Source organism: Daejeonella rubra (genome assembly GCF_900103545.1).
Classification (GTDB): domain Bacteria; phylum Bacteroidota; class Bacteroidia; order Sphingobacteriales; family Sphingobacteriaceae; genus Daejeonella; species Daejeonella rubra.
Genome location: NZ_FNHH01000006.1, coordinates 115,343 through 173,013, shown reverse-complemented (window position 1 = coordinate 173,013; position 57,671 = coordinate 115,343). Strand labels below are relative to the sequence as shown.

The 57,671-nt window shown below is 38.2% G+C and carries 48 protein-coding genes (2 of these 48 running past the window's edge); 23 read left to right on the top strand and 25 right to left on the bottom strand.

The features are described from left to right. The 5 genes from BLR27_RS06430 to BLR27_RS06410 all read right to left on the bottom strand — a co-directional run. Positions 1-331, bottom strand: partial view of an NAD-dependent epimerase/dehydratase family protein gene (locus BLR27_RS06430; RefSeq protein ID WP_090702188.1) — the beginning only. It extends 695 nt beyond the left edge of the window; 331 of the gene's 1,026 nt are visible here — the first part of the coding sequence; it begins with the start codon at positions 329-331; its stop codon lies beyond the left edge, outside the window. A gap of 11 nt (positions 332-342) precedes the next feature. Next, the gene (locus BLR27_RS06425) at positions 343-1,644 is read right to left on the bottom strand and encodes a nucleotide sugar dehydrogenase (protein ID WP_090702185.1); all 1,302 of its coding nucleotides are present in this window, start codon (positions 1,642-1,644) and stop codon (positions 343-345) included. After that, complete coding sequence (locus tag BLR27_RS06420) at positions 1,641-2,171, bottom strand: UpxY family transcription antiterminator (protein ID WP_090702178.1); 531 nt, start codon at positions 2,169-2,171, stop codon at positions 1,641-1,643. Before BLR27_RS06420 ends, BLR27_RS06425 begins: the two co-directional genes overlap by 4 nt. 302 nt (positions 2,172-2,473) lie before the next feature. Then, positions 2,474-4,789 carry a GumC family protein gene (locus BLR27_RS06415; protein ID WP_090702174.1) on the bottom strand — a complete coding sequence of 772 codons (2,316 nt, stop codon included), beginning with the start codon at positions 4,787-4,789 and terminating at the stop codon, positions 2,474-2,476. A 24-nt stretch (positions 4,790-4,813) separates the two neighbouring features. Then, positions 4,814-5,581 (bottom strand): polysaccharide biosynthesis/export family protein, encoded by a 768-nt coding sequence (locus BLR27_RS06410; RefSeq protein ID WP_090702170.1) that lies wholly within the window; start codon positions 5,579-5,581, stop codon positions 4,814-4,816. Between the two features lie 675 nt (positions 5,582-6,256). Here BLR27_RS06410 and BLR27_RS06405 point away from each other — a divergent pair. Both BLR27_RS06405 and BLR27_RS06400 read left to right on the top strand, forming a co-directional pair. After that, positions 6,257-6,478, top strand: a complete 222-nt coding sequence (locus BLR27_RS06405; protein WP_090702166.1) for a helix-turn-helix domain-containing protein — start codon at positions 6,257-6,259, stop codon at positions 6,476-6,478. A gap of 554 nt (positions 6,479-7,032) precedes the next feature. Then, positions 7,033-8,232, top strand: a complete 1,200-nt coding sequence (locus tag BLR27_RS06400) for a PAS domain-containing sensor histidine kinase (protein WP_090702162.1) — start codon at positions 7,033-7,035, stop codon at positions 8,230-8,232. 23 nt (positions 8,233-8,255) lie between these two features. On the opposite strand, the gene BLR27_RS06395 is transcribed toward BLR27_RS06400, so the two are convergent. Continuing rightward, positions 8,256-10,532: an FAD-dependent oxidoreductase gene (locus BLR27_RS06395; protein ID WP_090702158.1), complete on the bottom strand. Its 2,277-nt coding sequence runs from the start codon at positions 10,530-10,532 to the stop codon at positions 8,256-8,258. A 34-nt stretch (positions 10,533-10,566) separates the two neighbouring features. After that, positions 10,567-12,261, bottom strand: a complete 1,695-nt coding sequence (locus BLR27_RS06390) for a sodium:solute symporter family protein (protein WP_090702155.1) — start codon at positions 12,259-12,261, stop codon at positions 10,567-10,569. A gap of 216 nt (positions 12,262-12,477) precedes the next feature. On the opposite strand from BLR27_RS06390, the gene BLR27_RS06385 reads away from it, so the two are divergent. The 3 genes from BLR27_RS06385 (at position 12,478) to BLR27_RS06375 (ending at position 17,570) form a co-directional block, all read left to right on the top strand. Then, positions 12,478-13,626 carry a serine hydrolase domain-containing protein gene (locus tag BLR27_RS06385; RefSeq protein ID WP_090702152.1) on the top strand — a complete coding sequence of 383 codons (1,149 nt, stop codon included), beginning with the start codon at positions 12,478-12,480 and terminating at the stop codon, positions 13,624-13,626. A 176-nt stretch (positions 13,627-13,802) separates the two neighbouring features. After that, on the top strand, positions 13,803-15,596 hold the full coding sequence (locus tag BLR27_RS06380) for a c-type cytochrome (RefSeq protein ID WP_090702148.1): 1,794 nt from the start codon (positions 13,803-13,805) through the stop codon (positions 15,594-15,596). Between the two features lie 177 nt (positions 15,597-15,773). Next, the gene (locus BLR27_RS06375) at positions 15,774-17,570 is read left to right on the top strand and encodes a c-type cytochrome (protein ID WP_090702327.1); all 1,797 of its coding nucleotides are present in this window, start codon (positions 15,774-15,776) and stop codon (positions 17,568-17,570) included. Between the two features lie 107 nt (positions 17,571-17,677). On the opposite strand, the gene BLR27_RS06370 is transcribed toward BLR27_RS06375, so the two are convergent. Then, positions 17,678-18,787: a toxin-antitoxin system YwqK family antitoxin gene (locus BLR27_RS06370; protein WP_090702143.1), complete on the bottom strand. Its 1,110-nt coding sequence runs from the start codon at positions 18,785-18,787 to the stop codon at positions 17,678-17,680. A gap of 81 nt (positions 18,788-18,868) precedes the next feature. Next, the gene (gene rlmF, locus BLR27_RS06365) at positions 18,869-19,786 is read right to left on the bottom strand and encodes a 23S rRNA (adenine(1618)-N(6))-methyltransferase RlmF (RefSeq protein ID WP_090702139.1); all 918 of its coding nucleotides are present in this window, start codon (positions 19,784-19,786) and stop codon (positions 18,869-18,871) included. 268 nt (positions 19,787-20,054) lie between these two features. Between rlmF and BLR27_RS06360 the strand changes: the two genes are divergently transcribed. Then, on the top strand, positions 20,055-20,729 hold the full coding sequence (locus tag BLR27_RS06360; RefSeq protein ID WP_090702135.1) for a BON domain-containing protein: 675 nt from the start codon (positions 20,055-20,057) through the stop codon (positions 20,727-20,729). A gap of 110 nt (positions 20,730-20,839) precedes the next feature. On the opposite strand, the gene BLR27_RS06355 is transcribed toward BLR27_RS06360, so the two are convergent. After that, positions 20,840-22,318, bottom strand: coding sequence for a Do family serine endopeptidase (locus BLR27_RS06355; RefSeq protein WP_143007711.1), 1,479 nt, complete (start codon positions 22,316-22,318; stop codon positions 20,840-20,842). A gap of 261 nt (positions 22,319-22,579) precedes the next feature. Between BLR27_RS06355 and ftsH the strand changes: the two genes are divergently transcribed. Both ftsH and BLR27_RS06345 read left to right on the top strand, forming a co-directional pair. Then, positions 22,580-24,595: an ATP-dependent zinc metalloprotease FtsH gene (ftsH, locus tag BLR27_RS06350; protein WP_090702126.1), complete on the top strand. Its 2,016-nt coding sequence runs from the start codon at positions 22,580-22,582 to the stop codon at positions 24,593-24,595. Positions 24,596-24,784: 189 nt separating this feature from the next. Then, positions 24,785-25,228 (top strand): Hsp20/alpha crystallin family protein, encoded by a 444-nt coding sequence (locus BLR27_RS06345; RefSeq protein ID WP_090702122.1) that lies wholly within the window; start codon positions 24,785-24,787, stop codon positions 25,226-25,228. A gap of 277 nt (positions 25,229-25,505) precedes the next feature. On the opposite strand, the gene BLR27_RS06340 is transcribed toward BLR27_RS06345, so the two are convergent. From BLR27_RS06340 to BLR27_RS06330, 3 genes are all read right to left on the bottom strand, one after another. After that, positions 25,506-26,333, bottom strand: a complete 828-nt coding sequence (locus BLR27_RS06340) for a universal stress protein (RefSeq protein WP_090702119.1) — start codon at positions 26,331-26,333, stop codon at positions 25,506-25,508. Between the two features lie 19 nt (positions 26,334-26,352). Continuing rightward, positions 26,353-27,453, bottom strand: coding sequence for a baeRF3 domain-containing protein (locus BLR27_RS06335; protein ID WP_143007710.1), 1,101 nt, complete (start codon positions 27,451-27,453; stop codon positions 26,353-26,355). Between the two features lie 177 nt (positions 27,454-27,630). After that, positions 27,631-28,470 carry a hypothetical protein gene (locus BLR27_RS06330; protein WP_090702110.1) on the bottom strand — a complete coding sequence of 280 codons (840 nt, stop codon included), beginning with the start codon at positions 28,468-28,470 and terminating at the stop codon, positions 27,631-27,633. A gap of 296 nt (positions 28,471-28,766) precedes the next feature. On the opposite strand from BLR27_RS06330, the gene BLR27_RS06325 reads away from it, so the two are divergent. Then, positions 28,767-29,402, top strand: a complete 636-nt coding sequence (locus BLR27_RS06325) for a sterol desaturase family protein (RefSeq protein WP_090702107.1) — start codon at positions 28,767-28,769, stop codon at positions 29,400-29,402. Positions 29,403-29,410: 8 nt separating this feature from the next. Here BLR27_RS06325 and BLR27_RS06320 read toward each other — a convergent pair whose 3' ends face one another. The 4 genes from BLR27_RS06320 to BLR27_RS06305 are packed head-to-tail and all read right to left on the bottom strand — an operon-like array spanning position 29,411 to position 32,063. Further along, positions 29,411-30,019 carry a TIGR04282 family arsenosugar biosynthesis glycosyltransferase gene (locus BLR27_RS06320; protein WP_090702104.1) on the bottom strand — a complete coding sequence of 203 codons (609 nt, stop codon included), beginning with the start codon at positions 30,017-30,019 and terminating at the stop codon, positions 29,411-29,413. Beyond that, positions 30,016-31,074 carry an arsenosugar biosynthesis radical SAM (seleno)protein ArsS gene (arsS, locus tag BLR27_RS06315; RefSeq protein WP_245704456.1) on the bottom strand — a complete coding sequence of 353 codons (1,059 nt, stop codon included), beginning with the start codon at positions 31,072-31,074 and terminating at the stop codon, positions 30,016-30,018. The genes BLR27_RS06320 and arsS overlap by 4 nt, the downstream gene beginning before the upstream one ends. An 8-nt stretch (positions 31,075-31,082) precedes the next feature. Beyond that, positions 31,083-31,418 (bottom strand): arsenosugar biosynthesis-associated peroxidase-like protein, encoded by a 336-nt coding sequence (locus BLR27_RS06310; RefSeq protein WP_090702101.1) that lies wholly within the window; start codon positions 31,416-31,418, stop codon positions 31,083-31,085. A 6-nt stretch (positions 31,419-31,424) separates the two neighbouring features. Next, positions 31,425-32,063 carry a DUF547 domain-containing protein gene (locus tag BLR27_RS06305; RefSeq protein WP_176767623.1) on the bottom strand — a complete coding sequence of 213 codons (639 nt, stop codon included), beginning with the start codon at positions 32,061-32,063 and terminating at the stop codon, positions 31,425-31,427. A 396-nt stretch (positions 32,064-32,459) separates the two neighbouring features. Here BLR27_RS06305 and BLR27_RS06300 point away from each other — a divergent pair, with 396 nt between their 5' ends. From BLR27_RS06300 to BLR27_RS06280, 5 genes are read left to right on the top strand one after another with little or no spacing between them, the layout of a single operon-like run. Then, positions 32,460-32,885: a QcrA and Rieske domain-containing protein gene (locus BLR27_RS06300; protein ID WP_090702093.1), complete on the top strand. Its 426-nt coding sequence runs from the start codon at positions 32,460-32,462 to the stop codon at positions 32,883-32,885. Then, positions 32,882-33,316, top strand: a complete 435-nt coding sequence (locus tag BLR27_RS06295) for a thioredoxin family protein (RefSeq protein ID WP_090702090.1) — start codon at positions 32,882-32,884, stop codon at positions 33,314-33,316. The genes BLR27_RS06300 and BLR27_RS06295 overlap by 4 nt, the downstream gene beginning before the upstream one ends. 44 nt (positions 33,317-33,360) lie before the next feature. Continuing rightward, positions 33,361-34,257 (top strand): FAD:protein FMN transferase, encoded by an 897-nt coding sequence (locus BLR27_RS06290; protein WP_090702086.1) that lies wholly within the window; start codon positions 33,361-33,363, stop codon positions 34,255-34,257. Position 34,258: 1 nt separating this feature from the next. Next, positions 34,259-34,489 (top strand): DUF4266 domain-containing protein, encoded by a 231-nt coding sequence (locus tag BLR27_RS06285; protein WP_090702320.1) that lies wholly within the window; start codon positions 34,259-34,261, stop codon positions 34,487-34,489. A 13-nt stretch (positions 34,490-34,502) separates the two neighbouring features. Further along, positions 34,503-35,729 (top strand): DUF3570 domain-containing protein, encoded by a 1,227-nt coding sequence (locus BLR27_RS06280; protein WP_090702082.1) that lies wholly within the window; start codon positions 34,503-34,505, stop codon positions 35,727-35,729. Between the two features lie 76 nt (positions 35,730-35,805). Here the strand turns inward: BLR27_RS06280 and BLR27_RS06275 are convergent, their stop codons facing one another. The 5 genes from BLR27_RS06275 to BLR27_RS06255 form a co-directional block, all read right to left on the bottom strand. After that, positions 35,806-37,746 carry an OmpA family protein gene (locus tag BLR27_RS06275; RefSeq protein ID WP_090702077.1) on the bottom strand — a complete coding sequence of 647 codons (1,941 nt, stop codon included), beginning with the start codon at positions 37,744-37,746 and terminating at the stop codon, positions 35,806-35,808. Between the two features lie 80 nt (positions 37,747-37,826). Then, complete coding sequence (locus tag BLR27_RS06270; protein ID WP_143007709.1) at positions 37,827-40,094, bottom strand: InlB B-repeat-containing protein; 2,268 nt, start codon at positions 40,092-40,094, stop codon at positions 37,827-37,829. A gap of 118 nt (positions 40,095-40,212) precedes the next feature. After that, complete coding sequence (locus BLR27_RS06265; protein WP_245704455.1) at positions 40,213-40,731, bottom strand: helix-turn-helix domain-containing protein; 519 nt, start codon at positions 40,729-40,731, stop codon at positions 40,213-40,215. 328 nt (positions 40,732-41,059) lie between these two features. Then, positions 41,060-42,325 (bottom strand): DUF1501 domain-containing protein, encoded by a 1,266-nt coding sequence (locus BLR27_RS06260; RefSeq protein ID WP_090702065.1) that lies wholly within the window; start codon positions 42,323-42,325, stop codon positions 41,060-41,062. A gap of 19 nt (positions 42,326-42,344) precedes the next feature. Then, positions 42,345-44,315, bottom strand: a complete 1,971-nt coding sequence (locus BLR27_RS06255) for a DUF1800 domain-containing protein (RefSeq protein ID WP_090702061.1) — start codon at positions 44,313-44,315, stop codon at positions 42,345-42,347. A gap of 170 nt (positions 44,316-44,485) precedes the next feature. Here BLR27_RS06255 and BLR27_RS06250 point away from each other — a divergent pair, with 170 nt between their 5' ends. The 9 genes from BLR27_RS06250 to BLR27_RS06210 all read left to right on the top strand — a co-directional run bounded on the left by BLR27_RS06250 (position 44,486) and on the right by BLR27_RS06210 (position 56,588). Then, positions 44,486-45,544 carry a glycoside hydrolase family 2 TIM barrel-domain containing protein gene (locus BLR27_RS06250; RefSeq protein ID WP_143007708.1) on the top strand — a complete coding sequence of 353 codons (1,059 nt, stop codon included), beginning with the start codon at positions 44,486-44,488 and terminating at the stop codon, positions 45,542-45,544. Positions 45,545-45,665: 121 nt separating this feature from the next. Continuing rightward, a complete protein-coding gene (locus BLR27_RS06245) occupies positions 45,666-47,033 on the top strand; it encodes an NAD-dependent succinate-semialdehyde dehydrogenase (RefSeq protein ID WP_090702055.1) in 1,368 nt (455 codons plus the stop codon). 189 nt (positions 47,034-47,222) lie between these two features. Next, positions 47,223-48,311, top strand: a complete 1,089-nt coding sequence (gene mnmA, locus BLR27_RS06240) for a tRNA 2-thiouridine(34) synthase MnmA (protein WP_090702050.1) — start codon at positions 47,223-47,225, stop codon at positions 48,309-48,311. A gap of 142 nt (positions 48,312-48,453) precedes the next feature. Continuing rightward, positions 48,454-51,039, top strand: coding sequence for a type I DNA topoisomerase (topA, locus tag BLR27_RS06235; protein WP_090702046.1), 2,586 nt, complete (start codon positions 48,454-48,456; stop codon positions 51,037-51,039). Positions 51,040-51,114: 75 nt separating this feature from the next. Beyond that, positions 51,115-51,519 carry a hypothetical protein gene (locus BLR27_RS06230; RefSeq protein WP_090702043.1) on the top strand — a complete coding sequence of 135 codons (405 nt, stop codon included), beginning with the start codon at positions 51,115-51,117 and terminating at the stop codon, positions 51,517-51,519. Positions 51,520-51,672: 153 nt separating this feature from the next. Continuing rightward, complete coding sequence (locus BLR27_RS06225; RefSeq protein WP_090702041.1) at positions 51,673-52,320, top strand: YceH family protein; 648 nt, start codon at positions 51,673-51,675, stop codon at positions 52,318-52,320. 70 nt (positions 52,321-52,390) lie between these two features. Beyond that, positions 52,391-53,107, top strand: a complete 717-nt coding sequence (locus BLR27_RS06220; RefSeq protein WP_090702038.1) for a 3'-5' exonuclease — start codon at positions 52,391-52,393, stop codon at positions 53,105-53,107. A 95-nt stretch (positions 53,108-53,202) separates the two neighbouring features. After that, on the top strand, positions 53,203-55,335 hold the full coding sequence (rnr, locus tag BLR27_RS06215; protein ID WP_090702035.1) for a ribonuclease R: 2,133 nt from the start codon (positions 53,203-53,205) through the stop codon (positions 55,333-55,335). Between the two features lie 281 nt (positions 55,336-55,616). Continuing rightward, entirely contained in the window at positions 55,617-56,588 is a 972-nt protein-coding gene (locus tag BLR27_RS06210) for a polyprenyl synthetase family protein (RefSeq protein WP_090702031.1), read from the top strand. 56 nt (positions 56,589-56,644) lie between these two features. Here the strand turns inward: BLR27_RS06210 and rpmA are convergent, their stop codons facing one another. From rpmA to BLR27_RS06195, 3 genes are all read right to left on the bottom strand, one after another. Continuing rightward, positions 56,645-57,085, bottom strand: a complete 441-nt coding sequence (rpmA, locus tag BLR27_RS06205) for a 50S ribosomal protein L27 (RefSeq protein ID WP_090702027.1) — start codon at positions 57,083-57,085, stop codon at positions 56,645-56,647. 96 nt (positions 57,086-57,181) lie between these two features. Next, positions 57,182-57,493, bottom strand: a complete 312-nt coding sequence (rplU, locus tag BLR27_RS06200; RefSeq protein WP_090702024.1) for a 50S ribosomal protein L21 — start codon at positions 57,491-57,493, stop codon at positions 57,182-57,184. Between the two features lie 121 nt (positions 57,494-57,614). Next, positions 57,615-57,671: the final stretch of a hypothetical protein gene (locus tag BLR27_RS06195; protein WP_176767622.1), read on the bottom strand. It continues 450 nt past the right edge of the window; 57 of the gene's 507 nt are visible here — the last part of the coding sequence; its start codon lies off the right edge, out of view — the gene reads right to left on this strand; it ends in the stop codon at positions 57,615-57,617.

Sequence of the window (57,671 nt, the reverse complement as noted above, 5' to 3'; positions counted from 1 at the left end):
GTATACCCTTGCTTTTCTTATCAGTCTCCATAGAATTGAATTCAGGATCCAAAGCAACTTCATTCAGAATAATGTCAATACCTTCAACCGCTCTTTTACATTCACCAAGATCTCTTATATCTCCTCTAATTAATTCAAATGAAGGAAAAAATGAAAAATTTTCAAGATTTCGGATCGATCCTGATGAAAAGTTATCAAATACACGAACTTTTCCGGCTCCAAACTTTAACAGGTATCCGACTATATTAGAACCAATAAAACCTGCTCCACCAATTACTAAAAAACTAATTTGGGACAGATCCTTATCTCCATGATAGGGAATGTGATACATATTTGCAGGAATTATAAACGTACATCAACCATTGCTTGAGGCAATGCATATTTAATATCGTATACGACAGTGTTTTTCTTACACATTCTGGACAGATCCATTTCGTAAAATTGCTGATGTGCTACTGCAAGCAAGATTCCATCATATAATTTCTTTTTTGATTCCCCATTTTGACACCTTACCCCGTAAGTAGTATGAACTTGCTGGCTATCGGCCAGAGGATCATGAATGGTAACATTTATCTGGTATTCCTCCAGACGTTTAACAATATCAATCACCTTTGTATTCCTCACATCCGGGCAATTTTCCTTAAATGTAAATCCAAGAATCAATACTTCACTTCCGGCAATAGCTGTTCCTTTTGAAAGCATTGCCTTGACAAGTTGTTCAGCGACATATGCTCCCATACCGTCGTTTACCCGGCGGCCGGCCAGTATAATTTCAGGATGATAACCTACCTCCTGTGCCTTTTGAGCCAGATAATAAGGGTCAACTCCAATACAATGCCCCCCCACTAATCCTGGTTTAAAATTCAGGAAATTCCATTTCGTAGATGCTGCATTTAAAACTTTATTGGTGTCGATTCCCAGCTTATTAAATATCATTGCCAGTTCATTTATAAAGGCAATGTTTATATCCCGCTGTGCATTTTCAATAACTTTTGCAGCTTCAGCAATTTTAATTGACTCTGCTTTGTGAGTACCGGCAATAATGATCGATCTGTAAAGGGAGTCAACAAAATCTGCAGTATCCGGAGTTGATCCTGAAGTGATCTTTAAAATTTTAGTTACCGTGTGTTCCTTATCTCCGGGATTTATCCTTTCAGGTGAATACCCTGCAAAAAAATCGATATTATAGGCTAAACCAGATTCATTCTCAAGTACAGGTACACATTCATCCTCAGTTACGCCGGGATAAACAGTTGATTCATAGATAACTGTGTCTCCCTTCTTTAATACCCCGGCAATCATGCTGCTTACTTTTAACAATGGTCCCAGGTCCGGACGGTTATGCTTATCCACAGGAGTGGGAACAGTAATGATAAAAACATTGCAATTTCCTATTTCATCAATGTTATCGGTAAGAAACAAGCCTTTTTCATTTTTATTCTTCTTCAAAAGCACATTTTTAAGTGCTTTTGAATCTATTTCATTGGTATGATCAAATCCCCCGTTTAACTGATCAACACGGTCTCTGTTTAAATCAAACCCAAACACTTTGTAATGTTTTGCAAACTCTGATGCCAAAGGCAGACCAACATAACCCAATCCCACTACCGCGATAGTGACCTTTTCCAATAATATGTTGCTCATGTTAATATGGGTGTTAGATCTGAAACCGAAATTCTTGAAACCAGGGCGCAATCCAAATGATCAAAGACCATCAATACTGTTTTACCATTAACTTTGACAATATTTCCATTCTGATTCGCGAGAACACCATTTTTTATCCTGACACGGTCTCCAACCCTTACTCCCTTCAGACTTACCACCTCCATGTCAGGATTTTCTAACAGAACATTTTTAATCTTTACTATCTCAGAATCCTGAACTATCGCTGGTTTACCAAGAAAGTAAATAAAATTCAACACCCCGTAAGTTTGACGCACAGTTTGCTCCTCCTTCAAACTAATGTTTACAAACACATAAGAACTGAATAATGGGAATTCAACCATCTTTTTTCTATCAGCCCATTGATTTTCAACAGTCCTCATAGGGCAGTAAGAATTTATGCCCTGTTGTTTGAGAAGCTGGTCTACCTTTTTTTCCCATCTGGCACGGGTATAGATCACAAACCAATTCTTTGTATTTGACGATCTTGTTCTGATTGGATTTTCCATAATATTTTCCGGATAAAGTTTAAACAAGGTTTGTCATTGAGGCACAGCTTCGCTAACTCACTTACATGATCATTTTAAAGGATTGACGGTATTGATTGTAATTTTTGTTTTTGCCCGATTTGACAACAAAAACTATGGGTATTGAACTATATAAACTCTTCAGAGTTTAAATTAAAAACATTCAATCTTATAAGCTATCTAACTAAGGATCAATAAGATAGAGTACAAACATTAGGCACTGCTAATACATCAGGGAGAAAGGAGCCTGAAAAATCATAAGATTATCCGGTAATCAATTGCTATCAGGCAGTTGTACTTTCTGCATATTTATGCCCGGCATTACCATATCCGTATGATCTCATATTGTCCTTTTTCGCATCATTAAATACGATCATAAGATTTTTAAGTTTTTTGTTCTCACAAATATCATCAAGGACACTAAGCTGCATTCTCTCTGTGAAATTATATCTAACCAGATAGATACTTGCATCGGCATATGGAGCAATATTAAATGCATCTGCTACCTGCCCAACCGGTGATGTATCCAGGATAATATAATCGTACTTCTTCCTGAGTTCCTGGAAGAGGCCTTCCATTTTATCGGATGAAAATAATTCTGTAGGATCATCCGGAAGTTTACCACATCCTATGACAAATAAATTTGAAGATACTCCTGAAGGCTTTATGATCTGATCTATTTCAACATTCCTGTTTTCAAGGTAGTCTGCCAGACCTTTTTCATACTTCATATTGATCCCTTTCATCAGATCAGGCTTACGAAGATCAAATTCGACTATAATTACCTTCTTTCCTGCCAAAGCCAGGGTTATTCCTAAATTGATAGAGAAAAATGTTTTCCCCTCTCCCTTCATTCCTGAGGTTACCAATAGGATCTGACTTTTAGTATTATTGATAATATAACCCAAATTAGATTGGATATACCTGAATAACTCTGATATAGTTGTTCGGCTGCCCCTTTTAACCACAACAGTATTATTTTCTTCTTTATGGCTTAATTCACCAAGAATTCTTATACCACCCAAGAGCTGAACATCGGTCACATCTTTTACTTTTGTATTTAATTTATCTCTGCCACTGAAAAAGAACAGAGGAAACAAAAATCCGGTTAGCAGCGATCCTAAATATATTAATGCCTCTTTTGGTTTAGCCGGTACAGTATTATATGCTGGTCTGTCAATAATAAGAGAGGTAGGAATAGTTGCAGATAATGAAAGGGCTGTTTCCTCTCTTTTTTGTAGAAGATATTGATAGATAGCTGCTTTTACGTCCTGATCTCTGCTTAGCTGTAATAAGCCTCTTTCAACAACCGGCACGTTTCTGATCTTTGATTCAAACTGATTTGATTTATCTATAAGGTTATTCCTTTCCAGTGTTAGTCCAGCCTGGACATTTTTCAAGGTCTCCTGAAGGTATCCTCTAAGCCCGGCTAGTTGCTCATTGATATTGACTATCAATGGGTTATCCGGATTATTATTGCGTGCAAGTCGCTGCCTTTCAATTTGAAGATCATTGTATTTATTGATCAGATTATTTAAGGTCAGATCTTTTATACCAAGAGTACTTGGTACTATCTCGTATTCGCTATCGTTTTTACCAAGGTACTGAACTAAAGATTTGATCAGATCTAACTGTACTCCTGATGAAGACAGATTCAAATCATAATCACCGGAAGTTCTTAAATTAAGCTCCGAATCAGCACTCATATTAGTTACGCGGTTAACTTGCTTATAATTTTCAACTCCTCGTTCTAAAACTGAAAGGTCGCTGTTAAGATCTATCAATCGCTGGTCAATGAAGCGGATCGTATTTTTAGCAACCATGTTTTTGGTGTTTACATTCTCTTCATTGTAAGTATCTATCAGCTTATTTAGAATATCCACTCCACGCTGAGGAACAGCATCAAGAAGGCTTAAGGAAACAGTATTTGCATCTTTAACGATAGGCACTATTGTAAGAGCAGATAAGCTGTAATGCTCCGCCATCGAATAGAGGTCCTTAAATCCAATTTTAATGGAAGGGTATGCAGATGAAAAGGAAGGGCCCTTCACAACCCTTATTTTATATCCTGGTCTTGTAATAAGCTGATCAAAACTGTATAAAACATTCTTTCCATTTGTCTGAAGGGCAAATACATCCTCATTTATTATCGAAAGATTTATTTCCTGGGAATAAGCCTGATCATTTAAATATTCAACAATCACCCGAACCGGTAATTCTTCACCATATAGTTCTTTATTATTCAATACTCCGGGAATTGCATAATTTGTTTCTAATGAAAGTTCTTTCAAGGTTTTAAAGATCAAATCTCTTGATCGTAAAACTTCCATTTCATTATCAACGGTACGTGCTCCCCGAAACATATCAAGATCACTAAATGCGGTACCTTTTAAAAGGCCGTCTCCTTTAAAATCATTTTGGATCAATAATGTACTGGTAACTTTATAAAGACGGGTAGCATTTGTTAAATATAGATTTGCAAGAGCCATTGATATTAATATAGCTATTACAAAAACATACCAGTATTTGACAACTTTCGACAAAATATCATTTAGATCTCCAGCTGCAGAAGAAAGCTGTTTTTGTGAGTTTAAGGCCATGACTTATGTTTTTTAGGTTAATTATTATTTTGATAGAAAGGCAGTAGATAATACAGCTACAGCCGAAATTGTGGCCACTACCAGTGGCATCAGGCGGTTATTAGGACTATATTCAATAGATTTCGATTTATCAGGTTCAACGTAGATCACGTCATTCTGCTTCAGGTAGAAGTAGGGCGAATTAAGGATATCTCTGTTATTGATGTTCATACGAACTATGGATCGCTTACCATCCATTTCTCTTATCACAAGAATGTTTTCACGTTTTCCATATGCGGTTAAATCACCTGCCATGCCAAGGGCTTCCAGAAGATTTATTTGTTCATTTGGAATATTGAACGTTGCCGGGTTGTTCACTTCTCCAATAACCGTAATTCTGAAGTTGAGAAACTGCATATTAACAATTGGATTTTTTACATAATGATTTAGCTTGCTCACCAGGTTGTGCTGTGCTTGCTCGATGGTCAAGCCCTTTAAATTAACCTTACCAACAACAGGGAAATTGATATTACCCTCTTTGTCTACACGGTAGCCTTCTTTCTCAAAATAACCATTCTTGTTGATGTTATTTGAGTTAACAGAAAACATCAGGTTAGATTCCGTACTAAGCGTATTAATAGTAATACTTAATAGATCATTCGACTGGATCTTCGGCTCAGTATCAGCCGTAATTACCTGACTGTCAGTAGTCTTACTGACCATATCGCTGAAATAAACCAGATTTCGGCGAGGAGCACATGATGAACTTAATATAATTAAGAACAAGGCACAAAAAACATTAATTAGTCTCATAATATTTACTTTTAATTAAAATGAATTAAACAATCATTTATTATTTACAATTTAAAATTAGAGACTTCTCATTATAAAAAAACAAGGTTTACAGTGATTGTAAAGCGAATCGTGAAGATTTCACAGGAATTTATACAAGACTGTAAAATTCATTTCACACTATATTTACAATTGTTTTACTCAGGGACATACAGATAATGCTGGTAAAAAAAATATTGCGGAAGATTAATGGGCATTTATGATCATTTTTTACATTTTCTACCCAGAAACTTTTAGAATTTTCAAAGCTCATGTTTGAAAATAAAAAGAATTAAATTGATCATTTTGTTCCCTGGCACCTTTATAAATTACTGAAATCACACAATAGGGTCAGATTATTGAAAACCAGAGCTGAATAGTAAAACATTATTGATACAATAACAGCAGCTGTATATTATTGCGTACCTTGTATTACTTATTTAATGGCATCATAGCAAAACTTCATTCTGTAATTTAACAGCTTGAATTCCCTTCACCCCAATTTGCTCCATTTGTAAAGCAATAATTTTTTTGCAACTAACCTAATTGACAATCAGATTCTTACTGTCTTTTTGTTTCTGTATGTGACACTGTAAACTCTTTATGGTTACTCGCTTCCGATTTTAATTATTTTAATTTACAGGTACCTGATTAAGAATGAAGAGCTCAAAAGAAGTAATAGGAACAATGATAAAATCCCGAAGAAAAGAAAGGGATTTTACACAAAAGCAATTGGCTGATTTACTTGAAGTAGACAGACAGTACGTCTGGCGTCTTGAAAACGGCAAAGTTAATTTCACGATGGATTATCTGGATAAAGTGATCTTTAAACTTAATTGTGATCAAAAAGATTTTATAGTTATTCCGATCGAAATATAAATGTACTTGTCAATGAAACTCTAAAACGTCTTTCAACACATACTTTACATTATTTCTTTACAAAAATGGCAAAGATTAAGATCACGATTCTCCAACACCCACTGATAATTAATCTATATTTTAACTTATATACTTTCTATACACCAGTTTATAGACCACTAAAAAATCTTCTTCATTTTTTGAAAAAGCAACAGACTTTGTATTCTTGTCCAGAATTAAATTTTAACATCAGAACCGTTATTAAACAGGCTTTCAGTTAGTATTGGATGCATTAGAAATAAAGTATCAATAAGGCAAAAAAAGAAAATAAACAAGAAGGATTGATCTGTAAGATAGAGATTTCCAAAGGTATAATGTTTAAGAAAAGTCTTACAAATACGGGAAACCGTATATGTAGTATTGGGGGCAATATTAAATTTGGAATCAGCATTGCGGAATTTTCATTTATCACTCTTTCAGTTAAAATCAGATAATAACAGGATATAAACCCGGAGAATAAACTAGTGTTTCTACTAAAAATATCATTTTAAACTCCAATTAAGGTTGCAGCCAAAATGAAAAGAGAAAATAGAGAAATTACAATTGAAGGTAATCAACCAAAGGTTATACTGGAAAACATTTGGAATAATGTTGAAACAATCGTGTTCATCACCAATAAGGAATGCGTAATTCAAATGTTTAACCCCTATGCAGAAAAGAATCTGGGTTATTCTCCGGATGAAGTGATTGGACAAATGATAGCAGATGATTTTTTTGACAAGGAAGAATTACTGCGAAAGGCAGAAAGTCAGATTCAAGACTTCGATTCCAAATACAAACGAGAACATTGTTTGTATGCATTAATAACAGAATTTGGAGATGGACATGAAATGGAACTTAATATGGTTCGAAAAGATGGATCAAAATTTTCAGTTTTATTGAATATCTTCAAAACAGCTAAAGACAATGACTCTTTTGAAATAACTGCCTATGTTTTTGTAGCAAAAGAAATTTCGGAACTTAAAAAAATAGAAGAGCATTTAGTTAAATTACTTGAAAAGGAAAAAAAGCTAAATGAACTCCGAACACAATATCTCAATTTAGCATCCCATGAATTCCGGACACCCCTGAGTGTAATCCTTTCTTCTGCTTTTATTATTTCGAAATTTGAAAAATCTGAAGATCAGGCCAATAGAGAAGAACAGGTAAGGCATATTGTTTCAGCAGTTAATTTATTAAGAGATATCATTAACGACTTTTTATCTTTAAGTAAAATAGAAGAAGGCAAATTAAGGCTTCATAAAACAAACTTTAACTCAAAAGCTCATATTAAGGAAACTATTGACGAATTGAGCGGACTACTAAAAAAAGGACAATCCATCATGTACAGACATGTGGGTGAAACAAATTTATTTGTAGATGCTGGCATTTTCAAACATCTGCTAATCAATCTCTTATCCAATTCCATAAAATTCTCACCTGAAGACACAAAAATTTCCGTCTACAGTAAAAATATTGATCATAAATTTGTGCTTAGAATAAAAGACCACGGTTGCGGAATTTCTAAAGAAGATCAAAAACAATTATTCAGTCCGTTTTTCAGAGGATCAAATGCCAGGCAAATACAGGGAACCGGCCTTGGATTGCATATCGTTCGATACTATTTAGATAAAATGAATGGTACGATCAGGGTTAAAAGCAAGGTTGATCTTGGAACTACCGTTCAAATTGAATTTAGCGATGCAATTGAAAATATAATTGAGCAAACAGCCTGATTGACCCATAAATTCCCTGATTTCTAATAAACCTGAACTTCAAATAGTGCTGCAGGTAAATTTGAAGATGGATGCTCCAGATATAAAGTTATCGCACTTGTTTTAAGTTTAATATCAAAATTCACTTCATTAATTGTCTGATAATTGCCCGTTCTCTCATAAATAAGCATTCCTTTTGCATCCATTATTTTATAATTATTCACTGTATGTGGTACTACCCGTTCCGGGTGTACCCTCAAGGTTGATTCTAAAGGATGATCAAAGTCTGAGTCAAAAAATAGAACAATACGACTGATCTCAATTGGCTCTTTCCAGCTTAATGTTACTGATGGACTTTTATCATTTATATCGGCTACCCATGCATTTGTTCGGTTTGTTGGGCGGCAAATACCACTGTTCAGATTTGAAACCTTGAAGGGTTCAAGTGCCGGGCTAATCTTCAATGCCATATTCTGATGAGCGGGGCGGCGCGAAGGGAGCCAGAACTCAAACGAATCTATTCCTATTCCATCCGGAGGCAATTGAACACCACTGGTTGCAACGGCTTTATTATATCTGTTCATCAGCATCATGGTGCCGGTGAGGAACATTTTACTTGTTTTGAACGATACAAGTTCATTTTTAAGGATGCAGAAAAAAACATACTGATCATTTTCAATCAGTGTATTGAATTCAATTTCGACTCCATTTATTCCCTTTTCAATGCTTAATTCAATACTTTCAAGTATTACCTCTGGTGAATAATTGATAGGCTTCCGGCTTGTTCTGAGTTGAAAAGTAAGATTTGTATCAGCATCTGCATCCAGCTCAATACCAATCTTTATTTTACCCCCCTTACTAAGTGGCAATAACTGAGCGGTTGAATAATCAAGTTTATGCCAATCGCCATTTGATTTTAATTCAGCAAGCTTATACTCACTGCTGGCTGTTAGGATTGCATTATTAGATAAATTAGTAATTACAGGCTCTACTCCAGGAATAAAATGGCCCTCTTGCAAGAGCCCCTGCTGTAACTCCTTCACTTTTGAAGAATTTGCCAATTCAGCAGGACTAATATTGTTTTTAAGGCAATATTGAGTGGCAAGTCCCAGAACCTGTGCAGTATAAGCAACCGTTGCCATTACTCTTGATGATCCAAAAGCAACATGACTTGCACTGATTATCCGACCGGCCAGCCAGAGATTTTTAATATTTTTACTGTACAGACAACGTAATGGGATCTGGTATACTCCTTTAGAATGCCATTGATTACATCCGGGCCTTTCGCTGAAAACTCCATCAGCAGGATGCAGATCCAATGACCAACCTCCATAAGAAACAGCATCTGCATGATCACGCTGCTCTACAACATCCTTCTGGGAAAGTATATAGTCTCCTTCAAATCTCCTGCTTTCGCGTTTACCCGGAATATGCCCTACCCACTCTAAAGTTAAATTTTCAGCCTCAGGGTATTTTCCTGAATTCTTTACATGATCCCAAATACCATAAATTATTTTCCATAACTCCCATTTTATTTCTTCAGTTTGATGTACCGTATCCAGCCTCCCCCCGTACTCCAGCCACCATAATTTACAACCATGATCACTGAGCTCGTAGGAGCGGTATTTTACTATCGAACTCACATCTTTAAGTGCATAGGAGGGTGCCGTGAACGTGATCAGCCTTCCCATATCCTTTGTGAAGAAATAGATGGAATGACCGAGAAGCTCGCCATATTCCTTATCAGGTGCAAAACCTTCATCAAACTCATCCTTCGCCTCCGCTCCCATTCTGAAGGCAGCTCCGGACTGAAAAGCAACGATCCCATCACCTGAAGCATCACAAAAATAAGGGGCTGATAAAATATATCTGGTTGAATTCTGGCTGCAGAAGGCAATAACTTCTTGTATTGTATCAGGTGATGATTTGACAACTTCATATACCGCAGAATTTAACAGAAGCGTGATATTGCTTTCGTTTTTAACCATTTCAAGCAAAATCGTATCGAGTATTATTGCATTTCCATCCGGATTGCGATACATGTTTTCAACCAAAATTTCATTCAATACTCCACCCTCCCTTGACCAGCGGTTATTATTACCCATGCTGGAGGTTGCTCCAAGAATCCATAACCTCACTTCACTGGATGCATTTCCACCAAGAACGGGCCTGTCTTGCACCAAAATAACTTTCAGACCTTCTCTGGCTGCTGCAATGGCGCCACAGGTTCCGGCAATTCCTCCCCCAACAAAAACAAGATCAGCATGTAAGGCCAGTTCTTTTACTGAACGTCCGGCAGAAGAAAACTCACTCTTAACCATATCTATAATATTTTAATTACAACGATAACTTAAATTAATCAGCTGAATGAACAAGGATCTTTTGTGATGCTCTCCATGGAATTATTGATAAAACAAGAATAATAAAGGCAATTGAACTTAGCAAGCCAATATTTTGACCGGTTACAAGTCCTAAGACCATCAATAGAAAGGCGGTAAATGCAAGTGCAAAAGCAGTAATTTTCAAACCGAACTTATTTTGCTTTAAAGATTCACTGACTTCTTCTGCACTCAAATTTGCCTTTTGGGCTATCCTGTTATTTTTAAGTACCTGAAAATCAATATACTGCGGACTGATATAAGCTTTATAATATCCACGGAGCTCATTGGCAATTAATAATATCAAAGGAATACCGACTCCTACCAGCATTTCTTCAGCACGACTAAGCTTAAATTCAATCATGAAAGGAAGAACGATCTTAAACAGCAAATTAATACCCAGACTTACATAAGTAATAATAAGCGTATCTCTTCCATTCAGTCTTTTAGAAAACAAGGCCCAAATTGGAGGAGCAAGTATCGGTCCGCCTGTAATTGCACCTACACTGATAGTAACATTCACCAGGCCACCAATAAATGGTACAAGCAAAGCTATGAGGATCATCCCAATACCGATCAACCATGATGATAACCTGGCGATCTTCATTAATTTGCGGTCGCTGGCTTCAGGGTTTATCCTGCCCTTGTAGATATCATTTGTAAAAACTGCCGAAACCACGTTCAAGGTCGTATTTGCTGATGCAGAAGTAGAAAAATACATCCCGGTAAGCATCAGACCTAATAAACCCGGAGGAAGTACCAGCTGGCAAATCATCAAATATGCATTTTCAGTATCCAGACCAGTTAAAGATGGGTTAATTGTTTTGTAGATCATTGGGGGCAACATCCACAATACCGGACTTATCAGATACAGGGCAGCAAAAAGGTATGCGACCTTCTTTGCCGATTTATTATCCTTAACACTTGTGTAACGTTGAACAAAGGTCCAGTTTCCACCGATATAAAAAATATGGTAAAGAGTAAATGCAATGATAAAGCCCAGGGTAAACTCTCCGTTGAGCAGGTCAAAAAAGCTTTCCTGTGCATTTGCCTGAAATTGAGCAGCTCCCCCTGCGGCATCAAAAGCCAGTGGCAGAATAATAAGAACTGCAGCAGTTAGTATAACAAACTGCAAAATATCGGTTACCATCACCGCCCATAAACCACCAACTGCTGTGTAGGTTATCATAAATATCCCTAAAACAATAGTTGAAGGCACAAGAGGATACCCCAAAGATCCGCTAACCAATTTAGCGACCGGATACAGAACTGTTCCTTTTATAAATAAGGAAACTAGCATAAATATGTAGATATAGGTCTTCTGTACGCGAAGGCCCAATCGTTCCTTAATAAATTCAGCAGCAGTTAAATTTCCGGTTGATTTCCAAAGCGGAGCCAGGTACATTCCGCTTATGATGGCTCCAATACACATGGTCCATTGAATTGTGATGGCCACCCAACCATATTTATAAGCTATTGAACCCCACGCTACAAAAGTGCCCGCTGAAAAAAAGCTCATGAAGAGAGACAAACCTCCGATAAACCATGGGACGGACTCTCCTCCTGCAAAAAAGGATTTTAAGTTTATTCCAGTTCTTGAAAAAACAAGTCCTATGCATAATACAAATGCAGAAAAAACAAAGATCACTATGGTATCAATATTAGGGCTCATATTGTAGGTATTAAATCAGGGATACCGGAAATATCAATTTATTCAAATATGATTCTAATGTAATTCATTTCTTTAATTTTTACTATCCATAGAAGTCTTTCAATAATTTATCACCTTTAGGTACACTTTAGCAGAAATCATTAAAACTTGCAGCAATACGTCGTATGAGGGTTTCTGTAAAAAATTATGGTTAGTTTTAGTTCAAATATATAGATCATGATCAGAACCACTTTAATTAAGTCCTTTTTTACAATTACCCTTCTTTTTTGTCTTTCTCTGCCGGGTTTAGCACAAAATGAAAAAGCAGAAGCCGATATACAGGAAATTATGAAAAGACTCGACGTAGTCGGACTTTCAGTAGCGGTAGTAAAGAAGGGGAATATTATTTATACCCATTCTTTTGGTACAAAAGATAACACGACCAATGCTCCTTTGACTAATGAAAATATATTTCGAATTGCATCTATTTCAAAATCATTCTCGGCAACATCAATTATGCAGCTGATTGAGGCTGGTAAATTATCTATTGATGATGATATCAGCGACCTGGTAGGCTTCAAAGTTAGAAATCCCCGGTTTCCTGAAAAAGTGATCACTTTAAAAATGTTGCTATCCCATACATCCAGCATCAATGATAGCCAGGGATATTTCACTCTTGACGCAATAAATCCGGCAAAAAATCCGGATTGGAAGAAATGCTTCAGCGATTATGCACCCGGAACTGATTACCGCTACTGTAACCTGAACTATAATATGATCGGAACAGTTATTGAAAAATATTCAGGAGAGCGGTTCGATAATTATGTAAAAAATCACATCTTAAATCCTCTGGGTTTATATGGGGGATACAATGTTGATTCATTGGATGCAAACCGTTTCGCCACTTTGCATGAATATAATTCAACAACAAAGAAATTAAGTCCCTCACCTTTAGCCTACGCTCCAAGAAGAGAGGAAATAAAAAACTATGTCATGGGATACAGCACCCCGATATTTTCTCCTACAGGTGGTATGAAGATCTCTGCAACAGACCTTGCAAAATACATGAGCATGCACATGAATTTTGGCAAATACAAAGGGAAAAGGATCATGTCAAAGAAAAGTGCCCGTTTAATGCAAACTAAGATATCAGAAGAAGAGGGCTATGGTATGGCTATTGCAAACCGCGAAGATCTTATACCGGGAAAAATGATGACCGGACATACCGGCTCGGCATACGGCCTTTATAGCGCTATGTTTTTCAATCCCAAAGAAAAGTTTGGAATCGTGGTGATCACAAATGGATGTAATCCAACTTATACCAAAGGAATCAATGATGTTCTAAGGGCTGGAATCAATAGTTTGTATGATAATTTTATTAAATAAGCGGGAATCCAAATTGATAAATTATCTGGGTTTGAAATCCTTATAATTCAAACTCAGGGATATCGCTTATTGAAAAATAAAGAGGAATTTTAATGATAATAAATGGTGTATCAGATTCACATTTCCAATATGCTCTGCCTGCATATTTTATATTTTGAAAAACAATAGTAGAATAAATGAAAACTTTCTTTCAAACGATCCCGAAGCAGCGTATCAATAAATTTCATGTTGCAGCAGCTTTGTCCATAATCTTCTCCGTTTATGGTTTTAAGTTATATCAGACCAATCAACTACCGAAAGGTGATAAAGACAATGCCGGTCTTTTTTTACCTGATGGATTTGAAGCACTTGCAGTAGTTGACAGTTTAAAAGGTTCAGCAAGGCATCTTGCCGTTAACAGCAATGGAGATATTTATGTTAAAACCAGATTCCATAACCGTAGTGATGGGTATGGAAATGTTGCCTTAAGAGATATAGATAAGGATGGAAAAGCAGATATCATTAGCCCATTTGCAAAATATGAAAGCGGTCCCTTTGGAACTGCAATGAAGATCCACAATGGATATCTCTATTTCAGCTCTAACCTGATGGTTTTCAGACAAAAACTCATTCCTGGTCAATTAATACCTGATAGTAAGATAGATACCCTGGTAATCGATTATCCTCCAGCTCATATTCATCAGGGAAAATCAATTGCATTTGACGGTAAAGGGTACATGTATGTTGGTTGGGGTGCCGGATCTGATATATGTTCAGATGGTAAGCCAGGTTCTTTGGGTGAAGGGAAGCCTGATGCAGAAATTCCCGGTGAAGGTTGTCCGCATTTGATCGACCATGGTGGAATATGGAAGTTTAGTGAAAATAAACTCAATCAGACACAATCACAAGGAAAAAGATATGCTACCGGAATGAGAAGTATCATTGGAATGGATTGGGATAGATCAACTAATTCCCTTTACGCTGTTATTCATGGAAGAGATTATCTGCATATGCTATGGCCCGGATTATTTTCCCCCTGGGAAAGCGCAGTTCTGCCTGCTGATGAATTACTGAAAATAGATCAGGGTATCGATGGCGGATGGCCATACTACTATTATGACCAGATTCAGGGGAAAAAATTATTAAACCCTGAATATGGCGGTGATAAGATCAAACAAGGGAACGGAGCTAAACTCGCACAACCGATTGTTGGTTTTCCAGGCCACTTTGCACCAAACGATATTTTATTCTACAAAGGAAATCAGCTACCTGAACGATATAAAAAAGGCGCTTTTGTGGTATTGCATGGTTCTACTATACGTCAGCCATATCCACAGGGTGGTTATTTTGTCGCGTTTGTTCCTATGCTAAATGGAAAAGCTACCGGTCCCTGGGAAGTGTTTGCAGATGGTTTTATTCAGTCTGATCCAGTTTTGACAGCCAATACTGCAGGCTACCGCCCAATGGGTATAACCGAAGGTCCTGACGGTTCTTTATACATCAGCGAAACAGAAAAAGGAAAGATCTGGCGGGTGATGTTCAAGGGAGATAAGGCCAAATTTGGCACAGCTCAACTCGCTAAAATGGCGATCAGGAAAAAGACCGCAAGTAATATTAAAGATCCTGACCCCATTAAAGATGATCTTGAAAGAGGAAAGCCCCTTATTGCATCTGCAGTTTATACAACCTATTGCGGCACCTGTCATCAGCGTGATGGCAAAGGAGATGGAGCGCGTTTCCCTCCATTGGAAGGTTCAGAGTGGGTTAACGGAGATAAAACCAGGTTGATTAAAGTGGTGCTTAATGGTTTATCCGGTCCTATTACGGTTAAAGGTCAGTCTTATAGTGAAAATATGCCGGCTCATGGTAGTTTTCTGAACGATGAACAGATAGCAGAGGTATTAACCTATATTCGGAAAAGCTGGGGGAATAATTCTGATCAAATAAATAAAGACGATGTTAGCAGAGTCAGAAAATCTGAAAAAAAGTAAAACAATTTCAGGATCAGAAGATCTTATAAAAAGATTACAATGTACTTTTATTACTATTGATTATCAGCCGTTTCCTCATTGTAAAAAATGGGATACGATACCTGAATTCATGTTGTTTTTAATAGACTTGTATTGAGGATAATCAGATTAAAACTTAAAATAGATAAATTTTATAAAATGAAAACCATTTTTAAACTCTTCAGTAAAAAAGGAATACCCAAGGTATACTTTGCTGTATTAATAGCGCTAGTTTTTGCTGTTTATGGCTTCACTCTATATCAAACGCCCAAATTGCCTCCGGGCGATAAAAACAATGCCGGACTTTATCTGCCCGATGGCTTTGAGGCGCTTGCAGTTGTGGATAGTCTGAAGGGATTTGCAAGACACCTTGCAGTGAACAGCAATGGTGATATATATGTAAAAACCAGGCTACATGCGCGAACAGAAGGATATGGCAATGTTGCATTGCGTGATACCGACGGCGATGGCAAGGCAGATATTATTACACATTTTAATAAATATGAAAGCGGTCAGTATGGAACTGCCATGAAAATTCATAATGGATATCTTTATTACAGTTCCAATTTGATCGTATACCGACAAAAATTAAAACCTGGACAGTTAGTTCCTGATAGTAAGATAGATACCATTGTTATTGATAACCCTCCGGGCCATGCACATCAAACAAAACCGCTGGCATTTGATGGTAAAGGATACATGTATGTTGGATGGGGTGCTGGTTCAGATGTTTGCACGAACGGCCGTCCTGGTTCGATGGGTGCCGGAAAGCCGGATGCACAAATTCCCGGAGAAGAATGTCCGCAGCTGATCGACCATGGTGGAATCTGGAAATTTGATGAGAATAAACTCAATCAAAAACAGGAACAAGGCCTCCGGTATGCTACAGGTATGAGAAGTATCGTAGGGATGGATTGGGATAAAGCAAGTAATTCATTATATGCGGTAGTTCATGGAAGAGATAATTTTCGCATGCTCTGGCCCGGAATGTATTCTCCATGGGAAAGTGCGGTCTTACCGTCGGAAGAACTATTTAAGGTTCATAAAGGTATCGATGGCGGATGGCCATACTACTATTATGACCATATGAAAGGTAAGAAATTATTGAATCCTGAATACGGAGGTGATAAGATCAAAGAAGGAAATGGAGCTAAACTTACCAAACCTGTTATGGGTTTCCCGGGTCACTTTGCACCAAACGATATTTTATTCTATAAAGGCAATCAGCTTCCAGCGCGGTATAAAAAAGGTGCATTCGTTGTTTTACATGGTTCAACTATACGCCAGCCTTACCCACAGGGTGGTTATTTTGTCGCATTCGTGCCAATGGAAAATGGGAAAGCGATCGGTCAATGGGAAGTTTTTGCAGATGGATTTATACAAACAGATCCTGTTTTGACAGCCAATACTGCAGGCTACCGCCCAATGGGTATTACTGAAGGGCCGGATGGTTCTTTATACATCAGTGAAACAGAAAAAGGAAAGATCTGGCGTGTGATGTTCAAAGGAAATAAAACCACTTTTGGAACAGCACAATTAGCCAAAATGGCAATAAGAAAAAAGACTGCCAGCAATATCAAAGACCCTGATCCTATAAAAGATGATCTGGACAGAGGAAAGCCTGTTGTTGCATCAGCCGTTTATACCATGTATTGTGGTGCCTGCCACCAGCGTGATGGCAAAGGCGACGGTGGTCGTTTCCCTCCTCTTGAACAATCTGAATGGGTAAATGGAGATAAGACCAGACTGATCAATGTTATTCTGAATGGTTTATCCGGACCAATTACTGTTAAAGGCTTACCTTATAGTGAGTCAATGCCTGCTCATGGCAGTTTCCTGAATGATGACCAGGTGGCTGAAGTATTAACTTATATCCGTAAAAGCTGGGGAAATAATTCTGATGCCATAAGTAAAGATGAGGTTGCTGCAGTAAGAAAAGTCGGTACAAAAAAATAATAAGGTTAAAATAAATGAAAGCTGATGTATGGATTAATGCATCAGCTTTCATTTTGAATATTAAATCGTTATTGAATTCCGCAGGTAATTCTCCTTTCAATTCTCTATTACATTTTAGCTGGCATTTCTAATGGCAATAGCCTCCACTGGAAGGAATATAAACCATCTCTGAATATAAATTTAAAGCTGATCCTGCTTTGAACCGAAATTCCATCAACCAGAGTAGGATCAAGAATTGGAAGGGTATATAATGCCCTGATAAGGGTTGTGGATGCCTTATCATCGAAGGTATCCTGATATTTAAGATTAAAAATACGTCCCCCTTCATCTATCGAACCTATTAAGGTAAATTCTTTTGTGAAATATTTCTTGAGATCCAGCTTTGCAAACACGGGAGCTATAACTCGTTTTATTTCCTCATTAAACGCATCTGTCCCATTTCGATAGGAAGCGTAAACGATCTTCTTTCTCATCATTGATGGATCACAAGCTTTCTTTGAAACTTCCATCAATCCGGCATTATTAATTGGCAAGAGGTTATTCCCTGCAAGCAAAATGCGTGATTTATCTGTGTAATTTCCCATCGGCCCACCCCCTTTTACAAAATTGCCTGCTTTAAACGTTTCTGAACTAACTACCGTTCCTGTTCTATCACCTGTTTCTTTTAGCTTCCAGGTTCCATCAGGCTTACTGTTTATTAATTTACCCTCCCAATAATAACCACCAATATCTGACCTGTAGAAACCTGTACCATTTGTAAGGGTTTGCTTTCCGGTTTCATCCCATGCATTCAGCACAATGGTTTCTGAAATCTTATTAAATTCAAGCTTTTTCTTATTGCCCGCATAATAAATAGTCCAGTCCCCCACCATCTCACCCTTATCATATTTCCCAATAGCAAGTGAATCGCCGTTTAGGTAAAACAATTTCATATCACCATCCAGCAATCCGTCTTGTGTATAATTTCCTTCAGCAAGCACAATCTGAGGATCAAGTTTATTCAGATCTCTGAAAGGGCCAAAAAACTTTCGATCTTTAAATCTGAAGTGCCCATAACGAATAATACTACTGCAGGTATCTTCAATCAGGAAATAATTTTCATCCAAATGCAAATTGATACTATCCTTCGCAAAAGTATTAAACCTGATGGACCGCCGGTTTTGGCCAAATGAAGTGATAAAAGTGATCGTCAGAAACAAAAAGAAAATATATTTCATTTTTATTAATTTTTTTAATCAATACAATAATAATCGGTTTTAACCAAATTGAAACAATATTTAATTAATTCAAATATCAAATCATCCTATTTTCCAGGCCAATATCCTGCTTGTTTTCTGTCCCTGCTGCATGCTGATCGTCCTGACATCTGATGCTTTCACCTTTTCCAGCGCCCGGTAACAAGATGGCAAAGTTTCTTTTTTAGAGATCAGAGAAGTAAACCATCCAACAGATTGAGCAAAATTCTCGCTTTCTGTGATCATATGCTGGAGAAATCTCTCTTCTCCGCCTTCACACCAGAGTTCAGCATTTTTACCTCCGAAATTTAAATTATTACCGGAATCAAGAGTCTTTCCAAGATTTTTCCATTTCCGCTCTGAACCCTCTGACGCTTCTTTCATAGATGAATGAAAAGGCGGATTACAGATCGACAGGTTAAACTTTTCTCCTGGATTGATCAGATCTGTAAATATCTTTGAATCAGACCTTTGCTTTCTGATCGTAATAAACTTTGATAGTCCGTTAGCATCTACAATATTTTTAGCAGAACGTATGGCCAGATGATCAATCTCAGATCCCACAAAGCTCCATCCATATTCACTATGGCCGATCAGGGGATAAACACAATTGGCACCAACACCGATATCAAGTACCTTAACATTTTTGCCCGTCGGTATAAAGCCATTACTTTCAGCCAGAAGATCTGCAACATAATGAATGTAGTCTGCTCTTCCGGGTATAGGCGGACATAAAAATCCTTCAGGAATATCCCATAAACTTATTCCATAAAAATGAATCAATAAGGCCCTGTTAAGTGTTTTAACAGCGTGCAGATCCGTAAAATCCACAGATTGATCCTGAAACTGATTGAGATTTACGTAATTGGCCAGCTCCGGACAAGATCTTATCAGCTCAGGGAAATTATAGCGTCCCCTGTGTTTGTTGCGAGGATGAAGTTCATCTTTTTCATCAGGGATAGATTTTAGTTTAGAAGGCATCCTACTAAATTATCTAAAATAACCCGGATAATATATAATGCTTCCAATAGTTCTGAATCAGGCTTTGTTTAAGATCAGCAGAGAACTAATTATTCAGGGATACCACCGAAGTTTGAAGCGAATATTTTGCCGGAAAATGATATTTATTCTAAACCATTTGATTAATATCAAAGCAGTCTATGATAACCCTCATTGATTAATTTTCAAAGTTCAGCGTCCTTTGAACTGTATAATCTGAACCATTTTATAAACATTAAAATTAAAAATCATGAGAACTGACAATCAAATTCAAAAAGATGTGATGGAGGAGCTTAGCTGGGAGCCTTTTCTCAACGAGTCTGAAATTGGAGTAGCTGTAAAAAATGGAATTGTGACTTTATCCGGTATGGTTGATACTTTTTCTAAAAAATTAAGTGCTGAAAAAGCGGCAAAACGGGTAGCAGGAGTCAAAGCTGTTGCTGAAGATATCCAGGTCGGTCTATCACCAACATACCGCAAAACGGATACTGAAGTTGCTGAAGCAGTACTGAACGCACTAAAATGGAATACCACGATACCAGATGACAAAATAAAGATCAAAGTTGAGAATGGTAATGTAAAAATGGAAGGTGAGGTAGAATGGGAGTATCAGCGAATAAATGCCCGAAAAGCGATAGAAAATATTACAGGTGTTAGCTCAGTTATTAACCTGATCTCAGTAAAGCCAAAACTAAAAGCTATAGATATCCATCAAAAGATCAGCAGTGCTTTTCATAGAAATGCGACGATCGATGCAGACAGAATTCTGGTAGATGTAGAGGGCAATAAGGTTACCCTTCGCGGTAAAGTTCGCTCATTTGCTGAAAAGGATGATGCCGAAAGAGCTGCATGGTCTGCTCCGGGCATACTCAGTGTTGAAAGTAAGCTTTCTGTAGAGGTACCTGAAATGGCCTTCAATGAATAAAGGTGAATTTCATAAATGTTGAACTGTTTGAAGCTGTCTCAATTTTGAGGCAGCTTTTTTGTTAGTCGTTTTTGTATAAAACATCTGGTGTTGGTCATTATTGGAGAAATCTATAATCCTACTGCATAATAATACGTACCTGATATTCCCGGATAAAATCCTTCCAGCATTACCCCTCCCGTTTTACTCTGAATCTCACGGATAAAGTCATCAGATTGATTGACCGCATTATTATTAACCCTGGTAATTACAAAACCCTCCCTCATCCTTGTTTGACTGGCGATCTTTCCCCTGTTAATCCTGACTACTATTACACCTCCCCTAACTTTAAATTTTTCCTTTTCTGAAGGACCAAGGTTTTCAATTTCAATACCGAGCACATCTAAAATTTTATTTGCCGATACAGAGCTAATCTGTTCATCAACAGGCTTTAACACGACTTCCAGAATCATTTCCTTATCCGCACGGTTGAACTTCACCTTGACTTTTTCTCCGGGCCGGTGTCTGGCAATGATCTCACGTAACTGTGTTACGTTATCTACCTTATGCTCATCGATAGCAATAATAACATCTTTAACCCTGATTCCAGACAGCCGTGCCGCTCCATTTTGTTCAAGATCGTCAACCACAACTCCTGTAGTAAGATTTACGCCCATTGCTTTTGCCTTTTCACCATTCATATCACTGATGGAAATACCCAAATACCCATGCAGAACTTTTCCATATTTCAACAGGTCATCAATTGTTTTCTTGACCATTTCAATAGGAATAGCAAAAGAATAACCTGCATATGCCCCATTCGGAGAAGCAATCGCTGCATTTATTCCCACCAGTTTTCCACTGATATCAACCAGTGCTCCACCGCTATTTCCACGATTCACAGCAGCATCGGTTTGAATATATGACTCTACTGCCCATCTGTCTGTCAGAATATTGATATTTCTTGCTTTAGCACTCACAATCCCAGCTGTAACGGTAGATGCAAGATTGAAAGGATTCCCAACTGCCAGTACAATATCCCCTACTTCCAGTGAATCAGAATTTCCAAACTGAATAAAATTCAGATCTTTTTCCTCAATTTTAAGCAAAGCCAGATCTGTTGTTGGATCAGTTCCTATGATCTTTGCTGGATAGCTGCGCTGATCATAAAGTACTATTTCAATACTTTCAGAATCATTTACCACATGGTTATTGGTAACAATGTATCCATCATCACTGACAATTACACCAGATGCACTGCCCATTTGCTTTTGAGGGGTTTGTGAGTCTGGAGAAAGATAATTTCGCCAGAAATCATCGCCAAACAGATCTCTGAATATCTCTGGAATATCCATATCTGGCTGAACAGAAAATATAGCCTTAATATGAACAACGCCCGGAGTTGCCAAACTTGCGGCATACCGAAAATTTGAGCCAGATATTAACGGTCTAACAGCACCCGGGCCAGGTTTTTTTCCTGCACTTTTTTGCTTTTCCTCAAAGGTTGAAATTCTATCATTCTGAGCCTCTGAAACCGGCTTTTTATCCTGCCCGGTACAGTTCTGAAAAAAAAGGCAAAAAATAAAAATTACAGGTAGAATATTTTTCATATTTTCAAGCTCCAATTCTTTTGAAATCAATTTGTTAAAGGAAAATTTTTGATGGTTCAAGAGGGTATAATTACCTCTTTTTTGTTCCGGTTATAAAAAGAATTAGTAGATGTTCTCCATGGAACTTAGAGAGTATCAAAAGCTTTATTTTTTCAAGCAAACAAAATAACATATAGCTCCTGTTTAAATCAATGAATTTAATCAAGGAAAGAGTTGATTCTGGTCATTCATCTTACCGATTATGCTTGCAAACTTTAGAAAATGAAGCAAAAACTAACTGAAGATTTCCCAAAGAGACAAATCCCTAAAAATCCTCCACCTCATAAACAGTTTTTCTGGGCTGTGGTTTATCTTTTCATACTTCTGATGCTATTTTTTCCCTACCTGCCTGGGTTTAAAAGCTCAGTAAAAGAAATTAGCTGGCAGCAATTTGAGAGTGAGATCCTAAACCAGAATGCGGTTGAAAAGATCAATATCATAAATAAGGAGGAGGCAGAAATTTTTATTAAAAAAAATCTGGCCAATGATCCTTATTTCAAGGATGTATTCGAACCAGGCATAAGGCGAAAATTGAATCCGGGACCGCATTATAGATTCAGTATAGGATCAATTGAAACCTTCGAACGCAGGCTGGATGAAGCCCAAAAAAACATACCAATAGCACAAAAAATTCCTGTTACCTATTCTAATACAAGCAATTGGGTGTGGAACATTATTGGATGGATCCTGCCACTGCTTTTAATTTTTTATTTGTGGCGGATCATGTTCAGGAAATATGCGGGAATGGGTTCAGCTTCCGGAGGAAACTCCGTTTTCAATTTTGGCAAATCAAATGCCGTGATGGTAGAAAAGGAAGAAAGCCGGGTTACCTTCGAAGATGTTGCAGGTTTGGAAGAAGCTGAAATGGAAGTAAAAGAAATTGTTGACTTTTTGAAAAATCCAAAATTATTCACCAGACTTGGCGCAAAAATTCCAAAAGGTATATTATTAGTAGGACCTCCGGGCACAGGAAAAACTCTTCTTGCAAAAGCTGTTGCTGGAGAAGCAAGGGTTCCATTTTTCATTATTTCAGGTTCTGAATTTGTTGAGATGTTTGTTGGAGTTGGTGCTGCAAGAGTTCGCGACCTGTTTAATAAGGCCAAAGAAAAAGTCCCGTGTATTATTTTTATTGACGAGCTGGATGCTATAGGCAGATCAAGAGGAAAGGGAGCCTATCTCAGTGGTGCAAATGATGAAAGAGAAAGTACTCTGAATCAATTACTTACTGAAATGGATGGATTCGGATCTAATAGCGGAGTTATTGTGCTGGCAGCAACCAACCGGGCTGATATGCTTGATCCTGCACTGCTCAGACCCGGAAGGTTTGACCGTCATATCTATCTGGAACTTCCAAATCTGCGGGAAAGAGAAGCTATATTCAAAGTACACCTTCGACCGCTTGTTTTAACTGGGTCTATTGATGTAAATTTTCTGGCATCACAAACTCCGGGCTTCTCGGGTGCAGATATTGCAAATATCTGTAATGAAGCAGCCCTGATTGCAGCAAGAAAAAAGGAGGATGGTGTTGGCAAAATAGATTTTCTGGATGCAATAGATCGAATAGTAGCCGGATTGGAAAAGAAGAGCAAGATCATATCTGCTGAAGAAAAGCGGATCATTGCATTTCATGAAGCAGGCCACGCTCTGGTAAGTTCATTACTAAAACATGTGGATCCGCTTGTAAAAGTCTCCATTATTCCGCGTGGCAAAACTTTAGGTGCTTCCTGGTATTTACCTGAAGAAAAACAGCTGAGAAACAAGACTGCATTTATCGAACATTTATGCAGCGGACTGGCTGGCAGAGCCGCAGAGGAAATTATGTTCGGAGATATATCAACCGGTGCATTGGATGATCTTGAAAAGGTGACCAAAGAGGCCTATACAATGGTGGTATATTACGGATTCAATAAAAAAATAGGCAATGTCAGCTTTTATGACTCAAGCGGTCAGAGGGATATGGGAATACAAAAACCATTCAGTGAAGAAACAGGCAGAATGATCGATGAAGAGGTCAGGATTCTGGTAGGCTCTTGCTATGAGCGCAGTAAAAAAATGTTGGAGACAAATAAGGAATCGCTGACCAAAATTGCAGACCTCCTGTTTAAAAAAGAGGTGATATATAAAGAGGATATCGACCTTATCCTCGGTAAAAAAACTGTTAAAAATGACCTTAACACATTGACAGCCTTAAAGGGAATAACTCAGGATAAAAAACCGAAAAGGAAAGCGACAATTTAACTATTACTTCATCCTTTTGTTCTATTGGCACAAATATTTCAAGAGTAAAAAAAGCCCAAAATAGCCCATTTAAGCAGTTTCATGACGAAACTCAAACCTCCTGTTGATCACTATCATAAGTGCCGGATTTGATTTAAAATAACTTTGTTTTTATAATTAATCAATAACAATTTTAAAAAAGGAGACACCATGAAAACTGACACATTGGCTAGGATGGCCGGAGGAATGCCTTATGTATTTGATGATCTGTTAAAGCCATGGAATGATTGGTTCGATGGTCGTGAATTATGGAACCGGGCAGCAAGTTTACCACCGGTAAACATTGTTGAGCAGGAAGATAAATTTCTGGTTTCCCTTGCAGCACCAGGTATGAAAAGGGATGATTTCAAAATTGATCTGAGCGGAAATATGCTTACTATCAGTAGCGAAACTGAAGAAACAAAAGAAGAAAAAGAAAAGACTTTTACTCGTCAGGAGTACAATTACACTGGTTTTAACCGTAGTTTTTCCTTGCCTGAAGGCATCAATACTGAAAAAATAGAAGCAAAGTACGAAGATGGAATCCTAAAGATCACACTCCCGCGTACTGAGGAATCTAAAATGAAATTAGGAAAGAATATTCCTATTCAATAATTAATTGGCCATGCGCTCCGATCTGAAACCGGAGCGCTGGTTCATATAATGCTTGGGTTACAATACTAACTTTCTCAATCCCCTCCCAATTTCCATTTTCAGAATTCAAATCTAACCTGCAGGAGATAGTTCAATTGAATATTCTGATAATTCAAGGGAAATGATGAATAAATACGGCCAATTTCCATAAAAATTGATCTAAATTCATTTTGAACAATTTAAGTGTGGAAAACATACCGCATTTCTCTCAAATTTGCATTCAGATTTGCGGTTTATATCATTCATGAATTGACAAAACAGGCACATGAGCGTGCAAAACTATTTTCCTCGACTTGCTGGTTTTTAATATTTTATTGAAAATACTGTGTTTTTTAGGTGTAACGATCAGCATATCCAGCTTATTTTTATCAGCAAAATTATTAATGCTTTCCTCAATCTTTTCTGATTTTACAAAATGATATTTTGGATTTAATACCCCCAGCTGATCATGCAGCCATCGTGTAGCACTTGCATTTTCAATTTCCGATGTTTTGCGGTCGCTTGTATGAACGTGTAATATATGAAGTTCAGCATTAAATTCCTTGACCAAATGCCTGATCTCCTCGACAGGAACTGTACCGGCAACATCCCTGAAATCACAGGCAAGTCCTATTTTGTGAAGCCTTCCAAATTTAACATCCGATGGAACAACGATCAGGGGCCATGATAAAGACCGGATAGCCTCAATGGTACTGCCACCAAAAAGAAAACGGTCTACCGCATTGGTGCTCTCTGCTCCCATTACGACTGCATATGTATCAATGGTTTCACAATAAGTCCTGATACCTGCAACCACATCACCTGTCAGCACCTTCGTTCTTATCATTATTTTTTTAGGACTATCGCTAAGAATCTTTGCCTTTAATTCCTTCAGCTGCTTTTCGGCATTAGATATAGTTTCTTCAAAATGAAATGCCGGCGGAGGTACATCACTATAGGCCATAGCTACAGGACAAACGTGGAAAAGGGATAAATTAATACCTAAGATGCCCGCCATTTTTGCGGCATAATTTACTGCATTCAGAGAAACTTCTGAAAAATCGGTGGGTGCTAGTATTGTTTTCATATTATGGGCTTAAACTGGTTTAATAATATTTTACAAGTGCTATTTGGTTGTAGTCCTTCAGCAGGTTTTTATCAACAAACTCCACATCTCCACCATTTTCCAAAACCTTTTCAATTACATCATCAACAAGGTCCATTGTATCTGGTCGCTTGGTATATGGCTTTTCTGCAAGTTCTATTGTGTTATTTTTCTCTGTAAATCTGGCGGCGACCATAAAATTCCGTTCAACCACCAGCAAACGTCCATGGAAATTATTAACAGCGTTCCAAACGTTCTTTATTCCAAAAACTAATTTCTTTTTATCGGCTGCCCTTTCAAGCTGTACCAAAGCAGCCTTTTGTTTTGCACGAAACCAGGAGGCTATATAAGGTTTCATTATTGCTTTCAACTGGGGAAGCGTGTGATCTTCATAGTTGCCGGTAATATATTTAAATACAGTATCTGAATGCTTTGTATGCTTTTTAAAATGCCCCAGCAACTTTTCAGTACCCATCACAAAAAGTGGAATCTGATGCTCTTTTAATACCTTATCCAATAAATTATCGGTATGCTGCAAAAATTTATCTCGGATGATTTGCCTTCGCTCAGACATATCTGAAAAATTTAAAATTTTTTCAGGCGCATCATTTACATAAACATAAACTGAACCCGGAGAGGCTAGTTTTTCAAAACTTTTAGAGTTTCCGAGATACAGGCGACTTTCCTTTCCACTTAATATGAGAAGCAGATATTTATGCAAATGCTTATTACTATAAACCAGATCACGAATTTCAAATGTACTGTCAACCATAATTCGTTCATCTGCCTTTATATCAAGGTAAATGACCTTTTCAAACACAGGCGATAAATATATTGCGACACTCTTCTTTTGGGACTTAAAATCAAGTTCAGCAATGATCCTGTCCAGTTTTTGTAGCATGGGCAATACAATCCCGGCAGGATAATTTTCATTTAGTTCATCTTTAATTTTGCCGGATGCTATCTTCAGTGAATATTCCAGCTCAGAAATCAGACTGTGCAGGGGCTCAAACGGCAAAATGATCGTTACTGAGGGACGATAAGGAGATGCATGCATTACCTCTATTAAATCATCTGATATAGCATTATTGAACTGGTTCATTTTAATTACTTTACTTGATAAATTTAAATTGAGAAGCATCGGACAACTATGATATTCGTCATAAGAGTGAATGATTAATTTCAGCGTATTGATCAATATTGATCATGCAATTTCTGCCTGGACTTTGCGTCCAAACTAAAAATGAAATACAGGGCGTCGGATCTCTTTTATAGAAATTCAATGGTGTGAAATGAAAATGGGCTGCGTCAATGTTTTAATTAATATTTCAGCGGTACTTTCGCTAAAGAACTGAGAAAGGGCATTTCTGCTATACGCACCCATTACAATGAACATATTCTCTCGCCTGAAAAGAAAACTCATCAGTTCACTTTCAGTATTTCCTTCAAGTGCAAGAAAATGCAGATCTGAATAATGATTTTTAAGCCATTCCTTAAGCTTTTCTTTATCCTTATAAGGCCAAATTCCATCCTTATTTACCTGAACCACAGTAACTCTTTTATCAAAATACTCAGGAAACAGATAGGTAAATTGTTTAATGGCGAACACAGAAGATAGCGAGCCGTTATAAGTAAAAATAAGCTCTTCAATTCCATCAAATGAAAGTGGCGAAATAATTACAGGACAATTTGCTTTTTTAAGAATATCCTTTACAATTTCAGATGGCGCGGTTGAAGGTACACTCCCAAGGGAGAGAGCTGCATCCACAACGATCATATCTGCAAAACGGCTTTCATTGATCAGATCATCTACAGAAACTTCATGATCTGAATATACATCATTGCAGACCTCATTACTGATACATCCTTCTTTGAAAAGGTGAATGTTATTCTTAATTGTTTCCTTTTTGGTGATATATAAGTCAGAATGATCCTCACTTCCTGAATGGGTTGCAAATGCGCCTTCCTTTTTAATTAAAATAAGTTTTTCATCCACCTCTGAGCCATTCAGAAATATCCCATACACTTTAGATTTTGATAGTCGCCCCAGATAACACGCAAATTCATAAGAGCCTTTATCAGGATTAAGTGCGTTTACCGCTAATAAGATCATTTTCATTGCTCAATTTTTGCTAAAAATAGGAATGAAAATATGTGAATACCATGATCATAATCAAGCCATCCCCTGATTCCTGTTAGTCTGAAATTGGCAGGTACTTATTAAGTTTAAGATTTTAATCGAGGTTGAAATTTTTCAAATATTCATCCGAAAAAATAATAAAGCACCTATTTTAATTCAATAAGTGCAAATAAAAACAACATAAATAAATAGATTTTCAGCACTTATCATTGATATATAATAATGACTTCATAACATCAAATCACATTGATCGATAAACAAAAATGATAGTTATTATGGATAGCTTAAAAATTAAAAACAAAGGTCAGGCAAGAATTTTCAAGAATGATCAGATGGAAAGTCTGACTAAAACAAAACCATGGATAATCTATTCTATCTATATTCCAGTTTGCTCCGCTATGATTTATTATGGTTCCAAACTACCCGAATTTTCTTTGGTTTTCATAGCCGTATTATTCCTTATTGCCATGATAAGCTGGACACTTTTTGAATATTTAGCTCATCGTTACCTTTTTCATCTTAATCCGGGCAGTCAATGGGGGAAAAGACTTGTTTACATCTTCCATGGCAATCATCATGAATTTCCACGGGATACCGAACGCCTTTTCATGCCACCGGTTCCGAGTATATTGATTGGCAGTATTGTCTTTGGCATCTTCGCCGGAATTTCTTACCTCTTAACCGGAACCATTAATTACAGCTTTATCTTTTTCCCCGGTTTCATCACAGGATATTTGATCTATGTTTCAATGCACTATGCTATTCATACATTTGCTCCACCCAAAATATTTAAAGGATTATGGAGAAATCACCACCTGCATCATTATCGTTATCATGATAAAGGATATGGAGTGAGTACTCCCTTTTGGGATATCATGTTTAATACTGTTCCGAAAAATGGTAAATTATAAATAATTGATTACCAATTAATTATCAAACTATCTTCCAGATCAGAAGCATCGTCAATATCATTTAGTTCTTCCAGCAAATCATATGTAATACCTAGTCTGATCAAATCAGCTATGGTTTGTTTTGCAACCTGATCTGTACTCCAGGCTTTATTGTAAAACAGATCCGGAATAAGACTAGTTAGTGCCAGTAAATAATATCCTCCATCAATTGCAGGTCCTAAAACCGCAGTATTCTGGTCAAGCATTAATATAGCCTCTTCCAGGATTTCAGTTTTAAGCTGAAGACAATCACTGCCGACTATCAATACCTTCTTGAAACCTGCATCAAAGGCCTCCTTCATTGAATTATACATCCGTTCACCAAGGTCATTGCCTTTTTGCATACGTTTTATATAGCCCGGACTATCCCAGATATCCTGATCATATACTTCATCAGCATAATAGACAAATTTGCTGCAATTTAATGGCTGCGTAATGTTTAGAGTATGTTCAAGCAGTAAATGGTAAACTTTCAGGGCCTTTTCATCGCCAATATCTTTGGCAAGACGGGTTTTTACCTTTCCAGAAACGGGATTTCTAACAAAGATGATTAAAGCAGTAATATCATTGGTTTTCATACCTGGTCTGTAAGACTTCCTCCACAACTTGAGCCAGAACCGGCAGTACATCCATAACAATGTTGTTTAATAACAATTTTTCGTTCATTCAGTACATCCGCATCAAACTCAGAGAGGTGCTGAGATTTTGCAGAAGACACTTTAAGATCAAGCATCTGGTTAAAATCACAATCATAGAGGTAACCGTCCCAGCCAACAGATAGCGTATTCCGGCACATCAGATTATTCACAGTTTCGGGATTAAATGCTAAGATCAGTTTATCCATATACCTTTCATAGTTCCCTGAAGTCAATAAATAGTCGAGATACCTGCTGATGGGCATATTGGTAATGGTAAAAAGCTGATTGAATACAATAGAATAACGTGAAGACAGCTCCATTTTATATTCTTTTTCCAAAGCCATTTGTGAAGGTGGGAGAAAAGCTCCAGCTGGATTATAAACCAGATTCAAGACCAATCCGCTTCCCTCCTGTCCATATCCGACTGAATTTAACATTTGCAGGGCTTTTACAGAATCTTCAAAAACCCCATCACCTCTTTGGCGGTCCGTCCGATCCTGTGTAAAACCTGGTAAGGATGAAACAACCTCAACATGATGCAGTTTAAAGAAATCCGGAAGGTCGTTAAACCTCTTATTAGCCAGGATAATGGTCAGGTTGCAGCGCACAATGATATGCTTACCCAATTTTTTAATTTCTTCTACAAACCAGCGAAAATCAGGGTTCAGCTCCGGTGCACCTCCTGTCAGATCCACGGTTCTGATATCTTCTGTATTTTTCAGCACCTTAAGGCATAATTGCATGGTTTGCCTGCTCATGATCTCTTTGCGATCCGGGCCGGCATCAACATGACAGTGCCTGCATGCCTGATTACACATTTTACCCATGTTAATCTGGAAAATTTCCATAGCTGAAGTTTTCAGCGGAAACAGTCCAAATTCCTCCAGCTTAGACTTAAAAGATGACTGAGAGCTATCTCTTTCAGACTCAAGCAGAGCAAGCTGATTTAGAGAATCCGAAAGCGGGTGTTGTAAAACTTTGAGAGATTTGATCATAAATTATATTACATCCCTATTTCTTTGACCTTATTCATCATTTGAACACCATGAACAAGTACTGCACCGCCTTTAATAGCAGATGCTACGTGAACAGCTTCCATCATCTGCGCCTCACTGTAGCCCTTTTCAAAAGCATCACTGCTATATGCATCAATACAATAAGGACATTGAACTGCATGTGCAACGGCAAGGGCAATCAGAGATTTTTCCTTTGCCGTTAAATGGCTGTCCTTAAATACTTCACCATAATAGGAGAAGAATTTATCTGCAAGTTCTTTCTGGTATTCGGCGATGTTTCCAAATTTACTCAGGTCTTTTGCATTATAATAATGATTATCCATACTATTCTATTTAATGTTGTCAAGATATAAACTCCAATCGTATTTCTTATAGTGCAATTCAGGTTCCCTCTCATTAGTTATGACACTGTATCGCTTCAGAATCTTGTTAATTCCATCACCTCCTCCAAAATCATTCCTGAACCATAAAAACAAAGCGGGTAATTCTGCATAATTTAAAGCCGCATCATAATTTACTTCATTCGATAAATAGTCTCTTGTTGCAGCATTCAATTGCTCATAGATTTTATCAGAATCATAAGCGACAATTATCGGACAGCTCTTTGCTCCGCAATTCAGAGCAAAATGAATACGGTAGTCTACCTGTTTTAAACGGAATCTTGTTTCAAATGCAGATGGGAAAAATCTATTTAGGTATCCCATACTGTATTTAAATTTAGATCGGCGAAGAATCCCGTGCTCAATAAGATCCAGACTGATCCTCTTACCTGCTATCCATATTTGTTTACTGGAAAAAAAAGAACTTCTCCTGATATACAATTCCGGCTTCTGCCGAAGTACTAACTGAACGTATGCATTATAAATGTTTAACCAGAATGCCAGCCGTTTATTATCTGTACTTAGCTCTGATTCCAGTTCATCAGGATCAGCTGACTTTAGTATTTCTGCATAACTTTCGCTTTCCATCCCAATTTTTGATAGCCCTTTAATCGAATTTAAAAAGTTAACAGAAAGCTGGATAAAGCTCATATTGTTGCTAATATTTATATCAAACATGATATTTCTAACAATTCCTGGTTTTATTAATACAAATATGGATTATAATTAGTTCACCTGAATTAGTGATCAGAGAATAAGACAATTCTTAGACACACAACATAGCATAGACAACCGATGATCATTTCAAAATTGCCATTTCCACTTATAGTTATCATTTCTTCATCTTCCCTTCATAATCAAAAAATAACTTCGACAAAACATTCGTAATAGTTTAGAACGATTTTTAGAATTAAATTTTCTTTTATTCTGGTGAAACAGACATATAATTTAGTAAAATAAATTCGAATCATTTTTTTTAATAGTATGGATAGAAAAGAATTTCTAGCAGGTTTGGGAATTAGTGCAGCAAGTTTTACTTTACTAAACTGTGCAGGATGTGCCAAAAGCGAGGAAGGTCCATCTTCCGTACTAAGTGGTCCGGTAAATGTTAATTTCACCTTGGATCTGAATGCTTCAGCAAATGCTTCATTACTAAATAATGATGGGTTTTTAATTTCAAATGATGTAATTGTCGTTAGAAAAAGCACTGGTAATTTTATTGCAGTCCAAAGATCATGTACGCACGAAAATTATAGCTTAACTTACCAGTCTTCAAACAGCAGAATTTGTTGCAGTAATCACGGTGCCACTTTTTCAGAAGGGGGAACTGTAAGTAATGGCCCGGCAAGCCGATCATTGAGTGTTTACAAAACAGAATTAACAGGAACCATTTTAAGAGTGTACTCATGAAATTTATATTTTTATTATTTATCAGTTTTCTTACTCCTCCAGCTATCTGGTCGGGCAATTTCAATGAAACTGCAAAAATTGCAAAATCATCAAATAAATTAATTCTGATAAATTTTTCAGGATCTGATTGGTGTGGCCCATGTATCAGGCTTAAAAATGAAATCTTCGTTACTGAGGTATTTGAGAAATTTGCTTCAGAAAATCTGCTGCTTGTCCGCGCTGATTTTCCAAGACAAAAGAAAAACAAGCTTCCTGAAGCTCAGGTTAAGCTAAATGAAACCCTTGCCGAGCGCTATAATAATGATGGAAAATTCCCTTTTACATTGCTTGTGAATAGCGAGGGTAAGATTTTAAAAACATGGGATGGTCTTCCGAAGGAAAATGCTGCTCAGTTCGTTAAGCAACTAGAGGCTCTCAGTCAAAAGAAATAATATAAATGTATTCTCAGGAATTGTGCAATAGGGTTCTTAAATTAATGGGTAACCGTTTTGAGTTCACTGTTATCGCTGAGAACAAAGTAATCGGAAATCAGGCTATTGATCTGGCAATTGCTGAAGTAAAAAGAATCGAAGAATTACTTTCTACATTTAAAGAAAGCAGTCAGGCCAATGAAATCAACAGTCTAGCTGGAATTAAGCCTTTAAAAATTGACAGAGAAGTACTACTTCTGATCAGCAGGGCCAATAAGATATCAGCAATTACAGATGGTGCTTTTGACATCACCTATGGCTCTATCGATAAAAGTCTGTGGAACTTTGACCTGAACATGACCAGCCTGCCAGATAAAGAGACTGCCTTAAAAACTGTGGATTTGATCAATTATCGGCATGTTCTGATCAATGAAGAGGATGGCACGGTCATGCTGAAAAACAAGGGAATGCGAATTGGTTTTGGAGGTATTGGCAAAGGATATGCGGCAGATAAGGCCAAACAGATACTTCAAAACATGGGTATTAAAAGTGGGATTGTAAATGCTGCCGGTGACCTGACTACATGGGGAGAACAGTTAAATGGATCAGCCTGGACCATTGGAATTGCAGACCCTGACCAGAGTTTCCGTCCATTTTCTTCTTTAAATATCAGTAATATGGCCATTGCTACTTCTGGCAATTATGAAAAGTTTGTGATCATCGATGGCAAACGATACTCCCATACTATTGATCCTAAAACAGGCTTACCAGTGAGCGGAATAAAAAGTGTCAGTATTATATGCCCAAGTGCAGAACTTGCGGATGCTTTAGCAACTCCAGTCGTTGTTATGGGTGTCAAAGTCGGATTAAACCTTATAAACCAGCTTCACCACGTGGAATGTGTGATCATAGATGATCATGACAAACTTTATACTTCTAAAAACATTATTATAAATGAATAAAATGAAATCATTAAACAAATTAACAAGAGTCTTTCTTCTTGGGATTACTGGTATCAGCATCTTATGTTCATGCAGTACAGTCAAATCCTATCAGAAGAACAAATTGAACGATTCGGAGATGGCATTAACATCCAGAAAGGTCCAAAAGTTTGAGCAAAGTTTCCAACTATACCGAGAGGGTGCCTCAGGTGCAAATGGAGGCAAAAGTGGCGGTGGCTGCGGATGTAATTAATTTTTGAAAGAAAATGAGAAGAATATACTTATTCGTTTTTGTGCTATATCTGGGAATATTAAACAGCTATTCACAAACTAATGCACAGCGAACAGAATCCGCAGGAAATGACAGTACAAATTACCAGTCCAGAAAGCTCCATGTAGATGAGGTTAATATTGTATCAGCCTACTACCATCAGGAAGGAAATAACTCAGCTGTTACGGGAGGAATTGGAACTGAAAAACTAAGTGACATCGCAAATACATTTGATCTTCAGATCTCAAAATTCAATAAATGGGGTAAAAAAAATACATTCACATTTGAAATTGGCGTTGATCATTATACTTCTGCATCATCAGATAAGATAGATCCTAATAGTATTTCATCGGCATCCATGCAGGATACCCGCGTTTATCCTTCCTTAAACTGGACTAAATCAAATGAAAAGACAGGAAATTCATATGGTTTTACTGGCTCATACTCTTACGAGTATGATTATACATCTATTGGTGCAGCATTTAATTTAACCCGCTTATCTAAAAATAAAAACACACAGTTTGATTTTAAGCTTCAGGCATTCCTTGATAAGTGGTCAGTCATACTTCCTGTTGAGTTGAGAACTTTTAGTGGCAGAGGCAGAGAGGATGATGACGATGGGCCACTTAGTCCAAGAAACTCCTTTAACAGTTCTTTCTCCATTTCACAGGTAATTAATCAGCAGCTTCAAGCCATGCTGATCATCGAACCAGCCTACCAGCACGGTTTGCTCGCGACAAAATACCAGCGGAGTTATTTTACGAATGGGACTGTAAAGTCTGAAAATCTTCCGGATAATCGTTTTAAATTACCAATTGGCATAAGGCTTAATTACTTCCTGGATGACCATTTTATCATACGAACTTTTTATCGCTATTACCAGGATGACTGGGGACTGAGCGCACATACAGCAGAGCTGGAGGTCCCAACTAAAATAAGCCCTTTCTTTTCTGTGAGCCCCTTTTATCGATACAATAAGCAAAGCGGAACGAAATATTTTGCAGCCTATGGGCAACATGATCCTGCTGCAACCTATTTTACAAGCGATTATGATCTGTCTAGTTTAAGCAGTGACTTTTTTGGGACAGGAATCCGCCTTACTCCTCCTAAAGGTGTTTTTGGAGTTCAACGTTTAAACATGGTAGAATTAAGGTATGGGCATTATGTCAGATCAACAAGTTTGCTTTCTGATGTAATTTCTTTAAATCTTAAATTCAAATAGATTATTTCAAACTCATTGTTATTAAACAAAAAAAGACAGGATCGCTCCTGTCTTTTTTGTTATTAATGATTGTTAATTATTTAACAGGCACGATATCAATGATTACTGTTCTGTTGTAAAAACGCTCTTCAGGAAGATTGTTTTCAAATGGTGAGCGATCAAGATCTTCACCATAACCGATAGTCTCAAATGTTACATTTTTCTTTCCAGCATTATTCAGGGCTCCCTCGATAATTTTTTGAGTCTGAGCTGCTCTGCTTTCTGAAAGTGTTGCATTATAATCCTCAGAACCGATAATATCAGTATGACCATGAATGATTACTTTTGAACCATCTGTTATAAGCGGACTAACAACATCAACCAGAAACTTTTCATAAGAATCAATCGTTCTTGACTTATCAAAATCAAATAGAATACTAAAACGGTATCCTTTTTCAACAGTCTCAGTTTGGCGAACCAAATAAACAGAACTTTCTTTTGTTGTAGTTATGCCTTTTTTGTTGACGCCGGTCATTACTACTTTATAATTACCATCAGCGCTATTGCCAAGAATGTCTTTACCCGGAATACTCACAATGTCTCTGGTATATGGACCAAAATGTTGTGTATTTCCCATATTGTTGGTTATATCCAATGACCATGTTCTCAACAGATCTTTGGCTCCTCCAACATTAAATACCACATGGCTATCCATAGGATCAACCTGAACTGCATTAATACTAACAGGTTTCATCATTCCACCACCTACTTCCATAAGTAGCTCAGGAGAACCGCTAAGGATATCAACACGACGGTCACCTTCACGCAATAGTGTTAGTTCTTTTTTTCCGCCAGGCTGTTCAGAAGGAATCAATGGTTTTATACGGCCTTCAGTTGAAATTCTGCTTGCATCAATTCCAAATCGGTCGACAAGGTAATATTTAACTGATTCAGCGAATGCTTTACCTTCCTGGGCACCTTTCATAGATGCTCCGCTTAAAGATATTATCGTACCAGGATTTGATCTCATACGATCTCCCGTGATGTTCAGAATATTGTGATAAACATTCAATTGTCTCGCAGAACGACCATTCATTGTAACTGTCTGCACATTTTCTAATTGTACTTCCTTGAAATCTGAAGCCTGACTTTTAGACAACAATACATAACGGTTAGGAATCTCTGAGGAACTTTCATCAAAGAAAATAGAGTTACGCAAAGGCAATGTTTCACTTACCTGACGCTCTATTGGTACTGATTTTGGAGCACGAACAGAAAAAGTAACATCAGCAAGCGGAACATCAACCACTGGTACTTCAACAATTGCAGGAACTGCCTTTCCTTTACCAAATTTAAGTGCTACACCTGTTCTTAAAGTTGAAACAGACCAGCTCTCAATGGTACGGGAATCCTGACCGAAATATGGATGATAGGATACAAAAGGTGAAAGAACTACTTTCGAAGCACTGGTAGCAGGCGATAATGGAATATCATATCCCATTCCTACTTGTCCGGAAAGTATCGTTTTACGAATTGCACTAAATTCTCCATCTGTATCAGGTTGTTTTTCCTGTGTGTATTCAAAATTCTTATCAAGATTGAAAGCTACACGAGGGCCAGCAAAAAAGTAGAAATTTGAGGTTGCAGATCCTAATCTCAGATTAGGTTCAATAGTAATGTAACTAAGGTCAGTTTCCAGTGTTGCAGGGCAATCACATGGTGCAATTACACCATCAAATTTACCACCGCGGCCGTCATACCCAATATTCAGCATTGCTCCCCAAACTGGTCCGGGGCGATATTCCATCAGAAAGGAACCAAATGGCTTAATACCATCTCCCTTGTGAAATGCTGTCGGAACAAAAAGTGCATTATTAAGCCTTTGAGTTGTTCCGTCATAGAAGTTAAAATTTGCCGCTCCTGATAAACCAAACCACCAGGTTGGTTGTGAAGTCTGAGCCTTCAGTGTGCTTTGAGCAAATATCATCATCAAGGAGAGGATGATCAATCGCTGCTTTATTTTAATTATTGTTAACATGAGATTTCTCTTTTAATATGAATTATTAAATATTCTTCAATTCAATAGCCCCCCGTTTAAGGGGGGATCCATTGAAATTATTATGGATTTATAACAGTACTTGCGTTCAAAGTCACAGCAGTTTGTGCCAGTAACTTTCCTGTAATTCTGGAACCGGTATTCATGGAAACCAGAGTCTTACTTAGGATGATTCCGCTAACATTTGCATTCGATCCGATCGTAGCCTGACCAGAAACTACCCAGAAGATGTTTTTTGCCTGAGCTCCACCTAATAAAGTAATTTTAGCATTGTTATTAATAGTCAGATTCTGAGCTATCTGGAATACCCATGTATCATTAGGACCTCCTGTAAGTGTTACACCTGCACTGGTAACTAAAACACCAGTAGCCCATTTATACAGTCCCGGAGGAAGAATTCTTCCACTGATGTCACCAGCATATAATCCTACGATAGGAGCCGGAGTTGTTAAACCGTTGGCAGTTGTAAAGGCCGTTTCCATATCAGCAACAGCTTTTGTCATTTTAGCAGGAGTTGGGGCTGCATAATCAGATGCGAATGCCTTTCCTGTTACAATTGGAGTATGTGAAGACTGTCCGTTAGTGTCCATGATCAAACCAAAACCTGTCAAGGCAGTTGCCGCAGCAGGACTCACACCAATATCACCTGTAATAGATGTGACACCGGTAGTTGAAATCCCTGATTTAGTCAGGATCGCAAAATCACCTGCAGTTCCAAGATTAACAGCTGCCGGACCTACTGCCACTAATGGAGTAAAGTTAGCAGTGATATTTTTATTAGAATTCATGGTTACTGTTAAAGGACTAACTGAACCTGTAGCATCTCCGCTCCATGATGAGAATGTATAACCTGCAGCAGCTGTAGCGGTTAACACTACTGTGCTTCCGTTTGTATAGGTAGCCTGATTCGGAGTTTTAGTAACTGAACCGTTCACTGCATTTACTGTAAGAATAAAAGCATCTACTGGTATTGCGGTGAAATTAGCTGTGATAACTTTATTTGAAGTCATGCTCACTGTCAATGGATTTGCAGTGCTTGTTGCATCACCCGACCATGAAGAGAAAACATAACCCGCAGCTGGAGTAGCTGTAAGAACTACTGTGCTACCATGATTGTACCTTGGCTGATCAGCAACTTTTGCAACCGTTCCATTTACTGCATTTACAGTCAATGTATAGGTATTGATAGCAAAATTAGCTATTAAGCTTCTGTTTGCGCTTAATGCAAAAGTATAAGCAGGGCTGGTAGATAAAATACTTCCGCTAACCTGGTCTGTCCAGTTTGTAAAGGTATATCCAGTATTCGGTGCAGAAGTAACAGTCACAGAAGTTCCGGATGCATACGCACCTTCACCGTCTGTTGTTCCACCTGCTGCCGGACTAGATGATAAAACAACCGCAAACTGCGATGCCGGGATTGCTCTGAAATTAGCAACGAATGTTCTGTTAGCATTTAATGTGAACTGTATATTCGAGCTAGTGGAAACTCTTACACCATTTTCAGTCCAGTCAACAAAAGTATAACCTGCATTTGTTCTTGCTGATACTGTAACACTTGAACCTGCATCAAACGAACCAGCACCGATGGTTGTTCCGCCTGCTGCCGGATTAGCAGATAAGACCACAGCAAATTGACCGATTGGAATAGGTTCAAAATTTGCAATCAATGTTCTGTTTCCAGCCATTGGGAATTGATAGCTTGCACTTGAAGAAACGGCAGGACCATTATCGGATTCTGTCCAGTTCAGGAAAACGTATCCTGAAGCAGGAATAGCATTCACAGTTACTACAGAACCCTGGGCAAATGCTCCGGCTCCTGTTACAGTTCCTCCTGCAATTGGATCAGCTGAAACTCTCAATACTGGTATCGTAGTGAATGTCCAGACATAATCAGCAACCATTGATGTACGTAAGGTATCTTTTGCTCCGGTTGTAATTGTACCTGTATATGTTGTAAATGGTAACAGATCAACATCAGGATCAAACGTAAAAACTGCTCCATTTGTAGCTGGACCAACTTTTCCTGAAATCAGGGTGGTGCCCTGCTTTAATGTAAATGTTGAATTATTTAATGTACTGGCATTCATACTGGTATTAAAGGTTGCCGTTATAGTTTTACCTAAAACAACATCCACAGCTTTATCCATAGGGTCTGTTGTTACAACCGGACAAACTCCAACAACTTCACCCTCAAAATCATCCTTCTTACATCCTGCAAGGAAGGCAATAAATAGCAAGGCCATATAACATACAGACATGCTGATTTTAGAATAGCCCTTGCTACGACGCATTTGGATACTATCCTCAAACACAGTAATTTTTTTGTTCATAATTTGATTTTTTATAGGTTTTATTGGCGGTTCCGAAAGTTCAGAACTTAGCACAATACAAACATACTCCCGTATTCCGGCTCAGATGTTACACAACTATTTGAAAAGTTTATATGATTCACACATTTTCAAGCAGAAGGTATCTGCTCTGTGGATATTGCTTGTAGATGGAGGGAGTTATTCCGGTTACTTTTTTAAATTGGGTGGAAAGATGAGCAACACTGCTATAATGCATCTTCCAGGAAATTTCTGTCAGGGTAAGTTCGTTGCAAGAAATTAGGTATTTGACCTTTTGGATTTTTTGCTTGATAATAAATTGCTCTATGCTGGTTTCCTGAGATTCTGAAAACATATTAGCGAGATAGGTATAATCGAGATTAAGCTTTTCACTGAGGTGATCTGAAAAATTCATTCTTAAAGGCTCTGCTGTATTATTCAGCATTTCAAAAATGACATTTTTGATTTTCTCAACCAGAATACTTTTTTTACTTTTTATTAACTCTAAACCTGAGTTGATCAATCCCTGCCTGAATTCTTCTAACTGATCTAAACCAGGGGTTCCAGTTATATGGACTCTTCCGAGCTCTAAACGATCGAAGGTAAGTCCTGCTTTCTCAAGCTCGAGCTTAACGATCATTTTGCACCGAATGCAAACCATATTTTTTATGAAGAGTTCCATTGTATACATATTCTATTGCAAAGGAAGTGCCCCATAAAAAATAATGTCCAAATTAATGGACGGACTGGAGTATTGGCTGATAAAAAATAGCCGACTTGAATATTTTAAGAGAATATATTTCTCTTAAAGAAATAATATATCATAATATTATCTAAAACTAAAAATACGATGAAAAAATTTATCTGAATTATTAATGGACATATCTGAAAAAGCATCACATTGAATGCTTAGTATTATAGAAATTGTGTATTAATTCGACTAAAACAGGAGCAAAATTATCCGGAGATCATTTCATAATACCAATATTCTTACCATCAAAACCCGGAAATAATAAGTTTTCCTTATTTGGTATAAGCAGGTGTTTTTCTGCTACCTCAGAGAAAATGCTTCTAAAATCTGTGGTAACAGCCAGATCCCGACCATCTTCCAGGTTTTCCAGGGCCAGGGGGGCTACATTACCATGCACAATGCCGCCATTCACATCATTTCCAAGTATGAAATTACAGGAAGCACGTCCATGATCGGTCCCTCCCGTACCATTCTGCTTAACAGTTCTTCCAAACTCTGTCATGGTCATTACTGTAAGGTCATCCTGATACAGTGCCATATCCGACCAGAAAGCCATTATACTCAGACTAAGATCATTGACATTTCTGGCAAATATCCCATTCTCTGAACCCTGGTTAAAATGGGTATCCCAGCCACCTGATTCTGCGAATGCAACCTCAAGGCCTACATCCATTTTTATTAATTGGGCGATCTGTTTCAGGGAATTTCCTAGCGGACTATTGGGATAAACTGCATTATTAGCTGGCTTATAGTTTTTTGTATCTACTTTCTGCAGCATTTTAACGGCATCAAAACTTTCTTTGCCTGTGGTCTTTAATAGACCTGAAGATGTTTGATCATACAGTTCTTCAAAGCTTTGAGAAACCCGTTTTGCACCCATCGGATTGCCACGCATCTGAATCGTGAAATCCTGAAGGTTACTTATTGCAACTGAAGGTGTATTACCATAGAAAGACCGCGGCATAGAGGAGGTCAGGCTTACTGCCTGAAAGGGAGTTGCATCATGGCCAAGTAATCCTGCTGCCCTGTTGAGCCATCCGCTGGATGTTCCTTTATTAAAAGGTGTTCCTGATTCCATATAATCCTGTGCATCAAAATGCGAACGGGTATTGTTTGGAGATCCCATTCCATGAACAATCGCTAAGCGCTTCTCTCTGAACATACTTTCAAAAGCACGCATCGAAGGATGTAGTCCGAAACGGCCATCCAAATCAATCAGAGGGTTGTTATTGCCATTTTTAACCGGACTAAGGAATAGTCCAGGGCGGGCAGCCTTTAGGTACTGATCTTCAAATGGAGTAACAGCCATGAGTCCATCCATTGCACCCCGCTGAAAAATAGAAACCAATATTTTTTTTCTCTTGAACAGCTTAGGTGCTTGCACCAGTTCAGCAGCATGCGCCATAAAGGCCGGAATTCCTCCCATACCAATACCAAACAAAGTCAAACCGCCTGCTTTTAAAAATGCTTTTCTTGATATCATGGTCTTGTGCTTTAAAATATCACTTTCTTTGAAATTCCGGAGACCCTAAGATCACCCCAACTACCTGTGCCAGCATACTATTGCCAGCTATTGGAACTGAATTAAGAGATATTGAATTATTTTTTAATAAAGACTCAGGGCTTCGTTCATTCGTCATTTGTGCATCCTCGTTCGTCATGGTCTGCATGGTTTGTGGCACTTTATTTTTAGAGGCAGCTGCTTCAACCTTCTTTAGAAGTTCCGGGTCATTTAACATCGGACTTAGACGGGCAATTGTTTGATCAAGGTCGCGCTCAGGCATAATTATTTTACTGTAGGTGATCAAAGCAGCCTCAGAACTTTCAGGCTCCCGATTCTTATTTAATGCCAACAGATCAACCTTTATTCCCGGAATACGCTGTGAAGCCAGGGCCAGGCCAAAATTCATCCTGTTAAGTAATGATCCTGTATTGATCCAATATTGTCCATTATCCGGAAAACCGGTCGGTGCCTGATAATAATACATTTTCTGGCCCATTCTGGTGATCCAGGTATTCAATTGGAAAGGCTGTTTAATTTCAGCATTCATACTCCTTACTGCACTTATTGCAAGTTCAAAAGGAGATTTTGTCTTTTCCCTTAATGCCTCGGCTGTCCAGAATTCCGGAGAAGATACCATGGTGATGAGTACTTCTGAAATATTCCCATCCTTCTCCCTGAAGGTTTTCGCCATCTTTTCGATAAGCATTTCTGATGGCTTATCATTAACAAAACGGATTGCGATCTTACGGGAAATGAATTTTGCTGTGGAAGGATGTTCTGCGAGCATACTCAAAAGTTCAATACCTTCCTCATATCCACCGTTAGCGGGGAAAACTTTGCCAAGGACCGTCTTTTCGCCTCTATCATGACGATTCGCAGCGAAAAGAAAATCACCGTCAAAGATAAATCCTCTTTTCTTCAGGTTCTCCTCCCCTGCTTTTTCGATCATATTCTTTACCGGAGAACCATAGGCATTTTCCATAGGAGAAACAGTCCAGCCTGTCAGCACACGGGCTGCCTGAGTCACATCAGCCTGGGTATAACCTCCATCAACACCCAGGGTATGCAATTCCATCACTTCACGTGCATAATTTTCATTAAGTCCCTGGTTTTTCCTGTTTTGCTGTACCTTCTTCAAGGCCTTTGTTCTTAATGATGTGGTATCTGCCATTTGCATTTCTGACCTTGCAGCTATCTGTTTACGCATCTTTTCGTTGACAGGATTGTTCATACTTTCTGCTGAACCTGCGCTGCTAAAATTGTCGAGAAAGAAAAGCATGGCGGGAGATTTAGCGGTAGCAACGAGCAGGTCTTCAAACTTACCGTACACATTTGGCCTGATCACATCTCTTTCATAAGCAGGAATATATTCTGCACTTATATTTTTGGTAACTGAAACATTAAAATGATTAAACCAGAAATCAGTCAGGATCTCCTGCATCTGATTATTACTGTATGCTGCTCTCAATATCTTCTGATTAACCAGCTGCCTGAAAAGTTCAGCCTGGGGCCTGTAGCCTTTGTCACGCATATAAGCTCCAAGCTGTTCACGGTATTTCTTCATATCAGAAAGGTTCACTGAATCCTTATTGATAACGCCGTCACTGATGGCCAAACGTAAAACCTGCGCATTCTTAGGGAATAGCTTAACAACCTCTGAATTGCTCAAATTGATAGCATCATAAGAGCTCAGCATTTTATTCAGCTGTTCATCGTTCTGTTTTGCTGCCAATTGTTGTGCAAACCACTTCTCAGGACCTGCTTTAAGGACTTCATCAATATCTCCGGGACGGGCACCAAAAGTAAAGCGGTTCAATAAGTGTGCTGCCGCCTGACGCTCAGTCAGGCCTGCCTTTTTATATGGAAATCTGGTCGCTACGGTTTCAGGCACAAGAAATGCTGAAAAGAGAATCCCGCAAAAAATTACTACAAAAGGCAGATAAAAGTATTTCAGTGCATGTTTAATCATGATTTCCAGGCTTTATACTGTTCAGACTATTGAAAACATTAAAGGATTAAATTTGAACGAATTAATCGTATTTTGTGTATTAAAATTAAAAATAAAGAAATACCTCCTATCGTCCAGTCAATTTCAATTTAATGCTGAAAAACTGTCAGGGGAAATAAACTAAGGAAAATATGAAGTTAAGATACATCATTACAGCTGTTTTATTAATGACAATAAGCTTCCATGTTAATGCTCAAATTGCAGGTAAATGGAGCATTGAAAAAGCAAACAAATGGTATGCTGAACACCCATGGATAAATGGAGCTAATTTCATCCCCAGCACTGCAATCAACCAGCTGGAAATGTGGCAGGCTTCATCATTTGACCCCAAAACTATTGACAGGGAGCTAGGCTGGGCTGAGGGCATAGGATTTAATACCATGCGGGTCTATCTGCATAGCCTGGCATACAAGCAAGACCCTAAGGGCTTTAAAAGCAGAATAGATCAATACTTAAGCATTGCAGAGAAACACCATATTCAAACCATTTTTGTGTTTTTCGATGATTGCTGGAATAAGATAGGACTGATAGGAAAACAGCCTGCCCCGAAACCAGGGATCCATAATTCAGGCTGGGTACAGGATCCCGGTGATCCTGCCTACAAGGAAACAGACAATTTCCCAGCCCTTGAAACTTATGTCAAGGATGTAATGGGGCATTTTTCTAAAGACAAACGGATCCTTTTATGGGATCTGTATAATGAGCCCGGTAATTCAGGCAAATTAGACAGCTCATTGCCCCTGTTAACAAAGGTTTTTCAATGGGCCAGAGAGGTAAATCCTGATCAGCCCATTTCTGCAGGAGTTTGGAGGTGGGATTTTGAAAAATTCAATGCCTTTCAGATCCTCAATTCAGACATTATAACTTATCATGATTATGAAGCACCTGAATGGCATAAAAGAGCTTTACAGGTACTTAAAACCCATGGCAGACCAATGATATGTACTGAATACATGGCACGAACCAATAACAGTACTTTCGCCAATTCGATGCCAATGCTGCAAAAAGAAAATATTGGGGCAATCAACTGGGGACTAGTTTCCGGCAAAACCAATACCATATACGCATGGGATAAACCTATCAAAGATGGCGCTCAGCCTGAAGTATGGTTCCACGATATTTTTTGGCCAAATGGTACACCATACCGGAAAGAAGAAACCGATCTGATCAAAAAATTAAATAATAAATAAGGGGTATTATCTGTTATATCTGTAAAGGCTATAATATCCTTAAGCTTAAAAGTATCCTGCCAAATTTAAATTTGGTGGAATAATTCTCTGTTAATTAAACTACCCCCGATTCAAATACGATATGACCATAAATTCGATTAATCCGTTAAACGGACAGGTTCTTAAATCATATCAGGCTCATACTTCTGTGGAAGTGGGCACAAAAATCGATCAGACGCATGAGGCATGGAAAAAATGGAAACAAAGCTCCTATACTGTGCGCAGCAATCATTTATTGGCCACAGCCGAAATTCTGCGCAATAGAAAAGAAGAACTTGCCATACTTATGGCCCTTGAAATGGGTAAACCTCTAAAAGGTGGCCGGGCAGAGATTGAAAAATGCGCGGATGTTTGTGAATATTATGCCTGGCATGCAGAAACTTTTTTACAGGATGAGCTAATCCAAACAGATGCCTCAAAAAGTTATGTCTCTTTTCAACCATTGGGCGTAATACTTGCCGTAATGCCCTGGAATTTTCCATTCTGGCAGGTTTTCAGGTTTCTTGCTCCTGCCCTGATGGCTGGAAATACTGCAGTCCTGAAACATGCATCCAATGTATTTGGCTGTGCCCTTGAAATTGAGAAAATAATTAAAGAAGCTGGTTTTCCGGATCATGTGTTTCAAACCCTGTTGATCGGCAGTGAACAGGTTGATAGAGTCATTGAAAACCCACATATAAAAGCTGTTACCCTCACCGGAAGTACAGAAGCTGGTAAAAAGGTAGCTGCAAAAGCGGCTTCAGTTTTAAAAAAATCAGTATTGGAACTTGGAGGAAGTGATGCCTACCTGATCCTACAGGATGCCGATCTTGAACTGGCTGCCGAAAGTTGTGTGAACAGCCGTCTGATCAACAGCGGACAAAGCTGTATTTCGGCCAAACGTTTTATAGTGGTCAAATCTGTGGAGAAGCAATTCACAGAATTGTTCAAACAAAAGATGGCTGCAAAGATCATGGGCGATCCTTTGAATGAAATGAGCGATATCGGTCCGCAGGCCAGGATTGATCTAAGGGATGAACTTCATCAGCAGGTTTTGAAAAGCATTGAAATGGGAGCTATTTGCCTGTTAGGAGGCAAAATCCCGGATGGGGTCAATGCTTTTTATCCCCCCACTATCCTTACAAACGTCAAAAAGGATATGCCGGCATTCGATGAGGAGCTATTCGGACCGGTAGCGGCAATTATTAGTGCTGAAAATGAAGAGGAAGCCGTTAATTTGGCAAATGACAGCGTATTTGGACTTGGAGCAGCTGTATTCACCCGAAATATTCAGCGTGGTGAAGAGATAGCAGCAAAGCAACTCGAAGCCGGTTCCTGTTTTGTAAATTCATTTGTCAGGTCAGACCCAAGATTACCCTTTGGTGGGATCAGACAATCTGGTTATGGAAGGGAACTTTCACATTATGGAATTAAGGAATTTGTAAATGTCAAAACAGTATTTATTAAATAAAATATTGTTAATCAATTATTTATACATAATAATATAAATAAATACTTCATATAATTCAGTCCTGTTTTCTGACTGAATCTTTATTAAATTTCATAATTTACCCCGCTCTGACCGTCTGCATGACAGATTATTTAATAAAGCCTTATCTTTGCAGCTGATTCAAATGGCTGTTAGCCTGATAATATTTCAATGAGTAAAAGAGGTAGAGTATTGGTTGCCATGAGTGGCGGAGTGGATAGTTCGGTAGCAGCAGTAATGCTTCACGAGCAGGGCTATGAGGTAATCGGCCTGACCATGAAAACCTGGGACTACGCCTCTTCTGGTGGTTCATCCAAAGAAACCGGATGCTGCAGTCTGGACAGCATCAATGATGCACGCGCCCTTGCTGTTGCTTATGGATTTCCGCATTATATATTGGATATCAGAAGTGAATTCGGCGATTTCGTGATCGACAATTTTGTTGATGAATATCTATCAGGCAGAACCCCTAATCCATGTGTTCTATGTAATACGCATATTAAGTGGGAAGCACTGCTCAAGCGTGCCGACAAACTCGATTGTGAGTTTATAGCTACCGGACATTATGCCAATATTCGTGTTCAGGATAGTGGCCGTTATGTGATCTCTAAAGGTAAGGATGAACATAAAGACCAATCCTATGTGCTTTGGGGTGTTTCTCAGGAAAATCTGGCTCGCACCCGCTTTCCGCTGGGAAGTTTTGCCAAATCTGAGATCAGACAAATGGCAAAAGATATGGGACAGTTAGAACTGGCGAACAAATCTGAAAGTTATGAGATCTGTTTTGTTCCGGATAATGATTACAGATCCTTCCTAAGGAATAAAGTAGACGATCTTGACGAACGCATTGGCCCCGGCAACTTTATGCTCAGCGACGGCACCATTGCCGGGAAACATCTGGGATATCCTTATTATACTATCGGACAGCGTAAAGGATTAGGCGTTGCTTTTGGTCATCCGATGTTCGTTACCAGAATTCTTCCTGAAAGTAATACGGTTATGCTGGGAACCATTGAAGAGCTTGAGAAATCAGAAGCAGTCGTAAGAAATATAAATCTGGTAAAATATGAAAGCATTTCTGAACCCCTTGATGCGGTAACCAAGATCAGGTATAAAGATTCAGGTGCAATGAGTACACTTGTACAGGATGGAGATAGGATCAAAATAAATTTCCACCATTCGGTTTCTGGAATTGCTCCGGGTCAGTCGGCTGTATTTTATGAAGGCAATGATCTCCTTGGAGGAGGTTTTCTGGTTTAAACTTCTCCTAAAAAAAGATTTTTAGAATTCTATTTTTTTCTCGAATTCTGGCCGATTTCAGCACGTATTCTGCGATTCTGCAAATGACTGATTTGCCATTCCCTTTAATATTACCTTTATTTGCATTATATCATTGAACTGAATGGCTAAAAATCTACTTATTGTTGAGTCACCGGCTAAGGCCAAAACAATCGAAGGGTACCTGGGAAAAGATTTTCTTGTAAAATCAAGCTATGGTCATATTCGTGACCTGATCAAGACCGATGATGCCATTGATGTAAACCATAATTTCGAACAGCGTTATGAGGTTCCATCAGATAAAAGAGCAGTTGTTAATGAATTAAAAAGATTAGCCAAGGATGCAGAAATGGTATGGCTTGCATCGGATGAGGACCGTGAAGGAGAAGCAATTTCATGGCACCTGTTTGAAACATTGGGCTTGAAAGAAGATAAAACCAAGCGTATTGTTTTCCATGAGATCACCAAAACTGCCATACTAAAAGCCATTGAGTCGCCCAGAAAAATAGATTATAATTTAGTTTATGCTCAACAAGCCAGACGGGTTTTAGATCGTCTGGTTGGATTTGAATTATCACCGGTACTTTGGAAAAAAGTAAAGCCTTCCCTCTCTGCCGGACGCGTTCAATCTGTTGCGGTTCGTTTGATCGTTGACAGAGAGCGTGAAGTGAACAAATTTACCGCGACAGCCGCATTCAAGGTCGTAGCAATATTCTATACCGATAGCCAAAAGGAAATATTCCGGGCCGAACTACCTGAACGTTTTGAAAAGGCTCCTGAAGCTGAAAGCTTCCTTAAAGATTGCATTCATGCAGTCTATACAGTAAGAAGCCTTGAAACCAGACCAACAAAAAGAAGTCCGGCGGCACCCTTTACCACCTCAACCTTACAACAGGAAGCGAGCAGAAAATTAGGCTTTTCAGTTGCAAGAACAATGTCTGTAGCTCAGAAACTGTACGAGAGCGGAAAGATCACCTATATGCGTACCGATTCTGTAAATTTATCGGATACCGCTTTAAATGCCGCTGCAGCAGAGATAAAATCAGCGTACGGTGAAAAATATCATCAGTTAAGGAAATATAAAACTAAATCGGCCGGTGCACAGGAAGCTCACGAAGCAATCCGCCCTACCTATTTTGAACAGCATACCATCAGCGGCGACTCTTCGGAACAAAGATTATATGATCTGATCTGGAAGCGTTCTATCGCTTCACAAATGGCAGAGGCCAATTTCGAAAAGACCACCGCTAAAATCAGCATTTCCACACGCAGTGAGGAGTTTGTTGCCAATGGTGAAGTAATGAAGTTCGATGGTTTCCTGAAGGTTTATATGGAGTCAACTGACGATGAAGATGCAGAGATCAATCTGGATGAAGATAATGATAACTCCATCCTTCCTCCACTAACCAAAGGCCAGACACTTAATTTGCGTGAAATGAACGCCACAGAGCGCTATTCACGACCACCGGCACGTTATACAGAGGCAAGTCTGGTTAAGAAGCTTGAAGAGCTTGGAATTGGCCGTCCTTCTACTTATGCTCCAACTATTTCAACTATTCAGAATCGTGGATATGTAGTTAAAGAAGAGCGTGAAGGAAAACAACGTCAATTTCAGGTGATCAGTCTGAAGGAAGGTCAGATCAGTGCAGCAACCAGGACAGAAAATACGGGAGCAGAAAAAAACAAGCTATTTCCAACTGATATTGGTGCTGTAGTAAATGATTTCCTGGTTGAGCATTTTAAAGGGATCGTAGATTTTAACTTCACTGCAAAAGTTGAAAAAGAATTTGATGAGATAGCACAGGGTTTGAAAAACTGGACGGAGATGCTCCGGACATTTTACAACCCTTTCCACATGGAAGTTGAAACTACCTTGCAAAATGCTAACCGTGCAAGTGGTGAACGTGAATTAGGTAATGATCCCGAAACAGGTAAAAAAATATCTGTACGAATCGGACGCTATGGTCCTTTTGTTCAAATTGGTGAAACCTCAGAGAATGAGGAAGACGAAAAACCACGCTATGCAAGTCTGCGATCAGGACAAATGATCGAAACTATTTCTTTAGAAGAAGCGCTGGAACTTTTTAAACTTCCATTTCAGTTGGAAGACTATGAGGGAAAAGAACTGAGTGTTGGTGTTGGCCGCTTTGGTCCGTATATTAAGTGGGGTGATAGTTTCATTTCCTTACCAAAAGGTGAAGATCCATTATCAGTCAATTTAGAACGCGCAATAGAACTCATTAACGAGAAAAACATTGCAGATGCACCTATTGCACATTTCCAGGAATTGCCTGTAACAAAAGGAAAAGGGCGTTTCGGACCATTCATCAAATGGAATAACCTCTACATTAACGTACCGGTACGTTATAATTTTGACCAGCTTGGCCAGGCCGAAATAGATGAGCTGATCAGCAAGAAAATTGAGAAAGAAGCAAATCGTTTTATCCAGGAATGGCCAGCTGAAAAAATTGCTATTGAAAACGGCAGATGGGGGCCTTTTATTCGTTTTCAAAAAGAAATGCTAAAACTCGGGAAAAATCCGGCAACGAATGATAAATATACAGCTGAAGAACTTGCCTTACTTTCTCTTGAAACAGTCAAAAAACTAATTACAGAGCAGGTTCCGGATGCTTTTACTGCAAAACCTAAAAAGACAGCTAAAAAAGCTCCTGCAAAGAAAAGCCCGGCTAAACGTCTTGTAAAAAAGTAAGATGATCACGCTATTTTTCCTGCTTACTCGCAATTAATGAAACCTGCGTGATTCTTTAAAAACTATTACATTCTGATGAAAAAAGATCTTCCGGAAAATATTGTCGAAAATGTAGCGATAGCCATCGTTATGGAATCTGCTACACCGGAAGCAAAGCTTTGGAAGGTATATGTCATCAACATGAGGGACGAAGCCCTTGAAACTGTCCTGATAAGTTCTAAAGGATATGGAGAAAAAGACGGCGAGAAAATAAAAACATCCATTCTGCGCCATTCAATTGGCAATGTTCCGGCCAAATCGTTTGCACAGGTTGAACTTATTGATGAACAGGTGTTTGGATTAACCAATGAATATTGGTTGAGTTATTACATCAAAGGACAGATCTTTGATAAAAAATTCATATTCGTTCCTGAAAGTATCGTTGATACTAACATGACACGTGTTCCCCTGTTGAATAAGCCGGGTGTTATGATTGGATAAGCTGATATTAAAAAAAGCGCTTCCATTGCCTGATTGAAGCATTTAAATCATAATTAGCTTAATTTCGATTTTTCCTCCCTAACATTCTGTAGAATCCAGAATTAATTAACCTTCCAATTCTTTACTCCGCTTTTCAGATTTCTATCTTTGACTATGGAATCAACTCAAACCTTACCTGTTCTAAGTGCCGAAGAGCAGCGCGTGCTAGGATCTCTGATCGAAAAAAGCAGAACTACGCCAGATTACTATCCTATGTCGTTAAACGGACTTCAGTCAGCCTGCAATCAAAAAACTTCCAGGTTCCCGATCGTCCAGTACTCAGAAGAATTAATTGTTAACACATTAAATTCATTAAAGAAAAAGGGATTGGTCTCTACAGTTACCGGCGGTTCAGGAAGGGTAGTGAAATTCAAACATAACCTGGGAATAGTCTTTCCACTTTTACCTTCTGAACTATCTATTATTTGTATATTATTGATCAGAGGGGCTCAAACACCAGGTGAATTGAACACAAATTCAGGAAGGTTATATGAATTTGATACAATTGAAGATGTTCAAACCACACTTGAGAAGCTTTCAGTAGCTGAACCTGCATTCGTGAAGGCACTTGGACGTCGCCCCGGACAGAAAGAAGTGCGCTATGTACACCTTTTGGGTGATGTACCGGATAGTTTACCGGAAAGTGGAAGATCTGGTGAAAGTGGTTCTATTGAACAGCTTGAAAACAGGGTTGAAATCCTGGAAAAAGAACTTTCTGAACTGAAAGATGCGTTTTATAAATTAATGGATGAGCTAAGCTGACCGTTTACTCAATAAAATATTAAATAACAGATGAATAGTGTAGCTTGACATTTATGAATCCATTATCTCTATGTTAGAAAATATTGATCTTCAGCAGGTGTTGGTTCTAGACATAGAAACTGTTCCACAATATCCATCATTTGATGAATTGCCGGCAGATTTCCAGCAATTATGGGAGCAAAAAACAAAGTTCCAGCGTAAGGATGGTGAAACCCCTGCCGAATTTTACGCCCGTGGAGGAATATTAGCAGAATTCGGAAAGATCATATGCATTTCTGTGGGGATCTTCTCAACTAAAACAAAAGACCTTTCCCTGCGCGTTAAATCTTTCTATGGCGATGAAGAAAAAGAGGTATTACAATCATTTATAGCGCTGCTGAATACTCAGGCAGATACCCTTATTCTTTGTGCTCATAATGGAAAGGAATTTGATTTTCCCTATTTATGCCGCAGGATGCTGATCAATGGTTTACCCATACCCTCTCAATTAAACCTGTACGGCAAAAAACCTTGGGAGATCATGCACCTCGACACCATGGACCTATGGAAATTCGGAGATTTTAAAAACTATACATCTCTTAAACTTTTGGCTGCAGTATTCAATATCCCAAGTCCGAAGGATGACATAGACGGAAGCATGGTCAATGAGGTTTACTGGAAAGAGAATGATCTGGAAAGGATTCGAACCTATTGTGAAAAAGATGTCATCACAACAGCCCGTATTTTACTGCGTTTCAAATCCCTCCCAATGCTTTCTGATGAACATATTACGATAGTTAAACAATGATCTCGGTAAACAAAGCAGTCATTGTTATGTTATCAATTTGTTAGGCAGGCTTTTATTAGTCGGCGAAGCCTTATCTTAGAAAAAATTAGTGAAAAATGTCAAAAAAGAAATCAAATAGCTTTAACCTGGTACTTACTAAACTCATCACAGATGTGTTTGAAAAATCAGGTAATAAGCCCCTCAATTATAAACAAGTTGCTTCCAAGCTTAACCTTCATGATGATGAATCAAGGGGTTTGATTCTGGATATCTTAAAAGAAGAAACCAAAAAAGGAATTCTGAACGAACCTGAAAAAGGAAAATTCATACTCAAACAATTAAAAACTTTTGTAACCGGCAAGGTTGATATGACCTCCGATGGTTCAGCCTATATTGTTAGTGAAGACGAGTTTGAAGAAGATATATATGTAGCACCACGTAAACTGCGCAATGCCCTGCATGGAGATATAGTAAAGGTTTATGTATATGCAAAAAACAAAGGTCGCAAAAAGGATGGTGAAGTAGTGGAGATCGTACAAAGGGCAAAAATGGATTTTACAGGAATTGTGAATCTATCAGATCGCTTTGCCTTTTTTATTCCTGACGACCGCAAAATGCTCCATGATATCTTCATTCCTATCGATAGCCTCAAAGGAGCAAAAGATAAAGACAAAGCAATTGCAAGGATCGTTGATTGGCCTGAAGAAGCAAAAAATCCAATTGGTGAGATCACGCATGTTTTAGGAAAACAAGGGGAGAATAATGCTGAAATGAATGCCATCCTGGCTGATTACGGCTTCCCGCTTGCATTTCCGGATGAGGTTGAAAAACAGGCAGAAGCCATAGAAGAAATTATACTTGCCGAAGAAATTGCAATAAGGAGGGATTTTCGTGAGGTCCTGACCTTTACCATCGATCCTGCAGATGCAAAAGACTTTGATGATGCAATCTCCTTCAAAAAGTTGGATAACGGGAATGTAGAAGTTGGTGTTCATATAGCCGATGTATCACATTATGTAAAACAAGGTACTGCCCTTGATAAAGAAGCTTTTGAGCGCGGAACCTCTGTTTATCTTGTCGACAGAGTAATTCCTATGCTGCCTGAGCGACTTTCAAACGGATTGTGCTCATTAAGACCCAATGAGGATAAACTTTGCTTCTCCGCAGTCTTTGAGCTTGATTCAGAAGCCAATGTAGTTGAACAATGGTTTGGAAAGACCATTATTCATTCAGATACACGGTTCAGCTATGAAGATGCTCAGGAGATCCTTGAAAATAAAAGCGGCAAACACAGTGAAGAACTATTGAAATTAAACGAACTGGCCTATATTCTAAGAGAGCGTAAATTTAAACACGGTGCAATAAGTTTTGAAAGCGTAGAAATTAAATTCCATCTGGATGAGCAGGGAAAACCTTTGGGTGTATATGCCAAGGAACGTAAAGACGCCCATAAGCTTATTGAAGATTATATGTTACTGGCAAACAAGAAAGTAGCAGAATTTATAGCTAAAAAAGGTAAGGGAAAGCAAAAATTAACCTTTGTGTACCGCTCCCACGATTCTCCTAAAGAAGATGCACTCTTAAGCTTCTCACAGTTCGCTCTAAAATTTGGTTATAAGATCGATATTAGCTCGGGACGAGAAACAGCGAAATCACTGAATTTTTTAATGGCTGATGTTGAAGGTAAGAAAGAGCAGAATGTATTAACTCAGCTTGCCATCAGATCAATGGCAAAGGCAGTTTATACCACAAAGAAACATAGCCATTACGGATTGGCATTTGATTACTATACGCACTTCACCTCTCCTATCCGCCGTTATCCTGATGTGATGGTCCACCGACTGTTAGAACTTTACCTTGCAGGAGGTAAATCAGTTAGTGAAGACGAATATGAGAAGTTCTCCATGCATTCTTCCCAAATGGAAAAGAAAGCTGCTGATGCTGAACGTGCTTCTGTAAAATATAAACAAGCTGAATTCCTGCAAAATAATATCGGCATGGAATATAATGGTATAATTTCAGGTCTGACGGAATGGGGAATGTATGTTGAAATTATCGAAAATAAATGTGAAGGAATGATCCGTCTTAGAGATCTTAATGATGATTTTTATGTGCTTGATGAAAAGAATTATTGCATCATCGGACAAAGACGAAAAAAGAAGTACCAGCTTGGTGATGAAGTAAGGATTCTGGTAAAAAAAGTTGATCTGGCTAAGCGTCAGATAGATTTCACATTGATGCGTGATTAAAATCTTATAAACTTATTTATTATCATAACACAATTAATGCGAACCGGTTCTTTTATGAGAACCGGTTTTTTATTTTAAATGAAATTAAAAAAATCGACCGGATCAATGTTATTGCTAAACAATTTCCTTTTTTTAGCTATTGTTTTATTAGTATTAATTCTAATAGACAATCGGAATTAAGCTATCTGTAAGTATTTCTCATTTTGTTTTTCCCTGATTGTATAAAGGAGACTCGAATTAGGTATTTTTGCTAATTTTGCCACAAAGTCTATCTTTAATAAATGCATTCAATAGAACAACTTCAAAACCTGGTAAATAAGGCAATAACCGATACCAAATACACTGAGCAGCCTGCAGAACTTTATGAACCTATTACTTACCTGATGCAATTAGGTGGCAAACGCATGCGACCTGTACTGGTTTTGGTATCTACAGAGTTATTCGGAGGTAATATATTAAAGGCGTTAGATGCTGCCATTGGAATAGAGCTATTTCATAATTTCACGCTTATGCACGATGATATTATGGATAAAGCCCCGCTTCGAAGGGGCAAGCCCACTGTTCATGCCAAATGGAATGAAAGTGCCGCCATATTATCAGGAGATGTGATGTTCGTGGAGGCTTATAAGCTCATGATCAAGGTGGATGATGGTATTTTAAGGGAAGTGCTCGCTGTTTTTAGCGATACTGCTTCAGGCGTATGCCAGGGACAGCAGGCGGACATGAATTTTGAGAATAGAGATGATGTCAGCCTCACAGAATACCTTGAAATGATCCGACAAAAAACGGCAGTGCTTCTTGCTGGAAGTATGCAGATCGGTGCTCTTATTGGAGGAGCAACACAGGAACAGGCAAAATTATTATATGAGTTCGGAGAAAACCTGGGACTTGCATTCCAATTGCAGGATGATATTCTGGATGTATATGGAAATCCTGAAAAATTCGGAAAACAAGTTGGAGGAGATATACTTTCGAATAAAAAAACCTTCATGCTTATAAAGGCGAAGGAACTTGCAAATGGAAATACAGCATCTGAGCTTGATCAATGGCTGAAAAGATCCGATGATCCATTAGCTAAAGTTGAGGCTATTACATCTATCTACAACCTGCTGGAGGTTAGAAAACTAGCAGAAATAGAAATGGAAGAATATGTCAATAAAGCTCTCAAAGCCCTGAATCTGGTTTCTGTTGACAGTCCCAATAAAGAACTTCTCAGAGGATTTGCAGAGCAATTGCTCATCAGAGAGCATTAAAAAAGCCCTGATTTTCATCAGGGCTCTCCTATTTAAATTTTAATATTCTATTCTGATTATGCTTCTGTTGAAGGAGCAGCACTCTCATCAGCAGCAGCTTTCTTAGCAGCTGGTTTTGCAGCGGCTTTCTTAGCAGCTGGCTTTGCAGCAACTTCAGCTTCCTCAGTTGCAACTGCAACTGCTTTGGGAGCTGCAACTTTTTTAGCCTTTACAGGAGCTGCATCTTCTAATACTACTGAAACTTCTCTTGGAATGATAGAAACATATGATTTATCATCAGATTTCTTTCTGAAAAACACGGTGCCATCAATTAATGCAAAAAGTGTATGGTCTTTTCCAATTCCAACATGTTTATCAGGATGGTGTTTTGTACCGCGCTGACGCACGATAATGTTTCCTGCAATTGCAGCCTGACCACCGAAGATCTTAATACCTAAACGCTTGCTATGTGATTCGCGACCGTTCCTGGAACTACCGGCTCCTTTTTTATGTGCCATTTTATTTTATAATTTATGAATTGTAAACAATTCAGGATTTCAAACTTAAACTATTGTAATCGTTATCGTTGTTACTTATAACTTATTACTTACAACTTATAAAGAAATACTGGTGATCTCTATTTTAGTGAACTGCTGACGGTGTCCGTTTTTCTTTTTGTAGCCTTTACGACGTTTCTTTTTGAAAACGATCACTTTATCACCTTTTAAATGTGACAGTATCTTAGCTGTAACTTTAGCTCCCTTCAATGCATCAGCACCGATAGAGAATTTACCATTGTTCTCAGCTAATAATACGTTGTCAAATTCAATACTAGCGCCTTCTTCTCCCTGTAATCTGTGTACAAAAAGATATTGGTCTTTAGCAACTTTGAATTGCTGTCCGGCTATATTTACTATTGCGTACATTATTAATATATTTTTTTAAATGAGGTGCAAATATAAGGTTTTATTTTTAAAAATAAAACCAAATTAAAAATCTGCAAGTCTAAGTTTATAAAGCTTAACAAAATGCCCTGATCCTGAAAAACTATTCCTGATCACGATCCCTAACATCGTTGATCATATTACTAACCTCAGTGATCAA

What these genes read in the sequence shown, in the direction of transcription:
- BLR27_RS06300 (WP_090702093.1), top strand. Translation starts at nt 32,460, where the DNA reads ATGGATAGAAAAGAATTTCTAGCAGGTTTGGGAATTAGTGCAGCAAGT.
- BLR27_RS06225 (WP_090702041.1), top strand. Translation starts at nt 51,673, where the DNA reads ATGGAATCAACTCAAACCTTACCTGTTCTAAGTGCCGAAGAGCAGCGC.
- rplU (WP_090702024.1), bottom strand. Translation starts at nt 57,493, where the DNA reads ATGTACGCAATAGTAAATATAGCCGGACAGCAATTCAAAGTTGCTAAA.
- BLR27_RS06340 (WP_090702119.1), bottom strand. Translation starts at nt 26,333, where the DNA reads ATGAAAACAATACTAGCACCCACCGATTTTTCAGAAGTTTCTCTGAAT.
- BLR27_RS06345 (WP_090702122.1), top strand. Translation starts at nt 24,785, where the DNA reads ATGAAAACTGACACATTGGCTAGGATGGCCGGAGGAATGCCTTATGTA.
- topA (WP_090702046.1), top strand. Translation starts at nt 48,454, where the DNA reads ATGGCTAAAAATCTACTTATTGTTGAGTCACCGGCTAAGGCCAAAACA.
- BLR27_RS06405 (WP_090702166.1), top strand. Translation starts at nt 6,257, where the DNA reads ATGAAGAGCTCAAAAGAAGTAATAGGAACAATGATAAAATCCCGAAGA.
- BLR27_RS06375 (WP_090702327.1), top strand. Translation starts at nt 15,774, where the DNA reads ATGAAAACCATTTTTAAACTCTTCAGTAAAAAAGGAATACCCAAGGTA.
- BLR27_RS06380 (WP_090702148.1), top strand. Translation starts at nt 13,803, where the DNA reads ATGAAAACTTTCTTTCAAACGATCCCGAAGCAGCGTATCAATAAATTT.
- BLR27_RS06220 (WP_090702038.1), top strand. Translation starts at nt 52,391, where the DNA reads ATGTTAGAAAATATTGATCTTCAGCAGGTGTTGGTTCTAGACATAGAA.
- BLR27_RS06335 (WP_143007710.1), bottom strand. Translation starts at nt 27,453, where the DNA reads ATGAACCAGTTCAATAATGCTATATCAGATGATTTAATAGAGGTAATG.
- BLR27_RS06210 (WP_090702031.1), top strand. Translation starts at nt 55,617, where the DNA reads ATGCATTCAATAGAACAACTTCAAAACCTGGTAAATAAGGCAATAACC.
- BLR27_RS06355 (WP_143007711.1), bottom strand. Translation starts at nt 22,318, where the DNA reads ATGAAAAATATTCTACCTGTAATTTTTATTTTTTGCCTTTTTTTTCAG.
- BLR27_RS06370 (WP_090702143.1), bottom strand. Translation starts at nt 18,787, where the DNA reads ATGAAATATATTTTCTTTTTGTTTCTGACGATCACTTTTATCACTTCA.
- BLR27_RS06410 (WP_090702170.1), bottom strand. Translation starts at nt 5,581, where the DNA reads ATGAGACTAATTAATGTTTTTTGTGCCTTGTTCTTAATTATATTAAGT.
- BLR27_RS06385 (WP_090702152.1), top strand. Translation starts at nt 12,478, where the DNA reads ATGATCAGAACCACTTTAATTAAGTCCTTTTTTACAATTACCCTTCTT.
- BLR27_RS06400 (WP_090702162.1), top strand. Translation starts at nt 7,033, where the DNA reads ATGAAAAGAGAAAATAGAGAAATTACAATTGAAGGTAATCAACCAAAG.
- rlmF (WP_090702139.1), bottom strand. Translation starts at nt 19,786, where the DNA reads ATGCCTTCTAAACTAAAATCTATCCCTGATGAAAAAGATGAACTTCAT.
- BLR27_RS06295 (WP_090702090.1), top strand. Translation starts at nt 32,882, where the DNA reads ATGAAATTTATATTTTTATTATTTATCAGTTTTCTTACTCCTCCAGCT.
- ftsH (WP_090702126.1), top strand. Translation starts at nt 22,580, where the DNA reads ATGAAGCAAAAACTAACTGAAGATTTCCCAAAGAGACAAATCCCTAAA.
- BLR27_RS06325 (WP_090702107.1), top strand. Translation starts at nt 28,767, where the DNA reads ATGGATAGCTTAAAAATTAAAAACAAAGGTCAGGCAAGAATTTTCAAG.
- BLR27_RS06290 (WP_090702086.1), top strand. Translation starts at nt 33,361, where the DNA reads ATGGGTAACCGTTTTGAGTTCACTGTTATCGCTGAGAACAAAGTAATC.
- BLR27_RS06230 (WP_090702043.1), top strand. Translation starts at nt 51,115, where the DNA reads ATGAAAAAAGATCTTCCGGAAAATATTGTCGAAAATGTAGCGATAGCC.
- BLR27_RS06420 (WP_090702178.1), bottom strand. Translation starts at nt 2,171, where the DNA reads ATGGAAAATCCAATCAGAACAAGATCGTCAAATACAAAGAATTGGTTT.
- BLR27_RS06260 (WP_090702065.1), bottom strand. Translation starts at nt 42,325, where the DNA reads ATGATATCAAGAAAAGCATTTTTAAAAGCAGGCGGTTTGACTTTGTTT.
- BLR27_RS06250 (WP_143007708.1), top strand. Translation starts at nt 44,486, where the DNA reads ATGAAGTTAAGATACATCATTACAGCTGTTTTATTAATGACAATAAGC.
- BLR27_RS06360 (WP_090702135.1), top strand. Translation starts at nt 20,055, where the DNA reads ATGAGAACTGACAATCAAATTCAAAAAGATGTGATGGAGGAGCTTAGC.
- BLR27_RS06305 (WP_176767623.1), bottom strand. Translation starts at nt 32,063, where the DNA reads ATGGAAAGCGAAAGTTATGCAGAAATACTAAAGTCAGCTGATCCTGAT.
- BLR27_RS06245 (WP_090702055.1), top strand. Translation starts at nt 45,666, where the DNA reads ATGACCATAAATTCGATTAATCCGTTAAACGGACAGGTTCTTAAATCA.
- arsS (WP_245704456.1), bottom strand. Translation starts at nt 31,074, where the DNA reads ATGATCAAATCTCTCAAAGTTTTACAACACCCGCTTTCGGATTCTCTA.
- BLR27_RS06280 (WP_090702082.1), top strand. Translation starts at nt 34,503, where the DNA reads ATGAGAAGAATATACTTATTCGTTTTTGTGCTATATCTGGGAATATTA.
- BLR27_RS06270 (WP_143007709.1), bottom strand. Translation starts at nt 40,094, where the DNA reads ATGAACAAAAAAATTACTGTGTTTGAGGATAGTATCCAAATGCGTCGT.
- BLR27_RS06285 (WP_090702320.1), top strand. Translation starts at nt 34,259, where the DNA reads ATGAAATCATTAAACAAATTAACAAGAGTCTTTCTTCTTGGGATTACT.
- BLR27_RS06415 (WP_090702174.1), bottom strand. Translation starts at nt 4,789, where the DNA reads ATGGCCTTAAACTCACAAAAACAGCTTTCTTCTGCAGCTGGAGATCTA.
- rnr (WP_090702035.1), top strand. Translation starts at nt 53,203, where the DNA reads ATGTCAAAAAAGAAATCAAATAGCTTTAACCTGGTACTTACTAAACTC.
- BLR27_RS06265 (WP_245704455.1), bottom strand. Translation starts at nt 40,731, where the DNA reads ATGATCGTTAAGCTCGAGCTTGAGAAAGCAGGACTTACCTTCGATCGT.
- BLR27_RS06255 (WP_090702061.1), bottom strand. Translation starts at nt 44,315, where the DNA reads ATGATTAAACATGCACTGAAATACTTTTATCTGCCTTTTGTAGTAATT.
- BLR27_RS06310 (WP_090702101.1), bottom strand. Translation starts at nt 31,418, where the DNA reads ATGGATAATCATTATTATAATGCAAAAGACCTGAGTAAATTTGGAAAC.
- rpmA (WP_090702027.1), bottom strand. Translation starts at nt 57,085, where the DNA reads ATGGCACATAAAAAAGGAGCCGGTAGTTCCAGGAACGGTCGCGAATCA.
- BLR27_RS06320 (WP_090702104.1), bottom strand. Translation starts at nt 30,019, where the DNA reads ATGAAAACCAATGATATTACTGCTTTAATCATCTTTGTTAGAAATCCC.
- BLR27_RS06425 (WP_090702185.1), bottom strand. Translation starts at nt 1,644, where the DNA reads ATGAGCAACATATTATTGGAAAAGGTCACTATCGCGGTAGTGGGATTG.
- mnmA (WP_090702050.1), top strand. Translation starts at nt 47,223, where the DNA reads ATGAGTAAAAGAGGTAGAGTATTGGTTGCCATGAGTGGCGGAGTGGAT.
- BLR27_RS06395 (WP_090702158.1), bottom strand. Translation starts at nt 10,532, where the DNA reads ATGGTTAAGAGTGAGTTTTCTTCTGCCGGACGTTCAGTAAAAGAACTG.
- BLR27_RS06330 (WP_090702110.1), bottom strand. Translation starts at nt 28,470, where the DNA reads ATGAAAATGATCTTATTAGCGGTAAACGCACTTAATCCTGATAAAGGC.
- BLR27_RS06390 (WP_090702155.1), bottom strand. Translation starts at nt 12,261, where the DNA reads ATGAGCCCTAATATTGATACCATAGTGATCTTTGTTTTTTCTGCATTT.
- BLR27_RS06275 (WP_090702077.1), bottom strand. Translation starts at nt 37,746, where the DNA reads ATGTTAACAATAATTAAAATAAAGCAGCGATTGATCATCCTCTCCTTG.